This window comes from Halomonas sp. PA16-9, assembly GCF_009728585.1.
GTDB lineage: Bacteria > Pseudomonadota > Gammaproteobacteria > Pseudomonadales > Halomonadaceae > Vreelandella > Vreelandella titanicae.
In genome coordinates, this window is record NZ_CP040451.1 from 286,112 (window position 1) to 342,844 (window position 56,733).

General features: G+C 56.4%; 49 protein-coding genes, 1 tRNA gene and 9 pseudogenes (1 of these 59 running past the window's edge). 30 read left to right on the top strand and 29 right to left on the bottom strand.

Features of this window, described 5'->3' with window-relative positions:
• The 5 genes and pseudogenes from FDY98_RS01335 to ugpB form a co-directional block, all read right to left on the bottom strand.
• A pseudogene (locus tag FDY98_RS01335) lies at nt 1–226 on the bottom strand (RNA polymerase sigma factor) (it extends 1,003 nt beyond the left edge of the window).
• Between the two features lie 97 nt (nt 227–323).
• Nucleotides 324–1,377, bottom strand: a pseudogene (locus FDY98_RS01340) (sn-glycerol-3-phosphate import ATP-binding protein UgpC).
• Between the two features lies 1 nt (nt 1,378).
• Nucleotides 1,379–2,221 carry a sn-glycerol-3-phosphate ABC transporter permease UgpE gene (ugpE, locus tag FDY98_RS01345; RefSeq protein WP_022520784.1) on the bottom strand — a complete coding sequence of 281 codons (843 nt, stop codon included), beginning with the start codon at nt 2,219–2,221 and terminating at the stop codon, nt 1,379–1,381.
• A gap of 18 nt (nt 2,222–2,239) precedes the next feature.
• Nucleotides 2,240–3,112, bottom strand: coding sequence for a sn-glycerol-3-phosphate ABC transporter permease UgpA (gene ugpA, locus FDY98_RS01350; RefSeq protein ID WP_155705662.1), 873 nt, complete (start codon nt 3,110–3,112; stop codon nt 2,240–2,242).
• 107 nt (nt 3,113–3,219) lie between these two features.
• The gene (ugpB, locus tag FDY98_RS01355; RefSeq protein WP_027958166.1) at nt 3,220–4,545 is read right to left on the bottom strand and encodes a sn-glycerol-3-phosphate ABC transporter substrate-binding protein UgpB; all 1,326 of its coding nucleotides are present in this window, start codon (nt 4,543–4,545) and stop codon (nt 3,220–3,222) included.
• 216 nt (nt 4,546–4,761) lie between these two features.
• Between ugpB and argE the strand changes: the two genes are divergently transcribed.
• Nucleotides 4,762–5,928, top strand: coding sequence for an acetylornithine deacetylase (argE, locus tag FDY98_RS01360; protein WP_027958167.1), 1,167 nt, complete (start codon nt 4,762–4,764; stop codon nt 5,926–5,928).
• Between the two features lie 35 nt (nt 5,929–5,963).
• Here the strand turns inward: argE and FDY98_RS01365 are convergent, their stop codons facing one another.
• The 4 genes from FDY98_RS01365 to FDY98_RS01380 form a co-directional block, all read right to left on the bottom strand.
• Nucleotides 5,964–7,478 (bottom strand): tripartite tricarboxylate transporter permease, encoded by a 1,515-nt coding sequence (locus FDY98_RS01365; protein ID WP_035539371.1) that lies wholly within the window; start codon nt 7,476–7,478, stop codon nt 5,964–5,966.
• Between the two features lie 12 nt (nt 7,479–7,490).
• Nucleotides 7,491–7,940: a tripartite tricarboxylate transporter TctB family protein gene (locus tag FDY98_RS01370; RefSeq protein ID WP_027958169.1), complete on the bottom strand. Its 450-nt coding sequence runs from the start codon at nt 7,938–7,940 to the stop codon at nt 7,491–7,493.
• An 81-nt stretch (nt 7,941–8,021) separates the two neighbouring features.
• A complete protein-coding gene (locus FDY98_RS01375) occupies nt 8,022–8,987 on the bottom strand; it encodes a tripartite tricarboxylate transporter substrate binding protein (RefSeq protein ID WP_027958170.1) in 966 nt (321 codons plus the stop codon).
• A 102-nt stretch (nt 8,988–9,089) separates the two neighbouring features.
• Nucleotides 9,090–9,728 (bottom strand): 4-carboxy-4-hydroxy-2-oxoadipate aldolase/oxaloacetate decarboxylase, encoded by a 639-nt coding sequence (locus FDY98_RS01380; protein ID WP_027958171.1) that lies wholly within the window; start codon nt 9,726–9,728, stop codon nt 9,090–9,092.
• A gap of 89 nt (nt 9,729–9,817) precedes the next feature.
• On the opposite strand from FDY98_RS01380, the gene FDY98_RS01385 reads away from it, so the two are divergent.
• Nucleotides 9,818–10,720 (top strand): LysR family transcriptional regulator, encoded by a 903-nt coding sequence (locus FDY98_RS01385; protein WP_051430636.1) that lies wholly within the window; start codon nt 9,818–9,820, stop codon nt 10,718–10,720.
• Between the two features lie 70 nt (nt 10,721–10,790).
• Here FDY98_RS01385 and FDY98_RS01390 read toward each other — a convergent pair whose 3' ends face one another.
• A complete protein-coding gene (locus FDY98_RS01390; RefSeq protein ID WP_027958172.1) occupies nt 10,791–11,102 on the bottom strand; it encodes a hypothetical protein in 312 nt (103 codons plus the stop codon).
• Between the two features lie 185 nt (nt 11,103–11,287).
• Here FDY98_RS01390 and FDY98_RS01395 point away from each other — a divergent pair, with 185 nt between their 5' ends.
• The 4 genes from FDY98_RS01395 to FDY98_RS01410 all read left to right on the top strand — a co-directional run bounded on the left by FDY98_RS01395 (nt 11,288) and on the right by FDY98_RS01410 (nt 13,547).
• A complete protein-coding gene (locus tag FDY98_RS01395; protein ID WP_027958173.1) occupies nt 11,288–11,773 on the top strand; it encodes a YchJ family protein in 486 nt (161 codons plus the stop codon).
• A 4-nt stretch (nt 11,774–11,777) separates the two neighbouring features.
• Nucleotides 11,778–12,065: a GIY-YIG nuclease family protein gene (locus tag FDY98_RS01400; RefSeq protein WP_035539369.1), complete on the top strand. Its 288-nt coding sequence runs from the start codon at nt 11,778–11,780 to the stop codon at nt 12,063–12,065.
• Nucleotides 12,066–12,074: 9 nt separating this feature from the next.
• Nucleotides 12,075–13,109 carry a histone deacetylase family protein gene (locus tag FDY98_RS01405; protein ID WP_027958175.1) on the top strand — a complete coding sequence of 345 codons (1,035 nt, stop codon included), beginning with the start codon at nt 12,075–12,077 and terminating at the stop codon, nt 13,107–13,109.
• A gap of 102 nt (nt 13,110–13,211) precedes the next feature.
• Nucleotides 13,212–13,547: a hypothetical protein gene (locus FDY98_RS01410; protein ID WP_027958176.1), complete on the top strand. Its 336-nt coding sequence runs from the start codon at nt 13,212–13,214 to the stop codon at nt 13,545–13,547.
• Nucleotides 13,548–13,562: 15 nt separating this feature from the next.
• Here FDY98_RS01410 and FDY98_RS01415 read toward each other — a convergent pair.
• The 10 genes and pseudogenes from FDY98_RS01415 to FDY98_RS26500 all read right to left on the bottom strand — a co-directional run bounded on the left by FDY98_RS01415 (nt 13,563) and on the right by FDY98_RS26500 (nt 19,811).
• Nucleotides 13,563–14,692: pseudogene (locus FDY98_RS01415) on the bottom strand (ABC transporter ATP-binding protein).
• Between the two features lie 40 nt (nt 14,693–14,732).
• On the bottom strand, nt 14,733–15,311 hold the full coding sequence (locus FDY98_RS01420) for an SDR family oxidoreductase (RefSeq protein ID WP_340146630.1): 579 nt from the start codon (nt 15,309–15,311) through the stop codon (nt 14,733–14,735).
• A gap of 32 nt (nt 15,312–15,343) precedes the next feature.
• Entirely contained in the window at nt 15,344–15,496 is a 153-nt protein-coding gene (locus tag FDY98_RS26490; protein WP_340146631.1) for an SDR family NAD(P)-dependent oxidoreductase, read from the bottom strand.
• Between the two features lie 74 nt (nt 15,497–15,570).
• The gene (locus FDY98_RS26495) at nt 15,571–15,705 is read right to left on the bottom strand and encodes a hypothetical protein (protein ID WP_340146632.1); all 135 of its coding nucleotides are present in this window, start codon (nt 15,703–15,705) and stop codon (nt 15,571–15,573) included.
• Entirely contained in the window at nt 15,699–16,400 is a 702-nt protein-coding gene (locus tag FDY98_RS01425; protein WP_196518074.1) for an ABC transporter permease subunit, read from the bottom strand. The genes FDY98_RS26495 and FDY98_RS01425 overlap by 7 nt, the downstream gene beginning before the upstream one ends.
• A complete protein-coding gene (locus FDY98_RS01430; RefSeq protein WP_051430635.1) occupies nt 16,397–17,293 on the bottom strand; it encodes a carbohydrate ABC transporter permease in 897 nt (298 codons plus the stop codon). The genes FDY98_RS01425 and FDY98_RS01430 overlap by 4 nt, the downstream gene beginning before the upstream one ends.
• 3 nt (nt 17,294–17,296) lie before the next feature.
• On the bottom strand, nt 17,297–17,470 hold the full coding sequence (locus tag FDY98_RS25850; protein WP_196518076.1) for a hypothetical protein: 174 nt from the start codon (nt 17,468–17,470) through the stop codon (nt 17,297–17,299).
• Entirely contained in the window at nt 17,464–18,729 is a 1,266-nt protein-coding gene (locus tag FDY98_RS01435; protein WP_196518078.1) for an extracellular solute-binding protein, read from the bottom strand. The genes FDY98_RS25850 and FDY98_RS01435 overlap by 7 nt, the downstream gene beginning before the upstream one ends.
• A gap of 36 nt (nt 18,730–18,765) precedes the next feature.
• The gene (locus tag FDY98_RS01440; protein WP_340146633.1) at nt 18,766–19,470 is read right to left on the bottom strand and encodes a zinc-binding dehydrogenase; all 705 of its coding nucleotides are present in this window, start codon (nt 19,468–19,470) and stop codon (nt 18,766–18,768) included.
• Entirely contained in the window at nt 19,365–19,811 is a 447-nt protein-coding gene (locus FDY98_RS26500; protein WP_340146634.1) for an alcohol dehydrogenase catalytic domain-containing protein, read from the bottom strand. The genes FDY98_RS01440 and FDY98_RS26500 overlap by 106 nt, the downstream gene beginning before the upstream one ends.
• Before the next feature lie 344 nt (nt 19,812–20,155).
• Here FDY98_RS26500 and FDY98_RS01445 point away from each other — a divergent pair, with 344 nt between their 5' ends.
• The 4 genes and pseudogenes from FDY98_RS01445 to FDY98_RS01460 all read left to right on the top strand — a co-directional run bounded on the left by FDY98_RS01445 (nt 20,156) and on the right by FDY98_RS01460 (nt 25,960).
• Entirely contained in the window at nt 20,156–21,061 is a 906-nt protein-coding gene (locus FDY98_RS01445; RefSeq protein WP_027958183.1) for a helix-turn-helix domain-containing protein, read from the top strand.
• A gap of 119 nt (nt 21,062–21,180) precedes the next feature.
• The gene (locus tag FDY98_RS01450; RefSeq protein ID WP_027958184.1) at nt 21,181–22,872 is read left to right on the top strand and encodes a VRR-NUC domain-containing protein; all 1,692 of its coding nucleotides are present in this window, start codon (nt 21,181–21,183) and stop codon (nt 22,870–22,872) included.
• A pseudogene (locus FDY98_RS01455) lies at nt 22,869–25,156 on the top strand (ATP-dependent DNA helicase). The gene FDY98_RS01450 and the pseudogene FDY98_RS01455 overlap by 4 nt, the downstream one beginning before the upstream one ends.
• A gap of 21 nt (nt 25,157–25,177) precedes the next feature.
• Nucleotides 25,178–25,960: a sulfite exporter TauE/SafE family protein gene (locus FDY98_RS01460; protein WP_027958186.1), complete on the top strand. Its 783-nt coding sequence runs from the start codon at nt 25,178–25,180 to the stop codon at nt 25,958–25,960.
• A 10-nt stretch (nt 25,961–25,970) separates the two neighbouring features.
• On the opposite strand, the gene FDY98_RS01465 is transcribed toward FDY98_RS01460, so the two are convergent.
• From FDY98_RS01465 to FDY98_RS01480, 4 genes are all read right to left on the bottom strand, one after another.
• Nucleotides 25,971–27,185 (bottom strand): MFS transporter, encoded by a 1,215-nt coding sequence (locus FDY98_RS01465; RefSeq protein ID WP_027958187.1) that lies wholly within the window; start codon nt 27,183–27,185, stop codon nt 25,971–25,973.
• Between the two features lie 103 nt (nt 27,186–27,288).
• On the bottom strand, nt 27,289–28,431 hold the full coding sequence (locus FDY98_RS01470; RefSeq protein ID WP_027958188.1) for a mandelate racemase/muconate lactonizing enzyme family protein: 1,143 nt from the start codon (nt 28,429–28,431) through the stop codon (nt 27,289–27,291).
• Entirely contained in the window at nt 28,428–29,627 is a 1,200-nt protein-coding gene (locus FDY98_RS01475) for an iron-containing alcohol dehydrogenase (protein WP_027958189.1), read from the bottom strand. The genes FDY98_RS01470 and FDY98_RS01475 overlap by 4 nt, the downstream gene beginning before the upstream one ends.
• Nucleotides 29,628–29,632: 5 nt before the next feature.
• Nucleotides 29,633–31,126: an aldehyde dehydrogenase gene (locus tag FDY98_RS01480; RefSeq protein ID WP_027958190.1), complete on the bottom strand. Its 1,494-nt coding sequence runs from the start codon at nt 31,124–31,126 to the stop codon at nt 29,633–29,635.
• A 183-nt stretch (nt 31,127–31,309) separates the two neighbouring features.
• On the opposite strand from FDY98_RS01480, the gene FDY98_RS01485 reads away from it, so the two are divergent.
• Complete coding sequence (locus FDY98_RS01485; RefSeq protein WP_027958191.1) at nt 31,310–32,215, top strand: LysR substrate-binding domain-containing protein; 906 nt, start codon at nt 31,310–31,312, stop codon at nt 32,213–32,215.
• A gap of 26 nt (nt 32,216–32,241) precedes the next feature.
• Here the strand turns inward: FDY98_RS01485 and FDY98_RS01490 are convergent, their stop codons facing one another.
• A complete protein-coding gene (locus FDY98_RS01490; RefSeq protein ID WP_035539365.1) occupies nt 32,242–33,153 on the bottom strand; it encodes a LysR substrate-binding domain-containing protein in 912 nt (303 codons plus the stop codon).
• Between the two features lie 101 nt (nt 33,154–33,254).
• Between FDY98_RS01490 and FDY98_RS01495 the strand changes: the two genes are divergently transcribed.
• The 3 genes from FDY98_RS01495 to FDY98_RS01505 all read left to right on the top strand — a co-directional run bounded on the left by FDY98_RS01495 (nt 33,255) and on the right by FDY98_RS01505 (nt 36,426).
• A complete protein-coding gene (locus FDY98_RS01495) occupies nt 33,255–34,145 on the top strand; it encodes a HalD/BesD family halogenase (RefSeq protein WP_027958193.1) in 891 nt (296 codons plus the stop codon).
• A 37-nt stretch (nt 34,146–34,182) separates the two neighbouring features.
• The gene (locus FDY98_RS01500; protein ID WP_051430634.1) at nt 34,183–35,436 is read left to right on the top strand and encodes a M24 family metallopeptidase; all 1,254 of its coding nucleotides are present in this window, start codon (nt 34,183–34,185) and stop codon (nt 35,434–35,436) included.
• Nucleotides 35,437–35,556: 120 nt separating this feature from the next.
• Nucleotides 35,557–36,426: a glycine betaine ABC transporter substrate-binding protein gene (locus FDY98_RS01505; protein ID WP_027958195.1), complete on the top strand. Its 870-nt coding sequence runs from the start codon at nt 35,557–35,559 to the stop codon at nt 36,424–36,426.
• 179 nt (nt 36,427–36,605) lie between these two features.
• Here the strand turns inward: FDY98_RS01505 and FDY98_RS01510 are convergent.
• Nucleotides 36,606–36,682, bottom strand: a tRNA-Pro gene (locus FDY98_RS01510).
• Nucleotides 36,683–36,782: 100 nt separating this feature from the next.
• Nucleotides 36,783–37,787, bottom strand: a complete 1,005-nt coding sequence (gene ispB / locus FDY98_RS01515; RefSeq protein ID WP_009287882.1) for an octaprenyl diphosphate synthase — start codon at nt 37,785–37,787, stop codon at nt 36,783–36,785.
• Between the two features lie 334 nt (nt 37,788–38,121).
• Here ispB and rplU point away from each other — a divergent pair, with 334 nt between their 5' ends.
• The 4 genes from rplU (at nt 38,122) to proB (ending at nt 41,412) form a co-directional block, all read left to right on the top strand.
• The gene (gene rplU, locus FDY98_RS01520; RefSeq protein WP_022520761.1) at nt 38,122–38,433 is read left to right on the top strand and encodes a 50S ribosomal protein L21; all 312 of its coding nucleotides are present in this window, start codon (nt 38,122–38,124) and stop codon (nt 38,431–38,433) included.
• 29 nt (nt 38,434–38,462) lie between these two features.
• Nucleotides 38,463–38,720, top strand: coding sequence for a 50S ribosomal protein L27 (gene rpmA, locus FDY98_RS01525; protein WP_008957069.1), 258 nt, complete (start codon nt 38,463–38,465; stop codon nt 38,718–38,720).
• A gap of 187 nt (nt 38,721–38,907) precedes the next feature.
• Nucleotides 38,908–40,128, top strand: coding sequence for an Obg family GTPase CgtA (gene cgtA, locus FDY98_RS01530; RefSeq protein ID WP_155705663.1), 1,221 nt, complete (start codon nt 38,908–38,910; stop codon nt 40,126–40,128).
• A 147-nt stretch (nt 40,129–40,275) separates the two neighbouring features.
• Nucleotides 40,276–41,412, top strand: coding sequence for a glutamate 5-kinase (proB, locus tag FDY98_RS01535; protein ID WP_155705664.1), 1,137 nt, complete (start codon nt 40,276–40,278; stop codon nt 41,410–41,412).
• A gap of 20 nt (nt 41,413–41,432) precedes the next feature.
• On the opposite strand, the gene FDY98_RS01540 is transcribed toward proB, so the two are convergent.
• Together FDY98_RS01540 and FDY98_RS01545 are read right to left on the bottom strand one after the other, a co-directional pair.
• Complete coding sequence (locus FDY98_RS01540; RefSeq protein WP_009287886.1) at nt 41,433–42,446, bottom strand: DUF1853 family protein; 1,014 nt, start codon at nt 42,444–42,446, stop codon at nt 41,433–41,435.
• Between the two features lie 120 nt (nt 42,447–42,566).
• Nucleotides 42,567–42,953, bottom strand: a complete 387-nt coding sequence (locus tag FDY98_RS01545) for a PepSY domain-containing protein (RefSeq protein WP_340146635.1) — start codon at nt 42,951–42,953, stop codon at nt 42,567–42,569.
• 265 nt (nt 42,954–43,218) lie between these two features.
• Between FDY98_RS01545 and FDY98_RS01550 the strand changes: the two genes are divergently transcribed.
• The 12 genes and pseudogenes from FDY98_RS01550 (at nt 43,219) to FDY98_RS01605 (ending at nt 56,674) form a co-directional block, all read left to right on the top strand.
• The gene (locus tag FDY98_RS01550) at nt 43,219–43,578 is read left to right on the top strand and encodes a PepSY domain-containing protein (RefSeq protein ID WP_022520757.1); all 360 of its coding nucleotides are present in this window, start codon (nt 43,219–43,221) and stop codon (nt 43,576–43,578) included.
• A 38-nt stretch (nt 43,579–43,616) separates the two neighbouring features.
• Nucleotides 43,617–44,290 (top strand): annotated as a pseudogene (locus FDY98_RS01555) (response regulator transcription factor).
• Between the two features lie 28 nt (nt 44,291–44,318).
• Nucleotides 44,319–45,672 (top strand): annotated as a pseudogene (locus tag FDY98_RS01560) (sensor histidine kinase); the annotation flags it as partial.
• A 19-nt stretch (nt 45,673–45,691) separates the two neighbouring features.
• Nucleotides 45,692–47,607: pseudogene (locus FDY98_RS01565) on the top strand (alkaline phosphatase D family protein).
• Between the two features lie 162 nt (nt 47,608–47,769).
• Nucleotides 47,770–49,526 (top strand): annotated as a pseudogene (locus tag FDY98_RS01570) (EAL domain-containing protein).
• Nucleotides 49,527–49,640: 114 nt separating this feature from the next.
• A complete protein-coding gene (gene phnD, locus FDY98_RS01575) occupies nt 49,641–50,606 on the top strand; it encodes a phosphate/phosphite/phosphonate ABC transporter substrate-binding protein (protein WP_027958200.1) in 966 nt (321 codons plus the stop codon).
• A gap of 77 nt (nt 50,607–50,683) precedes the next feature.
• A complete protein-coding gene (gene phnC, locus FDY98_RS01580; protein WP_009287890.1) occupies nt 50,684–51,544 on the top strand; it encodes a phosphonate ABC transporter ATP-binding protein in 861 nt (286 codons plus the stop codon).
• A complete protein-coding gene (phnE, locus tag FDY98_RS01585; protein ID WP_022520752.1) occupies nt 51,541–52,359 on the top strand; it encodes a phosphonate ABC transporter, permease protein PhnE in 819 nt (272 codons plus the stop codon). Before phnC ends, phnE (FDY98_RS01585) begins: the two co-directional genes overlap by 4 nt.
• Nucleotides 52,360–52,420: 61 nt before the next feature.
• Entirely contained in the window at nt 52,421–53,236 is an 816-nt protein-coding gene (gene phnE, locus FDY98_RS01590; protein ID WP_022520751.1) for a phosphonate ABC transporter, permease protein PhnE, read from the top strand.
• A 49-nt stretch (nt 53,237–53,285) separates the two neighbouring features.
• Nucleotides 53,286–53,915: a histidine phosphatase family protein gene (locus FDY98_RS01595; protein ID WP_027958201.1), complete on the top strand. Its 630-nt coding sequence runs from the start codon at nt 53,286–53,288 to the stop codon at nt 53,913–53,915.
• Between the two features lie 65 nt (nt 53,916–53,980).
• Nucleotides 53,981–54,493 (top strand): annotated as a pseudogene (locus FDY98_RS01600) (C40 family peptidase).
• 246 nt (nt 54,494–54,739) lie between these two features.
• Nucleotides 54,740–56,674 (top strand): methyl-accepting chemotaxis protein, encoded by a 1,935-nt coding sequence (locus FDY98_RS01605; RefSeq protein ID WP_340146637.1) that lies wholly within the window; start codon nt 54,740–54,742, stop codon nt 56,672–56,674.
• Nucleotides 56,675–56,733: the final 59 nt, after the last annotated feature.

Sequence of the window (56,733 nt, forward strand, 5' to 3'; positions counted from 1 at the left end):
CGTTGGCGAATTTGGTCTATTCCGCAGTGGTAGCCGGTGCGAATTAGCCATGCCGTGGGGTTGTCAGGTTTGCCGTTAACCGGCCATTGTTGAACAGCCGCCAAAAAGGCATCCTGCATGGCTTCTTCGGCTAGTTCAAAATCCCCAGCAGGCGTATCAGCGTTGCCTGCACGCGCCGGGAGTGCTCACGATACAGGTCATCGACATATGAAGGTTCAGTACTCATCAAGGGAGATCCGTAAGCTTTATCTCAAACGTAGCGCATGGTTTCTCCGTTGACTTGTTTTTTTGTCTTGTTTTTCGGGGGGGGGGGGGGTAGGCATTCAATCCCCTGTGCGTTTTCCCGTGACGCTGTTGAAAGGATGCAGAGCGTCGCGGATCACAAAAAATCGCAGGGTTTCGCCTTCGGCAACGGGCGGCTGCCCCGAAACGCGGATGACTGTAGGCTGGTCGCTATCGGCGAGGGTCACATATAGGTGGCTTTCGGCCCCCGCGGCTTCAAACAGCGCCAGCGTTGAGTCGACAATTAGGTGAGGGCGGCGGGCGGCGTTAGATGCATATCATCCGGTCGAATGCCGACGACATCGGTGCCGTCGGGCAGGTTATCCAGCAGGCCATTGGCGCCTTGCGCCTTCAGGTAATCCACCGGCAGCATGTTCATGGCGGGGGAACCGATAAACCCGGCAACGAACATGCTGGCGGGGCGGGCGTAGATCTCCATGGGCGTGCCGACTTGCTCAATCTGCCCGGCGTTAAGCACCACTAAACGGTCACCCAGGGTCATGGCTTCCAGTTGGTCGTGGGTCACATAGAGGCTGGTGGTTTTCAGGCGCCGCTGCAGCTGTTTGATCTCTACGCGCATCTGCACGCGCAGCTTGGCATCCAGGTTGGAGAGCGGCTCGTCGAATAGAAAGGCTGCCGGGTCGCGCACCAACGCGCGGCCCATGGCGACGCGCTGGCGCTGACCACCAGAGAGCTTGCGCGGTTTGCGCTCCAGAAACTCTTCGATCTCGAGCATTTTGGCGGCAATTCGCACGCGCTTTTCAATGTCTTCTTGTTAAACCCGCGGTTCTTGAGGCCGTAAGCTAGGTTGTTGTACACCGTCATATGCGGGTAAAGCGCATAGTTCTGGAACACCATGGCGATATCGCGCTCGGCGGGCTCTAGCTTATTGACCACCCGGTCACCGATTTTGAGCGTGCCTTCGGTAATGGTTTCAAGCCCCGCCACCATGCGGAGTAGGGTAGATTTGCCGCAGCCGGAAGGCCCCACCAGCACCACAAACTCGCCATCTTCAATCTGTAAGTCGATGCCTTTGACGGCCTGAACATCGCCGCTATAGGTTTTCTTTAGCCCTTCCAAGGTAATGCTGGCCATCTTATTTCTCCGTCTCGGTCAGGCCTTTCACAAATAGGCGTTGCATAAACAGAATCACTAATACAGGCGGCAGCGCTGCCATGACCACCGCGGCCATCACTAATTGCCACTGTGGGTTCTCTTCAGAAGTCATGCGCTGAATGCCCATTACGATGGTGTAATAATCAGGGTCGGTAGTGATAATTAACGGCCAGAGGTACTGGTTCCAGCCGTAGATAAACATGATCACAAACAGCGCGGCGATATTGGTCACCGACAGCGGCATTAAGATGTCTTTAAAAAACTTCAGTGGCCCGGCGCCATCGACTCGGGCGGCTTCGAGCATCTCTTCGGGAATGGTCATAAAGAACTGGCGGAACAAGAAGGTTGCGGTAGCCGAGGCAATCAGCGGGATCGATAGCCCGGCAAAGCTATTGAGCATTTTAAGATCCGCAACGACCTGAAAAGTCGGAATAATGCGCACTTCCACCGGCAGCATCAACGTGACGAAGATCACCCAGAAGAAGAACATCCGGAAGCGGAAACGGAAGTAGACGATGGCAAAGGCGGAAAGCAGCGAAATAGACAGCTTACCCACTGTGATCGCCATGGCCATTATAAAACTGTTCCACAGCATCAGGGCGGCCGGCGGTGCGCCGGCATTGGAGACGCCCGACTGCCACATGCGCGTGTAGTTTTCGATCCCGTGGCCACCGGGCAGCAGTGGCAGCGTACCCTGCAGCAAACCCGATAGGGAATGGGTAGAGGCGATGATCGCGACATACACCGGAAAAACCACCAGCGCGACACCAGAGATCAAAACAATATGGGCTATCAGGTTAGCCCAAGGGCGGTTTTCAACCATTAACGTTCTCCCAAAGGCTTAGTAGTTGACTCGGCGCTCAATAAAGCGGAACTGGATCATCGTTAATGCCACCACGATCACCATCAGAATCACCGACTGAGCTGCCGAGGAACCGAGGTTGAGGCCCACAAAACCATCGGCGTAGACCTTGTACACTAAAATATTGGTCGCCTGAGCTGGGCCGCCTGCGGTGGTGGCGTGGATGATCGCGAAGGTGTCGAACATGGCATACACCACATTAACCACCAGCAAGAAGAAAGTGGTCGGCGTGAGCAGCGGGAAAATAATCGTCCAGAAGCGCTTAGTCGGGCTGGCGCCGTCAATGGAGGCGGCTTCAATCAGCAGCGATTGCGGGATTGACTGTAAGCCCGCCAGGAAAAACAAAAAGTTATAGGATATCTGCTTCCAGGCGGCGGCAAAAATCACCAGCAGCATGGCGTCACTGCCCGAGTTACGGTGGTTCCACTGGTAACCCACCATTTCCAGCATATAGGGCACAATGCCGATAGAGGGGTTGAAGATAAACCACCACAACACGCCCGCAAGCGCGGGGGCGATGGCGTAGGGCCACACCAGTAGCGTGGTGTAGGTGCTGCGTGAGCGAATCATCCGGTTGACGGTACTGGCCAATAAAAGCGCCACTGTCATCGATAGCAGGGTAGTGCCCAAGGCGAATACCACCGTCACCGATAGCGAATTGACATAACTGCCGTCACGAAATAGACGGGCAAAGTTCTTAAGACCCACAAACGTTGAGCGCAGCCCAAAGGCGTCTTCGCGCAGTAGCGACTGATACAGCGCCTGGCCCGCAGGCCAGATAAAGAAAATCAGTGTCACAATCACCTGGGGCGCCAGCAGCGCGTAGGGCAAAAAGCGACCAGGGTAGGTCATGCGTTTGTTGCATTTGCTGGGCAGCTCTGCAAATTGTTAGCAAAAATAAGCATCAACAAACGAAATCGCCGCCTACCCATAAGGTAGGCGGCGAAGTGAGTACTTATTTACTGGTTGGCAGCTTCAAAATCACGGAGCAGATCATTGCCGCGTGCTACTGCTTCATCCGCTGCTTCCTGACCCGATTTGTCACCGGTCATCACCGCTTCCATCTCTTCGGAGATGATGTCGCGAATCTGCACGAAGTTACCAAAGCGTAGGCCTTTGGAGTTCTCGGTCGGCTCGTTGAGAGTCATCTGTTTCAGCGAAATATCCGCGCCTGGATTCTCTTCGTAGTAGCCCTGTTCTTGGCTCAGATCCCAAGCGGCCTGAGTGATGGGCAGGTAGCCAGTTTGCTGGTGCCACTGTGCCTGTACTTTGGGCTGGGAGAGGTACTCAAAGAACGCCGCAACGGCTTCGTATTCGTCATCGCTATGGCCCTGCAGTGCCCACAGAGTGGCGCCACCGATAATCGAGTTTTGCGGTGCGCCTTCTACGTCGTCGTAGTAGGGCTGCATGCCAAAGCCAACTTCAAATTCTGAATTGGCGGCGACATCCGCACGTGAAGCAGAAGAGCCGAAGAAAATCGCGCAGTCCTGGGAGTAGAACATCGGCTCAGAGTCGGGGCCGGAGCCGGGGCCACCCCATTTAAAGACACCTTCTTCCTGCCAGTCGTGGAGGTTGTCCCAGTGGCGAGCGACCAGCTCATTGTTGAAGGTAAACTCGGTTTCCATACCGCCAAAGCCGTTTTCCAGTGTACCTAGCGGCACGTTATGCCAAGCGGAGAAGTTTTCCAGCATGACCCAGCTAGGCCAGGAGGTGGTAAAGCCACAGCTGGCCGCACCAGACTCGACGATTTGGCGTGAAAAATCGGCCACTTCGTCCCATGTTTGTGGGGGCTGCTCGGGGTCCAGACCCGCTTCTTCAAACATATCCCTGTTGTAGTACATGATTGGCGTAGAGGAGTTAAACGGGAAAGAGAGCATATTGCCGTTGGTGTCGGTGTAATAACCCACGACGGCTGGCAGGAAGGCTTCTTTATCGAAAGCGCGGCCATGCTCTTCCATCAGCTCGTACACTGGGTAGATGGCGCCTTTGGCGTTCATCATGGTGCCAGTGCCGACTTCAAACACCTGCAGGATATGCGGCTGCTCATTGGCACGGAAGGCGGCGATCGCGCCCGTCATCGTTTCGGTATAGGTGCCGCGATAGCTGGGGGTAACGTGGTAGTCGTCCTGAGACTCGTTGAAGTCTTGGGTCATCTCTTCGAGAATTTCGCCCAGTTGGCCGCCCATGGCGTGCCACCAGCTAATCTCTGTTGCCGCCTGAGCAGACAGGCTTAGGCTGGCCGTCGCCACCCCTACGGCAAGCGCGTGCAGTGTGAAACGAGACATAACAAGCTCCTTATAGGCCTGAACTTAGTCAGGCGTGCAATGCGTTTGTTGAGATTTTTAGATGCACTGAACATTAAGAAGTGTAGATGACGTTTTAGTGAATGCACGATGAACCTGCCGTGACAGTCAACATTGCGCTGCCAGCAGGCCTACTGAGTAGGAAAAGGAAGAGGGCGATGATAGTGTGATAGGAAGAGTCCAACTAACGAGAGCAGTATGACTGACGTGACCACTTTACTGACGAAGCTGGTGTCATTCGATACCACTTCCAGTGAATCCAATCTGGCGCTGATTGAGTATGTGGAAGGCTATTTGGCCGAGTACGGCGTCAGCGCCGAGCGGGTGATGAGTCCCTGTGGCACCAAGGCCAATTTGATCGCAAGAATTGGCCCAGAGGCGCCGGGCGGTGTGATGCTTTCTGGGCATACCGATGTGGTGCCGGTGGCAGGGCAGCCCTGGTCGAGCGATCCGTTCACCCTGCGCGATGGTGGCGATGGCCGCTTATACGGGCGCGGCACCTGCGATATGAAAGGCTTTATCGCCTGCGTATTGTCGATGGTGCCCACTTGGACGAAAGCGCCTCTGCAGCAGCCGATTTATCTGGGTTTCTCCTATGACGAAGAGATCGGCTGCGTGGGTGCGCCGAGCCTGATTAAGCGCTTCTACGAGCACTACTCCACCACCGCCCATGTGATTGTCGGCGAGCCCACCAGCATGCAGCCGGTGGTGGCGCAGAAAGGCGCAACCAATTTACGCACCACGGTGATTGGCCGCGAAGCCCACAGCAGTCAGGTTAATCAGGGCACCTCGGCGATTCATGTGGCGGCAAGGCTAGTCACCTTTATAGAGGACATCATGGCGGCGCTGGTAGAAGAGGGCCGCGTTGATGAAGCCTTTAACGTGCCGCACACCAGCCTGCACGTTGGCAAAATAAAAGGCGGTACGGCGATCAATATCATGGCCAGGGAGTGCCAGTTCGAATGGGAGATTCGCCATCTGCCCACGGACACCTTCGACGAAATATACGCGCGCTTTGAGGCCTATTGCGCTCAGTTAAGCGCTGAGCTGCAGGCCAAAGGCAAGCACGTTGAAATCACCACTGAGCCGCTAAACGTGACAGTGCCAGGTTTGGCCGACCGCGAAAACGACCAGGTACTTCGCTTAGCCAAAGACCATTTGCCAGCAGGGTGCTGCGACCACGCGGTGGCTTACGCCACGGAAGCGGGGCAGTTCCAGGGCCAGGGCTTGCAGACAATAATTCTTGGCCCAGGCAGCATCGCCCAGGCGCATCAGCCCGATGAATATGTCGATATTGAGCAGCTTGAAGCGTGCGAGGATTTTCTAACGAAGATGGGTAGTGCACTGTATAAGCCATGGCACTAACCAGCCATGGCTTATTGTTGGTTTGTCTACAACGCCTAAATGGCCTGCTGAGATTTTTGTCGTTTCCAGCGCACAATTAGCGGTGATACCAATGCCAGCAGGATCAAACCCATAATGAGCAGTGAAAATGGCCGATCAAAATAGTAGCCCAGCATATTGCCTTTGGACATGACCAGTGACTGCCGGAATCCAATCTCAGCCATAGCTCCTAAAATCATGGCAAGCACAATGGCGGCTGTCGGAAAATCCGTTTTTCTCATCAGGTAGCCCAGCAGTCCAAACGCCGCCATGACGTAAACATCGAACATACTATTGTTGATGGTGTAGGAACCTACAACCGAGAGAATCACAATGATAGGTGCGAGGATGGCAAAAGGTACCGTAGCCACCTTGACGACCTGCCTTGCCAGCGCCAAGCCTACAATACCCATCAATATATTGGCTAATAGCAGTCCCACGATAATGGCATAGACGATATGGGCATTAACGGTAAATAGCTCATGCCCAGGCTGTAAACCATGGATGTAAAGACCACCAAGCATAACGGCTGTAGCGGCACTACCTGGAATCCCGAGCGTCAATAATGGAATCATTGCACCGCCTGTTACCGCATTATTGGCTGTTTCAGCCGCAGCCAACCCTTCAATCTCGCCCTTGCCAAAGTTATCGGGATTTTTCGCATTACGTTTGGCTTCATTGTAAGCCACCCAAGAGGCGACATCGCCCCCTGCCCCCGGTAATGCGCCCACCACCACACCGATGATCGAGGAGCGAGAAACAGTGCGGCGAAGTTTTCGCCACTCTTCCCGACTAGGAAAGAGATGGCCACTCAACGTTGGTGTTTGGGATGAAAGGTTATCGGCTCCATGGAGCTTTTCTGCTTGAATCATGACCTGAGAAATAGAGAAGAGACCAATCATGGCGGGAATCAACGAAATGCCATTCTCCAGCTCTGCAACTCCAAAGGTAAAGCGTGGATAGGCGGTCATCACATCCACGCCGACTAGGCTGATGAGCAGGCCCAGCAGCCCCGCGGATAGTCCTTTTACCATCGCGCCACTGGAAAGGCTGCCAATGATGGTCAAACCAAATATAGCGATCAGAAAATACTCAGGTGCACTGAAGCGTAATGAAATCTGTGCCAATGGCGGTGCCAGCAGTAGTAAGGCCACGACACTAACGACACCTCCGATCACTGAGCAAATCGTGGATGTTCCCAGTGCTTTCAGTCCCTCGCCACGCAGTGTCATTTGGTAGCCATCCATTGCCGTGGCTGCTGACGCGGGCGTACCTGGCGTATGGATCAAGATCGCCGTAATGGATCCCCCATAAACGGCGGATGCATAGATAGCGGAAAGCAATACCATGGCGGCGACTGGCTGCATGCCGAAAGTGACAGGAATCAATAGCGCAATACCCATCGTCGCGCTCAATCCAGGTAAAGCGCCGAGAAATATACCGCCGAAGACGCCCACACAAAGCATTAGCAACACATCTGGAGAGGCTAACTGTGCGAGAACTGACAATAATAAGGTCGTATCAATAGCCATAATCCCTCTCCTTTACAGCAATAAACCCGTGGGAAGTGCGATGCGTAGCTGCCAAACAAAGAGCAGATAAATGAAAGTGTTCATGATGAAGAGTACTAACAACACTTGAATGTACGACCTCACGCCAAAATAAATCATGAAGAAAATGGCGATGATCGAACTAGCCGCAAAAAAACCGAGAGTGTTGATTAAAACTATATAAAGACAAAGAGCGATAAACGTAACGATTGGGCCACGAATATGCTTAAAAATGGGTGTGTGTTTAATCCCTTGTTTTTTTGCTGCGCGTGTTTTAGCGATACCTGACCAAGTAATGAATAGCGAGAATACTATCAATGTAGTGAGGATAAGTTTAGGAAATATCGCTGGATCAGAAGGCATCTGAGCAGATAGGCTATAAAATATAATTGAGAAGACCAGCATAGCCAGGCCGATTAACGCATCGGAGTGTAACGCTTTCATAAAGCACCTGTTTTATTGTTGTAGACGCTGTGTAAATAAGGTTCTGGTCGTGATATTCATCGATATCACGACCAGTGATGATTACCAGCCAAGCAAGTTTTCCAGGGAGCGAACGCCTTGCTCTTCCTCTTCCAACATTTCTCGATAGGCGTCTCCGGTACGGATATCAACCATTAGGCCCATTTCTTCCATCTTGGCTAGATGTTCAGGGTCTTGCATGCCCTTTACGAAAGCTTCCTGTAATTGCTCCAACTGAACCGGATCAATTCCTTTGGGGGCTGCAATGCCCCGGGCCGACCAAGAGATCACACCTGAATAACCAAGCTCTTCAAGGGTTGGAACGTCTGGAATAAACTCTGAGCGTTCAGGTGCCATAACCGCAATTATTTTTAAGTCCCCATTGCGATGCGCGATATTGGTATCACCCACGTTCGAGAAATTCACATCTACATGGCCACCTAGAATTGCTGCGCGCTGCTCCGCTGTGCCTGTGGTGTGAACAGGTACAAATTGCGTATTGTAATGATGATTCATCTTTAACATCGCAATATGATCATCACCGTTCGCCCCGGTGGTTGAAGCTGTCAACATGTTGGACTGTGCATAACTAACCAACTCTTCTATATTGCTAAAGCGTGTCTCATCTTTATTGATTGAAATGACGCCGTAATCAGTGACATGGTTTGCAATAAGCTCAAAGTCATCAAGGTCAATGTTTCGACTATATTGTGGATCCATATAGCCGGTGATCAGATTGGGAGTGTTTATATAGCCCAGAGTATAGCCATCATTAGATGCATTGAGCAATTGCGTCCAACCTACCCACCCTCCACCGCCAGGGCGGTTGATTATATTGAGCGGTACCCCTAGCTCACGCTCTACTGCCGGAAATAGGATTCGTGCACCAACATCCGTATTGCCACCGGCCCCAAAGGAAATAATGGTGGAAATCGGTCGTTCTGGATAGGTGTCCGCCCATGAAGAGGTGGCCAACATTGCTGAAAGTGAAATGCAGGAAAGGAGGCTAATAGCTTTTAGAGTTCGCATGGTTTTCTCACTTTTGTTGTTTATAAGTGCTGGTTTATATTTATTGGAGTCTAGCTAAGGGCTGCTTGTGTTTAAGCGTTTTTTTAGCTGTGTTGTTGGTTTTTAGTTTAGGTCAAGTTGTTTTATTGTTTCTCTCAACCCCATTAAATCGACGGTGTTGCTCCCTTGCTTTATTTTTTCTCGATATGTTGCTTCGATATCTTCGCGCTCTTGAGTGGCTGTAAGAACCGCTGAAAGGTCTTGTTGAGGTACTGCTACTACGCCATCTTCATCGCCAAATATATAGTCACCGGGATTAATAACCGTATCACCAATACAAATGGGAACATTAATTCTGCCTGACTGTTTTTTGGCTGTGCCTTTGATGCTTAAACCGCGACAGAACACCGGAAAACCGAGAGATTTAATCGCCTGAGCGTCTCTAACAGCACCATTCATGATGAGGCCTGCGACGCCTTTACTGATAGCTTGCACTGTGAGGATGTCGCCCCATGGGCCTGCTTCCATAAAGCGTTTTGCATCCACTACCAACACATCACCCGGCTGAATATGCAGTAGGGCGTAATGCAGCATGAGATTGTCGCCAGGACGGATGTCGACGGTAAATGCAGGCCCAAAAACCTGCATAGTATGCGTGAGCGGCTTGATGCCGCTGTCGAGTGCTCCAGTGGCCCCTTGGGCTTCATAGATGGAAGCACTGCCAAATTGACTGAGTTGTGATGCGAGTTTTTTATTTATCATTATTATGCTCCTGAGTTGACCTCAGAAGCACTATCATATATTTATTATCTTTAATAAATCAGTAAATTTTGCATACAAGTCCATAAAAAATGAATCTACGACAGATACGCTATTTCTGTGAAGTAGTCGAGGCAGGAGGTGGTAGCGCTGCTGCTAAGCGGCTATTCGTAGCGCCAACCGCTATCAGCGCCCAGATCGCCCTACTGGAACAAACCTTGGGGGGCGAACTATTTGATCGTGCAACACGGCCCATGCAACTCACTTCGCTTGGGAAATTTTTTTATCCTCGTGCAAAAGAGCTGCTAACTCAGGCCTCACGGCTAGAGCAAGAATCAGGACAAGTTGCCAGCGGAAGCGGAGGATGGCTAGGCATAGGTTTTATTCGCTCAACCCTGTTTTCTCTGCTGCCAAGCGTCATTAAAAATTACAGGCTTCAGTATCCGGAGGTTCACCTCGATCTCGTTGAAGTACTATCGGAATATCAAGAAGAGCGGCTAAGACAGCATCGCATCGATGTGGGTATTTCTCGGTTTATTGGAGCCTTTGAGCGCCATGCTGACATGCACTATGAAGTCATTATCAACGATCCTTTCATGGCTGCCTTACCGATTGATCATCCACTTGCAAGGCATGACTCTTTTCCGATAAGTGCTTTCAAGGAACTCCCCTTTGTGCTCTATCCCAAGGATTCGCGGAGCCCTTTTGGGCAGAAAATTCTTTCACATCTTGAAGAGCGTGGTATACGGCCCGTTGTTACTCATGACGCGATTGAAATACATACTGCATTGGCATTAGTAGGCGCCGGTTTGGGTGGCACTCTGGTAAGTAGTTCAATTACACCCAATAATCGACGAGATGTCGTCTTTCTCCCTGTCGATGATATTGAAATCAGTACCACGTTGGTGGCTGTCTTGCGTAAAGGGGAAGCGAACCCACTATTAGATAGCTTCATTCGTATGCTAATCAGTAAAGCGCAAGAGGAAATACAGTGACCACCCAAAAAAAATCCCACCCGGTTAAAGGGGTGGGATTTTTGTAGTGCTTTCATACCATGTCGCTTTTTCAGTGCTGAGGGTGTTCTTCAAACAACTCAGCTTTTGCATGGCGCATCACATCTTCGCACGCCTGCTGTTGGGCTAACTGCGTCAACAGGCGCTGAGTTACTTCGAAGCCCTTGCCTAAGCAAGTGTCGACTTCCTGTTGGCTTACCGCTGGCGTCACTCGGTAATCGATTTTTACCGTGCGCCCGCCACCTTCCAGCCGATCCGCAACTCCCCTGAGTCGCCACGCGATTCTCTCTTTCCAAGTTGCTGATTCTTCCGCGCCTTCGTTTACGCTAAACGTGCACTGCCATTCCGGTTTAAAGACCTTCATAGGAGAACCTCCAAAAATTTTGGAAAGAATGATCGATCGTGATTCGTACCCCATCGTCTGAATGTATTGCCCTACCACTATATACCTAACACCGCACAAATATCGAAACAATAGTCATACACGCTGGGCGACGCGCATAGGACGTATCGGTTAGGCTATAAAAGATGTGACTAACGAGCTTTTCTATGACCTCCACAACTGATCCAAGTTGCCCCTGTGGTAGCTCTTTAACGCTTGATAAGTGCTGTGGCCGTTATCATCAAGGCGAGCCTGCCCCCACGCCTGAAGCCTTGATGCGCTCGCGCTATGCGGCCTTTGTGTTAGGGCTTACCGATTACCTGTTGGCAACATGGCACCCCTCCACTCGGCCTGGAGAGCTTACACCTGACCCTGAAGCCGAGTGGAAATCCCTTTCCATTGTTGCCGCAGAACCGCCGCTCGAAGATACCGGTTATGTCCATTTTAAAGCCTGTTTTTATGAACGCGGGCGTGAACAGGGCGGGGCAAAAAAACGCTGGCATGTGTTAGAAGAGGTATCTCGCTTTGTTAAAGAGCAGCAGCGCTGGTGGTATATTGATGGGACACCCACGCTTAGCCGCTTAAAGCCCGGCCGAAACGATCCGTGCTTATGTGGTAGTGGGCGTAAATTAAAGCGTTGTTGCGGTGGATAGGCGTATGACCCAGCCGCTGAATACCGAACCACAGTGGTATCTCTATTTGCTGGAGTGCCAGCGCGGTACCTATACGGGCATTACCAATAATCTGGCGAAGCGCTATCAAGCACACTGCACCGGCAAAGGGGCGCGTTATACCCGTGCGAATCCGCCCGTTGCGCTACTGGGTGCCGAACCTTTTAATGATCGCGCCGCTGCAAGCCGTGCTGAATACCAGTTGAAGCAACAAACAGCCAGCCAAAAACGTCGCTGGGCCAAGCAGTGGCCTATCCAGTTAGAGGCCGATTAAGGAGCCGCAATGCTGACATTTTACTCAGAGGATAGCCGTTTGCGCCAAGCGCGCACGGAGTTGCACGATGGCGCTTTGGTGACTCCGTTTGAGTGCCCCGAACGCCTTGATCTAGTGCTAAAGCATCTTCACCAGTCCGGGCTTGGCGATATTCGTACCCCTAGCGCTTATGGGTTAGCCCCCGTATTAGCGGTGCATGACAAAGAGTACGTAACGTTTCTAGCCAACTGTTGGCAAGAGTGGCGGGCGGCTGGGCATGAGGGGGAGGCGATTCCCAATATTTGGCCCGCACGAACCATGCGTGGTGACCGCATCCCGCGATCGGTTAGCGGTCAGCTAGGCTACTACGCGCTGGCGGCGGAAACATCGATCTCAGCAGGCACCTTTGAAGCCGCCATGGCGAGTAAAGACGTGGCGTTAGGCGCGCTAGAACATACGCTACAAACCGGCGAACCCAGTTTTGGTTTATGCCGGCCGCCAGGGCACCACGCCGCGTTTGATCAGTTTGGCGGTTACTGCTTCTTTAACAATGCCGCCATTGCCGCCCAGCGAGCGCTGGATGCAGGCAAACGTCGGGTCGCCATTCTTGATGTCGACTTTCACCACGGCAACGGCACCCAGCAGATTTTCTACAAGCGTGATGATGTGCTGTTTATCTCACTGCACGGCGACCCTGAAGTCACATTTCCTTACTATTTGGGCTACGCCGATGAAAACGGCGAAGGGCAAGGCAAGGGCTTTAACGTCAATTACCCGTTGCCTCCGGGCACCAGCGTTACCAGGTGGATGGCCACACTTGAGCTAGCCTTGGCGCAAATTAAAGCCGCGGAGTGTGAATGCCTGATCGTATCGTTAGGGGTCGATATCTTCGAAGGTGACCCCATAAGTGCCTTCACCTTTACCAGCGCAGATTTCACAGCGTTAGGTGAGCGCCTGGCCCAAGTAGGCTTACCCAGCGTGTTTCTGATGGAAGGGGGCTATGCTGTAGATGAAATAGGTGTCAATGTAGTCAACGTGTTACAAGGTTTTGAACAGGCGCTATAAAACGGTCTGGAACTGCATCTAAACAAGGGTAAAGGTTAACCGTGACAGCGGCCCCTAAATCGGGCAGGCTATTGCCCTTTCAACGGGGCAGGGAGCTCAAGCGTGGCAGTGTATGGTGGAATTCAGGCACATGAATTGGAGCGTTGGCTTAATGCGTTAACCAACGCCGCCTATGACCGACGCTGCCCGCTGGTAAAAGTGCACGGTGGCAACGCCCGTGCGCGTACCGCCCGTCAAGATCTCCTCCATCTGGCTAACGACTACCGCTGCGGCGACTCTAGTCGCGAAGAGAGCGCCGTCGCCCTTGGCCACTGGTGCGAAAGTTATCTGAGTGAGGCGGAGTGGTACGTGCTGGCCGGTACCCGCCAAGCGCCTTCCCAACCGCAAAGTGAAGAAGAGCGAAGCCTCACCGTGCTTAAGCAGCACCGGGTGGGGTAGGGCCAGTAGAAATCTTCAGGCTGACGGTGCACGGTTTTCCTTACGGTCAATGGCGACCAGTGGATGGCGGTGCCGGTGTGGCAGTGCCTCGCCGCTGCCATTGAAAAGGTGTGCGCAGGCCGGATCGAAGGAAAAGCGTACTTGATCGTGCACCCTGTGAGCGACATCGCCGTCGGCTACCAATGTCCATTGGCTGTCAGCGTTCTCTAGATACAGGGTGGTCGCTCCGCCAAGGCGCTCAATGACCAAAATGTTACCCGTCAGCGGCCCTGATCATCAAGCGTGAGGTGCTCTGGGCGGACGCCCAGCGTCAGCATGTCGCCGCTGCTGACACCGTTGCCCTCCACCGGTATTCGACAATCGCCGCCAGGCAGCACCACATCGACCCCCTCGGTGTCAGCCCCACGAACCTCGATATCCAGGAAATTCATCTTCGGCGAGCCTATGAAGCCGGCCACGAAGCGGTTGCGCGGGTGGTGGTAGAGTGCCATCGGCGAACCGATCTGCTCGACTACACCGCCCTGTAGCACAACAATCTTATCGGCCATGGTCATGGCCTCGATCTGGTCATGGGTGACGTAGATCATCGTCGCGTCGAGCTCCTCGTGCAGCCGCGCCAGCTCAATGCGCATCTGTACGCGCAGCGCCGCGTCGAGATTCGAGAGCGGCTCGTCGAATAGGAAAATGCTTGGGTTGCGCACGATTGCCCGGCCGATCGCCACGCGCTGGCGCTGGCCGCCGGACAGCGCACGGGGCTTGCGGTCGAGAAGTTCTTCGAGTTGCAGGATGCGCGCGGCGGCGAGGACTTTCTCGCGACGCTCGGCCTTGGGCACCTTGGCTAGGCGCAGGCTAAAGCCCATGTTGTCCTCGACGGTCATATGCGGGTAAAGCGCGTAGCTCTGGAAGACCATCGCCAGGCCACGGTCGGCCGGGCCAACGTCGTTGATGCGCTTGCCATCGATCGAGATGTCGCCACTGGTGGCGCTCTCGAGCCCGGCGATCATCCGCATCAAGGTCGACTTGCCGCAGCCCGAAGGCCCGACGAAGACCACGAATTCGCGGTCTTTGACCTCTAAATTGACCCCCTTGATGACTTGGGTGCCGCCGAAGTCTTTGACGATATTGTTGAGTTGTAGCGTTGCCATGTCGGGTTCCTTGCGGGTCGGGCGGATACTCGAATTGTGGTTACCAGAGGGTGTAGCCGCCATCCACCACGACGATGGAGCCGGTCATGAAACTCGATGCATTACTGGCCATGTAGACGATGGTGGGACCGAGTTCTTCGGGAGTGGCGGCGCGCTGCATGGGCGCGTCATCGATCCAGCGTGGCTTGAACCTGGGGTCGTCGACCGGCGCCATGCTGGTCTTGACGTAGCCGGGAGCCAGCGCGTTGACGCGAATGCCGTAGGGGGCCCACTCCGCGGCTAGCGACTTGGTCAATTGATGCACCGCGGCCTTGGAGGCGTTGTAGGCGGGCTGCATCTGTGGGCGGTTGACGATCATCGCCGAGATCGAGCCAATGTTGATGATCACGCCGCCGCGCGACTGCATCCGCCGTCCGGCGGCCTGGGCGCAGTACCAGAGCCCGTGGACGTTGATATTGAAGATGTCCTGCCAGCGCTCCGGGGTGACATCCAGCGCCGGCGCGTGCTGGCAGGCGCCGGCGTTGTTGAGGAAGATATCGACCGGGCCGAGGGTGGCCTCGACCTCGTCGAGCAGGGTGTCAGCCGCTTCGGGTTGGGTAATGTCGACTTCCACCGCCATGGCGCGATGCCCGGCGTCCTGCAGGGCCTTTACTACTTCCAGGCTGCGCGCGTGCCCCGGGCGGCGATGGCGACCTGGGCACCGGCCTCGGCCAGCGCATGGGCGAATGCCTCACCGAGCCCGCCATTGCCGCCGGTGACGATGGCGACCTTGCCGCTGAGATCGAACTGTGACATCACGTTCATGGTTTTCTCCCTGTTTTTATTGTAGAGCCGTTATTGTCGGGGCCTTTACCGTAGATCCGTTGTCTTAGGGCCAGTCATTTCACCGCGCCCAGGGTCAGCCCTTGGACCAGCCAGCGCTTGACCAGCAGGCCGGCGATCGCCATTGGGCAGACCACGATGGTACCGATCGCCAGCAGCTTGCCCCAATCGATGCCGGTCTGGGTCAGCAACTGCGCCGCGGCAATGGGAATGGTCTGCGTGCTGGGCCCGGAAAACGTTTGGCGAAGGCGTAATCGTTCCAGGCGAAGATGAAGCACAGGATAGCGGTGGTCACCAGCCCAGGGGTCATCAGTGGCAGCACGACGTAGCGGAACGCCTGGAGCTTGGTGGCACCGTCGATCATCGCCGCTTCCTCCAGGTCAGGTGGCAGGTCGTCGAAGAATGCGGTCATCAGCCAGATGGCGAAGGGCAGGTTGAAACTCAGGTAGGCGACGATCAGGCCGGCGTGGGTGTCGAGTAGGTAGAGGTAACGGAACAGCAGGTACAGCGGCACGATAACTGCGGCGATCGGCGCCATACGGGTGCTGATGATCCAGAAGGCCAGATGCTGCTTGCCCTTGATTCTTATCCGCGACAGCCCGAAGCCGGCCATACAGCCGAGCACTACGGCGATCAGCGTCGAGACCCCAGCGATGAACAGGCTGTTGAGCAGGTAAGGCCAGAGGCTGTTGCCGCTGCTGAACAACGAGGTGTAATGCTCCAGGGTAGGGGTAAAGAAGACTCGCGGCGTACCGGCGGTGATGATGTCGTTCGACTTGAAAGAGGACAGCACCATCCAGATAATCGGTATCAGCGTCCATAACAGCAGGAGCGTTAACAGAGCGATTTTTAACGTGTGGGGCAGCCAGCGTTTGGAGGTATTCATGAACTCGTCTCCTGGCGTTTGAGCAGTTTCGTAAACGCTGTAGCCACCATGATCGAGAACACCAGCATGGTGATGCCCACGGCGGCGGCATAGCCCAGATCAAAAAAACGAAAGGCGATGTCGTAGAGCCTAATGGGGATGATCTTGGTGGAATCCGCGGGCCCGCCGTTGGTGGTGATGAAGATGATCGCGAAGAAGCGAATCGCGTCCATGGCGCGGATGAGCAGCGCCACCAGCAGGATATTGGAGATAGACGGCAGGATGATATAGAGAAGTTTCTGGCCGTACTTGGCGCCGTCCATCTCGGCCGCTTCCAGGGTGTCCTCGGGTACTGAAGCAAGCCCCGCCAGGACGATCAGCGCGACCAGCGGCGTCCATTCCCAGACATCCATGAGGATGACTGCGACCATCGCGGAGCCTACGCTGCCCAGGATGTTGCCGTCGAACAGACCGCTTTCATTGAGCAGCCAGGCATACAGGCCATGACTGGGGTCGAGCATGAAACGCCCCAGTAGCCCGACGATCACCGGGGCGATGAACATCGGGATCAACAGCAGCGAGATGATGATGTTGCTGCCCCGCGTTAGGCTATAAACCAGCAGCGCCATCACGGTGCCGATGACCATTTCCAGGCCCACCGTGGCCAGGAAATAGACCAGGCTGATCAGCCAACTGGAGCGGATGTCCGGGTCCGTGAACACCCGCTGCCAGTTATCGAGGCCCGAGAACTCGAAGGCCAGTCCGCCCATCAGGCTGACGTCGTTGAAGCTCATCCAGATGATCGAGAAGAACGGGACCAGCGTGATCAGGGCGAGCAGAAAAAGCGCTGGCGACATCATCGCCAGCTCGAATCCCTGTCGCCGCGCCGAGGGTTTTCCGGTCGTCAGCGCCATGGGTTACGCCCCAACGATGCGATCGATGCGCTGCTTGGCGCTCTGCATGGTTTCCTCGGGGGACATTTGCCCCGCCAACATCTTGGAAAGCTCGGTGAAGATGACCGTGTCGACCTCGTTCCACTGGGCGATCTTGGGCCTCAGACCGATGTGGTCGTCCTGCCAGGCGGTCAGCATGGTGTCCGCCGTGAGCATGTTGGCATGTCGGTGGGTGGGGTGCTGGCGGCCTTGACCTCAGGCATGTCGTAAACCGATTGGCGTGTCGGTGTGCCGCCACCGACCTCGCTTCTTAGCCCCATCAGTTGGGTCTGTGGTGAGGTCGCCCAGACTAGGAATAGCCAGGCCGCTTTCTGCTTTTCGGCCGAGGCGTTGGCGTTAATGCCGATCCCGGTGCCGCCCCACAGGTTGGCGCTGCGTGCTGGCCCCTTGGGCAGCGGGGCGTAGCCGATTTTGCCTTGTAGCTGAGAGCTTTCCAGCGAGCCGGCGAACTCGTGCCACTCTGGCATCATCGCGAACTCGCCGTTCTGGAATGCGTTGGCGACACCAGTCCAATCCCAACTGGTGCTGCCGGGGTGGGCGACCTTGAGCAGCTTCTGATAGAAGCGCGCAGCTTCCAGCGCGGGCTCGCTGGTCAGTTGGCAGGCGCCAGGGGAGTCGGTGCCGAGTAGGCCGACCTGCTGGCCGTTGGCAAAGTAATCGCCGCCGTAGGCGAACAGCACGTTGGAGAAGTCGCACATCAGTGAATCGTACTGCTGAGCCTGATGACCGGTTCCGTACTGAACCTCGCTGGCGTTGCCTTGGCTAAACCACTCGGCGATCTGGTAGTACTGCTCCCAGGTGGTGCTGTCCGAGGGGGTCGGGTCGAAGCCGAGATCCTGTTGCATCTGGTCGTGGTATTTTTCGAACAGGTCACGCCGGTAGATCCAGATCATCGTCGGGCAGTCGTAGGGCAGGGTGTACAGGCTTTCACTGTCTTTGAAACGGCCCGCGGCGGCCAGTTGCGAGGGGATGAAGTCCTCGATGCCCTGGGGCACGACCAGCTGCTGGTCGTCGTTGATGAAGGTATTGAGATCCACTAGGCCACGATGATATGGCGCGAGTACTTGGTAAGGATCAGCATAGATCACATCGAAGGCGCTGCGCCCAGCGCCGAAGTCCAACGCAACTTTCTGTACCAAGGCACCCAACTGCATTTCGGTGATGTTGACAGTGATGCCGGTGAGTTCCTGGAAAGACGCCAGGTTGGCGGCGATGGCGGTGGTCGGCGGCGTGTTCTCGGAGATGAATTGGATGGTGGTGCCACTGGCTTGCTTCCAGGCCTCATCGCTGGCCATGCCTTGGGCCAGGGCCGTGCGCAGTGGGCCTGCGCCCATCAACGACAGGCTGGCGAGTCCACCCATTCCTTTTAATATGTCGCGACGCTTGAACTGGGTCATTGTTGTTTTCCTCTCTTGGGTTCAGGTCTGGCGGGGTTAGGTATCAAGCGTGATCTGCAGCTTGACATCATTGGGCCGTGCGCTTGCGGCACGCTCGAACGCATCGATACTGTGTTCGAAATCAAAGGTCTCGGTAATCAATGGTTTGAGGTCTACCTTACCCGAAGCGATCAGGTCGATCGCCCGGTCGTAAACGTTGGCGTAGCGGAACACGGTCTCGATGTGCAGTTCCTTGGCTTGCGCCGACACGATATCGAAGGTGACCGGCTCGACAGGCATACCAACCAGCACGATCGTGCCGGCAGGTCGGGCGCAGGCCAAGATGTCGTCGTAGACTTTGGGGCTACCACTGGCCTCGAATACCACATCGACACCCCACTCGTGGCCGCAACACCTGTCGACGGCTTCTCGCAAGGAGTGCCGCGAAACATTGACAGTCGTGATGCCCTTATAACGAGCCGCGATTGCCAGCTTTTCCTCAACCAAGTCGGAGACCAGCACCTCGCTGGCGCCGCCCGCAAGCGCGGCCAGGGCAACCATCAGGCCGATCGGCCCTGCGCCGGTCACGACGCAGATATCGCCTGGCTGCATGCGCGCTTTAATGACCGCCTGCATGCCGATCGCGAACGGCTCAATCATGGCGCCTTCGGCAAAGGACACCGAATCGGGAAGTGCGAAGGTGAATGCTGCTGGGTGGATGACTTGGGCGTCAGACAACCGTGCACGGGTGGCGTGGCCCAAAACCTTACGCTCGGGTCGACGTTGTAGACGCCTAGTTTGGCGGCGCGCGAGCTGGGGTTGGGTATACCAGGCTCCATGCACACCCGATCGCCCACATGAAGATGGCTTACGTTTCGGCCGACGTCAGTCACTACACCGGATGCTTCATGGCCGAGTACCATTGGCTCACGGACTACAAAGGGGCCGATCTGGCCGTGGGTATAGTAATGCACGTCGCTACCGCAGATGCCGACGGTATGGATGCGCACGCGAACGTCCTCCGGGCCGAGCTGGTCAGGGAGCTCGATCTCTCGTAACGACAGCTCGCGTTTCTTCTCCAGCACCAGAGCTTTTGCTTTCATGACGCTATTCTCGAATTGTATTTAAAGGGCGAGAACCGGCCTTTTTTTGGTCTAGTTAACCTCGCTTCAGGCTTGAAACAAATCTACGCGCCATGTGGAAAAACCGCTAGGCTATAATTTGCTTGGGACTGATACTTTTTTGCAGGCTTTCTTAGCGTGGTAGGTAATGGTCTGTTTTAAATGGCACTTTCCATAATGCCTGGGTGGTGCTGTTGGAAAGACGAAAGGCTTTTTGTGACCAAAGTATAAAGGCCAACGGCTCACTTTAATTCAGGATAGTAAGAGATCAGGCATGGGCGTCTTATCCAGACATCGCTGATAGCTGAAAGAGGCACTGATAAACTATGATTACTTCGCATCTCAACGATACTCCTCTTGGTGCGCCTGTTTTCGAGTGCATCAGTCAGGATCCGAAATTTAGTTTCTACTGGCACAGCCATGATTTCCCCGCCCCTATTGCCCGCTGGAATTACCATCCCGAATATGAGTTACATCTCATCCGTTATTCGGCAGGGCATTATTTTGTAGGGGATTATATTGGCCGCTTCGAACCCGGTAATTTAGTGCTGGTGGGACCGAATATTCCGCACGCCTGGTTTAGCGAGCTCGATGACGTGCAACCGGTGATCAAGGGTCGTGACGTTGTCCTCCAGTTCAAGGGCGAGTGGCTGGAACACATGATGGCGCTCTGCCCGGAGCTCAACTGCCTGTCGACGCTCATCGAGGACTCGGCCTTGGGAGTGGAGTTCAAGGGGGAAGAAGCGGCACGCTGTGCCGAACTGCTCATCAGGATGGGCGAGCAGGATAATGCTGGCAGGCTACTGACCATGTTGACCATTCTGCGCAGGCTCTCGCAAAGCGAATACCATACCCTGGCCGGTCGAGAGTACGGCCTGGATGCCAAGGGCGCCTCTTCCGAGCAGGTCGATGCCATACTGCTCTATATCCACGACCACTTTCATGAAGGGCTGCGCATGTCGACAATGGCTGAGAATAACGGCATGACGCCTTCCACCTTTTCGCGTTTTTTTAAGCATGCCACCGGCGACACCTTCGTTGCCTTTCTCAGGAGGATCCGCATTGGTCATGCCTGTCGGCTGTTGCTTGAAGGTAAGCAGTCCATCGCCGATATATGTTTCGAGGTTGGTTATAACAACCTCTCCAATTTCAACCGTCACTTTCGTGAGCTAAAGGGCATGACGCCACGGCAGTACCAGCAGAACACGGCTGACCTTGTGCCGAAGGAATGACAGTAACGAGTTATTAAGCTTGAGTAGTCAGAGCTTGCAGACTGGCAACTGACATAGTGCTGTTTAATCTCAATGACGGCGAGACTGTCAAAATAGCATCGCACTGATACAATGGATAAATGAACAGTGCTTTCGCGACACCTACCGCCTCCCTTGATGACCCCTTCTATTACTTAACGAACTTCCGCTTCGTTTTGGCCTGGGTGGGGGAGCGCCACGCTGATCTGCTCGCGGCAGACGAGCTCGCTTTTCTTGAACAGTTTGAGAGCTTACCGCAAGCCTCCCAAGCGCTGCTGGTGCGCATGGTGATGCGCAAGGGCGAGCTGTTTCGGCTCAGCAAATTAAGCTACGCCGAGGTTGGCGACAGTGCCAGCGCCATGGCGCCCTTGATGTCGCTAGGTTGGGTCGATAGTGAATCGGTGCTTAGCGTTGATGAGCTGTTTAACCAGCTACGCTTGGCCGAACTGCGCCAGGCGTTGGTAGCGGAGATACGCGCTGCCGGGCTGAGCGCCTCAAGCGCTAAAACCGTGCTCTACGACACGCTGGCGAGCCAGCTCAATGAACCCAAGCGGTTATGCCAGTGGTGGCCCGAGGCAAACGATCCAGTTTTGCGGCTAACAGTCATGGAAACCTGCGACCGCCTGCGCCTGATGTTCTTTGGCAACCTGCGCCAGGACTGGGCCGAGTTCGTGTTAACCGAGCTTGGCCTCCAGCGTTTTGAAAGTGTGCCCTTCACGCCAGAGTCCCGCGCTTTCCAGTCGCGCCATGAAGTGGATACGTATTTAGCGCTCCATCGTCTGCGCCAACGTCTGGACGACGGCGAGCTGCCCGCCGATCTATTCCCTGAAATGCCACCGCCTGCGGATAACCGCTGGCTAGCCACACGGCGCGCGCGGTTACTGCTCCAGTTGGGCCGTGAGGCAGAGCGTAGCGGAGACGCAGCGCTAGCGCTGAGACTGTATCGCGAGTCCGCCAGTAGCGAAGCGCGCATTCGGCAGTTACGTGTGTTGGAGCGCCAAGGCGAACACACCGCGGCCTTTGAGCTGGCGACCCAAGCCCTTAATAGCAGCCCCAACGAAACCGAGCACCAGGCGCTGGCGCGGATTCTGCCCCGCTTACGGCGGCGGCTTAAATTGCCTGCTGAGCCGAGCGACCCCGAACCCACTCATGAGCGCTGGGACTTATCATTGCCTGGGCCGCAGTGGGTCGAACGCGCCGTGGTCGAGGTACTCAGCGAGCCTGGGGCGCCGATCTACTACGTGGAAAATGCGCTGCTGACCGGGCTGTTTGGTTTGCTCTGCTGGCCAGCGATTTTTGCTCCATTGCCGGGGGCCTTCTTCCACCCCTTTCACCATGGCCCGGCGGACTTGTACCGTGAGGACTTCGTGGCGCGACGGCGAGACGCCTTCGATGCTTGCCTTGCGCGTCTGGAGGACGGCAGTTACCGCGAAGTGATTCGTTCGACCTGGAGGGAGAAACACGGCCTGGCGTCTCCCTTTGTGCACTGGGCGATCGTCGATGAACCGCTGGTTGAGCTGGCGTTGACGTGCATTCCCGCCGTGCACCTACGCCTGTGCTTTGAGCGGTTGCTGGGGGATCTGAAAGCCAACCGGGCCGGGCTACCGGATTTAATTCAATTTATGCCCGATGCACCCGTTGGCGAGCCACGCTATCGGATGATTGAGGTCAAAGGCCCCGGCGATCGGCTGCAGGATAACCAGCGCCGCTGGCTTACGTTTTTTCACCGCCATGCCATGCCCGTGGCGGTGTGTTACGTGAGCTGGTCGACTGGCGACGAGCCTGAACCATGAGCGCGACCTATCGCGTGGCAGTGCGCGCGCTGTGCGACTTCACTGCTCGGCAGGGGGGGCTCGATCACCGCTTTACCCCGGCGCCCAGTGCGCGCGAAGGGATGGAAGGGCATACGCTGGTGACCAGCCGCCGGGGAGAAGACTATCTCGCTGAACTGCCCCTGTCGGGGAAGTTTGAAGGGCTGATAGTTACCGGCCGCGCCGATGGTTTCGACCCCACGGCCAACCGCCTGGAGGAGATCAAAACCCACCGTGGCAGCCTGGAGCGCATGGCGGATAATCAGCGCGCCCTCCACTGGGCGCAGGTAAAAGTCTACGGCGCGTTACTGTGTGCTGAGCGTGCGCTGGAACAGATTACCTTGACGTTGGTTTATCTGGATATTGCCAGCGGCAAAGAGACCCTGATCAGCCAGGAAGCCACTGCCGACGAACTCCATGCGTTCTTTGCCGAGCAGTGCCAACGCTTCCTTGCCTGGGCAGAACAGGAGGCCGTTCACCGTCAGGATCGCGATAGTGGCCTGCAGACCCTGCGTTTTCCCCATGCTGCGTTTCGCCCCGGCCAGCGCGAACTCGCTGAAGATGTTTACAAAGCTGCCAGCACCGGGCGCTGCCTGCTCGCCCAGGCGCCCACCGGTATTGGTAAAACCATGGGCACGCTGCTTCCGATGCTTTCGGCCATGCCCCGCCAGCAGCTTGATAGAATCGTCTTTCTGACCATGAAAACCCCCGGCCGCCGTTTGGCGCTGGATGCCCTGGCTACACTGCGCACTAGTGATGAAACACTTCCTCTGCGGGTGCTGGAACTGGTGGCGCGGGAGAAAGCCTGCGAATACCCAGATCGCGCCTGCCACGGCGAGTCGTGCCCATTGGCCGCCGGCTTTTACGATCGCCTGCCTGCAGCACGCCAAGCGGCGGTGGATCAGGGATGGCTGGATCGCGACGCGCTGCGCGAAGTGGCGTTGGCCCACGATGTTTCCCCTATTATCTCGGCCAGGAGCTGGCGCGCTGGGCGGATGTGATCGTCGGTGACGTCAATCACTGGTTCGATAGCCACGCCCTGCTGCACGGTTTGGCCCAGGCCAACGATTGGCGAACGGGCGTGCTGGTCGACGAAGCGCATAATCTGATTGAGCGCGCCCGCGGCATGTACAGCGCCGAGCTCGATCAGCAGCGTTTCAACCGGGTTCGCCGTGCTGCGCCCAAAGCGCTCTCCCGGCCCCTGGGTCGTTTGTCCCGCCAATGGCAAGCGGTGATTAAAGAAGCAGGGCTGGAAGAGGAGGGCGACCCCAGGAAACCGGCCTACCGGCTGCTTACGGTATTGCCCGACAAGCTAGTCACCGCTGCCCAACAGGTTGGCGCCGCCATCACTGACCACCTGGGTGAGCACCCCGAAGATGCCAGCCTGGAACTACAGGAATTGTTATTTGAAGCGCTGGCATTCTGCCGCCTGGCGGAGCGCTTTGGTGAGCACTCCCTGTGTGATCTTACCCGCTATGGGCGCGGTCGGGCGGTGTTGGGGTTACGCAATCTGATACCCGCCGATTTTCTGGCCGCACGGTTTAACGCGGCCCACTCAGTGGTGCTGTTTTCGGCGACGTTAAACCCTGCCCACTACTACCGGGACCTGCTGGGCTTGCCGGAAAACACGGTATGGCGGGAAGTGGCATCGCCCTTTACCGCGTGTCAGTTAGAGGTGCGTATACGCACGGATATCTCCACGCGTTTTCGGGATCGGGACGCCTCTATCGATCCTATCGTCGCGACCATGGCGCAGCAGTATCAGCGCAAATCAGGCCACTATTTAGCGTTCTTCAGCAGCTTTGCTTACCTGGAGGCAGCGCTGGCGCGGTTTCGCGAGGCGCACCCGGAAGTACCCGTTTTCAGCCAAACCCGCGGGATGCCGGAAGCGCAGCGCGAGGAATTTCTGGCGCGCTTTGCACCCGGTGGAGAAGGCATCGGCTTTGCGGTGTTGGGCGGTGCCTTTGCAGAAGGCATCGACCTGCCCGGCGACCGATTGATCGGAGCCTTTATCGCCACCTTGGGACTACCGCCGTTTAACGACTTTAACGAAGCGCTTAAAGCACGACTAACCGCCCGCTTCGGCCAAGGTGACGACTATACCTACCGCATTCCCGGCATGATCAAAGTGGTGCAGGCCGCAGGTCGCGTTATTCGCAGTCCAGAAGATCAAGGGGTTGTGGTATTAATGGATGATCGTTTTGCCCAGGCCAGCGTACGTGCGCTATTGCCACGCTGGTGGACGCTGGGAGATATCCACCCCTAACTTAGGATCCTAACGCGAACCATGACAGATCTACTCTGGTACCAGTATGCGCTGATCGGGCTAATTTTTGCCTGGAGCGGTTTTGTGCGAACCAGCCTGGGCTTTGGCGGTGCCGTGCTGGCACTGCCTTTCCTGCTTTTGGTCGTCAACGAGCCACTGGTATTTTTGCCGATTATTGCCATTCACCTGCTGATTTTCTCCAGTTGGATCGCCTGGAGTGGGCATCGCCAGCTGCAGCAAGCGGGCGTGGGCACCACATCGCCAGAGAGTAATATCGATTGGGGTTATTTAACCAAAGCCTTGAAAATCATGATCATCCCCAAGCTGATTGGGGTAGTGGGGCTGTTAACGCTGCCCGCACAAGTCATGACCAGTATCATTTTCGGCATTGTGATCATCTATGCCATTGGCTATGTATTGAATAAGCCGTTCAAAAGCAAGAACAAGTACGTGGACTACGTGCTGCTGGCGCTTGGTGGGTATGTCAGCGGTACGTCTCTGATTGGCGCGCCGTTGATTGTGGCGGTATTCGCCACTCACGTCGCCAAAGAGCAACTGCGGGATACCATGTTCGTGCTGTGGTTTATCCTGGTGATGATCAAAATGGTCTCGTTCCTGATTGCAGGCGTGGATCTTCAGTTAATTCACCAGCTGTGGCTGCTGCCCTGTGCCTTTATCGGCCATTTGGTGGGCGAGAAAGCCCATCGCTATATGCTTAAAGCGAACACCGGGCTGTTCTTTCGTGTGCTGGGCGCGGTGCTGATTCTTGTCAGTGTCGTGGGGTTGGTTCACCCGCCCGCGTAAGTGCTGATGCTCAAAGCTGGCTGTCGGCCTTTAGCGTCGTCTTGCCTAGAATGATCAGGACAACGGCCAGCAGGCCGCACACGACTGCCATGCCGGTAAACACGTTACGCAACGACTCCAGCCAGATCACCGCCGGGGCGACCACCACCGGGGAGATAAACTGGCCGAAAAAGAAGGTCGAGGTAAAACCGCCAAACACCCGGCCCCGTACTCGCTGAGGAGTGATCCGCATCAGCCACGTGGTGGTATTGGGCATGAAGGCGCCAAGGCCAAATCCGGAGATCGCCGCACCCACGATTGCCATGGCGTAACTCTGGGTGAAGCCCACCACCAAAAAACCGGCTGCCGCCAGGAAAAAGCCGAGCACATAGATTGTCATCACCGACAGGAACGGCTTGTAGTAACCATAGCAAAACGCCACGATGCTGGCCGTCAGGGCTGCCATCGAGAGCGCCACGCCGATCGCTACGCCGCTGACTTGACCCTGCTGGGAAAGCAGAAAGGGCAGCTGCGCGGGAAACATATAAAACATGGTCATGCTGATCATGGCGATCAGGTAAGCAAGACAGGTACGCCCGTAGTCCACCGTTACCGGCGCATCGCTTGTATCGCGGCTGGCACCATCACTGGATTGAGGCTCTTGGAGAATCGCCCAGGCATAGGGAAGCAGCAGCACACCGGTCATATAGAGTAAAAACGGGCCGCGCCAACTCCAGTCGGAAAGTAGCCCGCCCAGGTTAATAAAGATTACCCCGCCCAGCGCCATGCAGCTGCTTTGCAGCCCCAAAAAACGGGCGCGTTCGGAGCTGTCAAAATAATCCCCCACCAGCGTGGTACTGATACTGAGAATACCGGCTACCGCAATCCCCATCAGTGCACGGGAGCTTAATAGCAGATCCACGCGATCAATGAAAAAGCCCGCGCCCCCCGCAAAACCGTAGATGCCCAGCATCATCAGCAGCAATTTCTTGCGCCCAAACCGGTCAGCAAGATAGCCCATCAGTGGACTGAACAGCGTAATCATCAGCGCAGGCAGGGTCAGAATCAGCTGGATCACTACCTGGGGCTGGTCGGGAAAATGGCGGCTGATGCCCGGCAGTGCAGGCGCGATGATTGCCCCCGACATCACGGTCATAGTGCTGGCAAACAGTAGTACGGCCTTAATATGCGTTAATTGGCTAATAGTCTTGTCCATACCAAGAGAAGGAGGGAGAGTGAAAAGCATAAACGCATATCGTAGCATGTTTGTTAGCATGCTAGTTTGTTTTGCACTCTTTCACTGGGCTCTTTTTTGACTAGCTTTGCACAGTCACAAACGGTAATGATGGCTATTGCCAAGTTGCTTGGTCAGCGCGGGTGGCCGCCAGGCGTGCTTCATCAAGCGTGATGCCCAGGCCAGGCTCATCAGAGAGCGTCAGCCAGCCCTCGGCGTCGGGTTTGATAGCGGTCGTCAGCGGAAAGTCGCGTACCTCAGGTGTCCATTCCGGTGGGTCGAAGGGGTACTCCAGATAAGGGCAGCCAACTGGGCCAACCGCTCCTGCGGTGAGATGCAGATTGGCGGCAAGGCCGATGCCATTGCCCCAGGTATGCGGCGTGAACCACTTGCCTGCTGTGGTGACCTCTTTCGCCAGTCTGGATAAGCCGAGAAGGCCGATGGAGCACACGGCGTCCGGTTGGTAAACGTCAAGACACTGCTGTCGCAGCATTTCGCGGAATTCATAGGGTTCGCGGGTCATCTCGCCACCGGCGATTTTCAGTCGCTCGCCGGTCAGGTCGTTGAGGGCGCGCATGCCGGGGTAGTCGCCGCGATAGAGCGGCTCCTCCATCCAGAGCACATTATGGCGAATCAACTCCTCAGCCACCTCGCTTGCCTTGGCCAAATCCCAGGGTGCCTGGGTATCCCACGGCATCCGCCAGCCCTGGTTGCAGTCGACCATCAGATCCAATTCTTGTCCCACGGCATCACGCACAGCGGCGAGTACGGCCAGATCATCATCGAGCCGGTGACGACCGAAGCGTAGTTTCATGGCGGGGATGCCCGCGTCGCGAATCTGCTCGGCGAGGGCGACGACCTGCTCGGTAGGGCGATGAGTGCCGCTGGAGGCGTACGCCTTCAGGCGTGACGAGGTGCCGCCCAATAATTGCCATAACGGTTGGGCCTTGATCTTGCCGATCAAGTCCCAGAGGGCAACTTCCAATGGCCAGCAGCGCCCGGCATGAAAACCGATGTTGTCAATGACTGCACTGTGGCGTTCGATGACTAAGGGGTCTTGCCCAAGGAATAGCGACCGGAAGTCGCTGAAACCATACATGGCATCACCCGAGCCGATGCCCTCACGGCCTTCGCTGTCGATCACGCGAACGATGGTAGCCGGAAACTTGCGCCTGGGTTGGCTATCCCAGGCCGCCGGGAAAGGTGGATCCAGTTCGCATTGGTGCTGGCTGATCTCGATGCGCTCGATTACGTTCATGCGCTGACCTCGCTGTTTTGGGTGGCAAGCTCGGCGATGCGACGTGCGAACACGGTCACCGTGGCTTCAGCGAGCCATTGCCAGTCATCGCCAGTTGGCCGGCGAGCAGCATTGCGGGCCATAGGCGCGTTCTCTTCTTTTTGCATGGTCGAGGCTAGCGCTTCAGCGTTTAACGTCAGCTCAGCAAAGGGGGCAAGAGCTTGATTGAAATCGGCCTGATCAGCGAGCTCACGGAATAGTCTGGGCAATTCTTGGGCTTTGCTGCCGGCTTTCAGGGCATGGGCTGCTGGCGTGAAGCGTGCTTCATTACCTGTCACTGACCAAGCCAATGACGCTTCCAGAGCCAGCGTCACGGCAACACCGTGCGGTAAGTGGTAACAGCTACCCAGGGCATGACCGATGTTGTGTGCGATGCCGGTGCCACCATTATCGATGGCCTGGCCCGCTAGGCAAGCAGCCTCCTGCATGCGCTGGCGGGCCTCCAGATCATGCGGAGTAGCCACTGCAATGGGCAGCGTCTCGCCTACTTGGCGGATGGCCTGCAGCGCCGGGGCCTCAATAAACGCGTGTCGCCCCTGGCCGGTAGTGGCCTCCAGCGCGTGGACGAAGGCATCCAGGCCGGTGGTGGCGGTGAGTGGTGCGGGCAGGTTACGCGTTAATGCCGGGTCGAGGAGGACGGCGTCGGGTAACAGCTCGTCGCCCCAGGCCCAAAGCTTGCGTCCCTGTGTATCGGTGAGAATCGAAGTGCGCGTAACTTCGGAGCCGGTACCTGAGGTAGTTGGCACCATCACGGCCGGTACACGCCCTGCCCAAGGGTTCATGGCCAGCAGGTAGTTCTCCATGTCACCAGGGCTTTCTGCTAGGGCTGCGACCAGCTTGGCGATGTCTAACGCGGTGCCGCCGCCCAGCCCTATTACCAAGGGGCGACCGGTCAGGGCACGTACCGCCGCCGCGGCCGCATCGGCGCTAGCCACGCTGGGTTCGCCTGCCGGTGCCAGGAAGGTATCTACCTCGGCATCAACAGCCAGATCGTCGACCAGTGCATCGACCAAACCGGTCGCGGCAAGGCCCTGGTCACTGATGACCATATAACGGCTGGCTCCCAGGCGGCGGCGAAGCTCGGGTAGCTGCTTAAGACTGTCAGGCCCCGCTATGATCGGTGTCTGACGTCCGGTGTGAAAATGGTTCAGGGACATGGTGCTCAAATCTCGATCCAGGTGGTCTTGAGTTCTGTGTACTTATCAAAGGCATGAAGCGATTTGTCGCGACCCTGGCCGGATTGCTTATAGCCACCAAAGGGTGCATTGATCGATGTGTGGTCGTAACAGTTAACCCAAACGGTGCCCGCTCGAAGGGCGCGGGCGGCGCGGTGGCCGTCGCGTAGTCGATCAGTCCAGATCGCCGCGCCTAGGCCATAGTCAGTGTCATTGGCGATGGTCAACGCCTCATCCAGATCGTCCACGGTAATCACAACCAGGATGGGCCCGAATATCTCCTCGCGGGCCACACGCATATTATTGGTAACATCGTCGAGCACCGCCGGGGTCAGGTAGTACCCTCCGCTTTCGCAGCGTACCTGCTCGCCGCCGAACAAGAGTTTCGCCCCTTCGCGCTGGCCCTGTTCAAGATATCCCTGCACCTTTTCCATATGCGCCTGTTCAATCATCGCCCCCATCTGTACGGCTGGGTCGAGTGGGTCACCGGGCTGTAGTGCCTCGGCCCAATCGCGGAGTTTGGCAAGCAGCGTTTCCTTGACGGTTCGATCGACAATCAAGCGGGTTCCCGCGTGGCAGGTCTCGCCCTGGTTGTACCAGACACCATAGGCGACCGACATGGCGATGGTGTCTAGGTCTTCCACATCGCGAGTGACGATGTGGGGGCTCTTGCCACCGCACTCCAGACCGATACGCTTCATATTGGAGTGCGCGGAATACTCAAGAAAGGCTTTCCCGACCTCAGTGGAGCCGGTAAAACCGACAGCGTCGACGCCAACATGCAGACCCAATGCCTTGCCAGCGATGTGGCCCAGGCCTGTGACCACCTGGAAGGCGCCAGCGGGAATGCCAGCCCCTTGAGCAAGCTCGGCCACCTTGAGCGTTGCCAGGCTAGACTGCTCAGCGGGCTTGAGTATCACCGAGTTGCCTGCGCCCAGTGCCGGGCCAATCTTCCAGCTTGCGATAATCAACGGGTAGTTCCAGGGCACCACGGCGGCGACCACACCCACCGGCTCACGGTCTACCAGGCAGACGCTGCTTGACCCGTTAGGTGCCGTCTCACCGTAAAGTTTGTCGAGTGACTCGGCATACCAGCGCAGCCCCCCGACCAAGCCGGGCACATCCACGGTTGTGGTCTGGCCAATTGGCTTGCCGGTTTCCAAGGTCTCAAGTAACGCAATATCGTCGAGCTGTGCCTCAATGGCATCCGCCCAGGCGAGCATGCGCGATTTGCGCTCAGTAGGCGGCAAGTCTCGCCATTCACCACTTTCGAAGCTGCGGCGAGCACTAGAGACGGCGAGGTCGACGTCGGCAGCGTCGCAAGCCGCCACATCGGTGAGCACTTGACCAGTGGCAGGATTCTCTGCGGAAAAGGTAGCGCCGCTACGAGCGGGGACGAATTGTCCGTCGATATAGGCCAGTTGTGGCAGTGGGAGCGTACTCGCACGTTTCTGCCAGTCGGCGTGGGAACGGTTCGTCATTAAATAACCTCGGCGGTGAGTTGGCATGTCGTCGTGATACTAGGCGCTCAGGTGTGACCCCACAAACGAGGAAAGTGAACCGGGGGTATTCCAATAACTCATGCAAGTCTGGTATTCATTCGGCGTTTACTGACATCATCTGCTTAGTTTCTGCGAAAAAATCACTCAATGAGGACTCGGCGCATGTCACGCACATTACCCCCACTCAATTCTCTCAAGGCCTTCGAGGCCGCCGCCGAGTGTGCGAGTTTTACCCTGGCGGCGCAGCGGCTCTGTGTGACCCAGAGCGCGGTCAGCCGTCAAGTAAAGTTACTGGAAGAGCAGTTGGGGGTGGCGCTTTTTCAACGCGGTTCGGGCCACCTCCGATTGACCGACGCGGGGCGGCGGTTGCAACCAGTGCTGCGTCAGTCCTTTGATCGTATTGCCTGGACCGTAAGAGGGCTGCAAGAGCCGGATGCTGTCCCCCACCTGCGCCTGAATGCGCCACCTACCTTTGCCAACCGATGGTTGATCCCGCGGCTGGGGCGCTTGAAATCATTGCACCCGCATCTGGAGCTGTCCCTGACAACGCGTGCCGATGACGACCTTGTGGGAGACGAAAACCTGGATGCAGCGATTCGTTTCGGCACCGGTGAATGGTCGGATGCCGAGCTGGTGCACTTGATGCAAGAAAGTCATATCGCCGTCTGCGCACCCAAGCTCAGAGGGTCTATGCGTCGTGATGCGCTCGACCTCAATCACCAGGTGCTGCTCCATGTCCTTTGGGGGGAGGATCGCTTTCATACCTGGGATCACTGGCTGTCAGCGGCTGGTATCGAAGGCGTGAAGACCAGCGGTGGTATCGCGTTTGATCTACTGGAATTGGCGATTCATGCTGCCGTCAACGCGGTAGGCGTGACCATCGCTGACCGGCACATGGTTACGCGTGAGCTGGATAGAGGGGAGCTCGTATCATGGCTTGATGTCGAGGTTACCGGGCATCGCTCTTACTGGTTGGCAACCCGGCCGCATCAAGTGGAGTCGGCCAACCTCAAGCTTTTCCGCCAATGGCTGGCGCAGGAGATCGAGGATCCTCCTGTAGGTTTATAAGCCGTGACGGGCAGGTGACTGCAGGGCTATGAAGCGTCGTAGAGGCTGTTATTGGAGAGAAGCTGTTCACGCAGTAGGTCGACGAGCGTATCACCCGCGGGATGCTGGAAGCTCGGCGATTTTCGAACCGCCAGCTCGGCAGGTGGCAACGCTGGGAACCCTTCCGCTTCATCAAGGATGCGCCAGTTCTCTGGCATGGCGCGTCGGTCAGTGACCGTAACGGCCTTGCCCTGATTGACGGCAACGCGAAGCCCGGTGGGGCTTTGGGTCGTATACTCTAGCGACCATTGTCTGCCCAGGCGCGTAAGGGCTTCCAGGGCGCGTTCTCGATAAGGGCAGTGGTCAGGGAAAAGCGCCAATGCGAGCGGTGCATTGGGGGCGACACAATAATCTTGATGCGCTGCCCAAACCACTTCCTCATGGCCCATTGATACCCCATGCCGTTGGCTCTTGTGTTGAATGGTCAGTACGAGATCCAGTTCTCCCGCTTCCAAAGACTCGATGAGCTCACTCGACATGCGGCAATGAATATGCGGTCGAATGCGAGGATGTAGCTCGGCAAGGCGCGCCAATAGTGCCGGTAGCCAGGCTTCGGCATAATTTTCTGGTAGGCCGAAACGAATTACTCCGTCGTGGTCGCCGTGTCCGAGCACGCTTAGCGCCTCGCGTTGCAATTGCAACAGGCGGCGGGCGTAGACCAGAAACGTTTCACCATCCTGGGTCAGTGTCAGTTGGCGGCTCGTGCGCTGCAATAGACGCGTGCCGAGCCGCTCTTCCAGGGTGCGTATGCGCAGGCTAATTGTCGACTGGGTCTTATGGAGTTGGTTAGCGGCGGCAGTGAATCCATTGTTATCCACGACGGCAACGAAAGCACTCAGCAGTTCGTTGTCGAGCGACGGCGTGCGGGGCGAACTATCGGTATAGCCGATGGAATCCATCACAAGGAATTGTTTCCTCAATAGAGCCGGTTTATCCACTATGCCTCCAGATACACCGAGGTGCCAAGCCCGGTTCATATTTCTTTCTGGAGGATAATCCAATGCTGAATGCTGATCAGTTGGCGGATGCTGAGCGCCTAGATTTGTCTGCCTTCGTCGATACCCAGCGCTATCCACTCGATGAGCCCGATAGCCCGTCGCTTGTTGAGGTCATTGAGTCTGCACGGCGTGATCTTGACCGTGAGGGCTGTGCGGTGCTTCGGGGCTTTCTGCATCCGACCGTGCTTGAGCAAGCGCGGACAGAGAGTGCGCACATGGCCGAGAAAAGCTTCTTCAACACGCGCCAGGTCAACGCCTATTTTACGGCTGATGACCCCTCGCTACCGGATGATGATCCACGTCGGATATTCATGACACGCACCAGCGGTTTCGTCACCCGGGACATGATCACGGCGGATAGCCTGATTCATAGACTCTATGTCTCCAGGGCAATGAAGTCGCTGGTGGCACGCTGTCTTGGCGAAGAGCAAATTTATGAGTATGCCGACCCTTTCGCTGGCCTCGTGCTCAACGTACTGCCCGATGGTACTCAGCAGCCGTGGCACTACGACACCAACGAATTCATCGTCACCATGATGACGCAGCAGCCCGAAGCGGGCGGCGTTTTCGAGTATTGCCCGGGTATTCGTACACCGCAGGACGAAAACTATGCCGGTGTCAGCGCAGTGATTCGTGAGGATGACTCAACACCGATAAAGCGTCTGGATCTGCGTCCGGGTGATCTACAGCTTTTCAAAGGGCGCTTTAGTCTGCACCGCGTCTCGGAGGTGCAAGGTGATACGCCACGGCTGACGGCCATTTTCGCCTATTCGCAGCAGCCCGGCGTGGTCGGCAAGCTGGAGCGCACACGTCAACTGTACGGGCGTGTCGCTGAGCAGCATATCCAGGCAGAAGCCCGCTATGCCGAGCGTACTGACGGACTGATCGACTAAGCACGCATCCCTATATTTTCCATGAAGAGGAGAGACCATGAAGATGGATCTCGATACCCTCGGCATTCTTCCGCCGACCCATGCGCCTAGCGATTGCGAGCCGACGCACGCCGAGATTGAACAGGTACTGCTCGACCGTCTTGGCCGTGTTCGGCATGAGCTCGTCAAACGTGACCTGGCCGCGGTCGTGCTATTCGATCCGGCACACGTACGTTATGCCACAGGCTCGCGCAACATGCAGGTCTACAGCTCGCGCAACCCGGCGCGCTATGCATTCGTCCCGGCCGAAGGGTCAGTGGTGTTGTTCGAGTTTTCCGGCTGCGAGCACCTGGCCAAGCACCTGCCTACGGTGGATGAGATTCGCCCGGCGAAGGCAATTTCCTATTACTTCAATGAGAAGAACACCGAGTCGGTGACCCGCGCCTGGGCGGACGAGATCATCGACCTCGTTCGTCAATGTGGCGGCGGCAAGCGTATCGGCATCGAAAGCGCCACGCCGGAAGCGGCATTCATGCTGCAGAGGAGCGGCTTAGAGGTATTGGATGCACAGGCGCCACTGGAGTTGGCACGCGCCATCAAGGTACCCAATGAGATCAAGATGATCCGTTCGTCGCTGCGTGCGGTAGAAGAGGGTGTGCATAAGCTCGAAATGGCGATCAAGCCGGGCATGAGCGAGAACGCTGTGTGGTCACGGCTGCACCAGCACATCATCGAAACTGATGCTGACTTTGTTGAGACACGCTTGATGAACTCGGGGCCGCGCACCAATCCATGGTTCCAGGAGTGTTCAGACCGAATCATCCAAGATGGCGAACTGGTGGCGCTAGATACCGACGTGGTAGGACGCTACGGGTATTATGCCGACTTCTCCCGCACTTTTCTGTGTGGCGATGGCCAGCCAAGCCAGGCACAGAAGGATCTCTACGCCATGGCTTACGAACAAATCCGTACCAATATGCAAAACATCAGGCCCGGTATCAGTTTTAAGGAATACGCCGAGCGTGCCTGGCAATTGCCAGAAGCCTACAAGGCGCGCCGTTACTTCGCTTTGGCGCATGGCGTTGGCATGAATGGCGAGTATCCCTACATCGTTCATCGTGAGGATATCGACGACAAGGGCTACGACGGAATTATTGAGCCGGGAATGACGCTTTGTGTGGAGAGCTTTATCGGCCACGAAAAGGGTGGTGAGGGCGTCAAGTTGGAGGAGCAACTCTACGTACGCGACGACGGAAAAGTGGAGTTACTGTCCGATTATCCCTTCGATTCCAGGTTGCTGGAATATACCTAGTGAAATGGTACTACATTCTTTTTTCTCATGATGGCTATTCAGTAATGTCGATCGTTATTCGGTAATAACCTGCTACGATTGACTTTTTAGCATGGCTAAATTATTAGAAGGGAGCTTAATATGAATAAAATCTCATCATCGTTCTTGGTGGTAGGGCTGCTCGCAACGACAACTGCCGTTCAGGCGGACAATCACAAGTCATTGGTGATCGGTACCAATAATTGGGCCGAAAACATTGCAGTTGCCAACATGTGGAAGATCATCCTTGAAGAAGAGCATGGCTACGACATTGAACTTTCCGATGTCGGCAAGAGTGTGCTTTACAGTGGTCTGGCCAACGAGGATTTCGATCTCTCCCTGGAGATCTGGTTACCTACCACTGATGCCTCTTTCCTTGAGCCCCACAAGGATGCGATTGACGTGCACGATGTTTGGTACGAAGGTACTGGGCTGGGCCTGGTGGTGCCGGGCTACGTGGATATCGACACCATCCCTGAGCTTGGCGAAAACGCCGAGGCTTATGAGTACCAGGGTAGCCCGGCTATTCTTGGTATTGACTCAGGTTCGGCAATTGCAGGCTCTACCGACGATGCGATAGACGTGTACGAATTGCCACTTAAGCAAATCAATAGCTCTGGGCCGGCGATGATGGCGGCGCTAGATGATGCTTATCAGCGCGAAGAGCCGATCGTCGTGACACTGTGGAGCCCGCATTGGGCCTTTGCTGAGTACGACCTCAAATATCTGGAAGATCCTGAGGGCGTTTATGGCGAAAGTGACGATATTCACTGGTTCTCGCGCAAAGGTTTCGGTGACGATGATCCCTGGCTAACGTCCGTGCTCAATGATTGGTACATGGACGACGATACATTGGGCGGCCTGATGGCCGAAATCGAGCAAGCCGGTGACCCAGTAGAAGGTGCCCAGATTTGGATCGATGAGAATCGTGACTTGATTGATGGGTGGATAGCGGCTGGTGACGACGAATAATACTTTATTGACTACCTGAGTCAGCATGCTGAGCTATTTATCAGTGCGCTTGAGATTTGAATTCAAACATATTTAGCAGTCGTTAGTTTTGACGTGTGCTACCTATTTGCTACCTAGAACCAATCCAACAAAAAACGGCCACTTGCTGTATTAGCTAAGTGGCCGTTTTCCGGAATTTTTGGTCGGAATAGCAGGATTCGAACCTACGACCTCTGCCTCCCGAAGGCAGCGCTCTACCAAGCTGAGCTATATTCCGAAGGTTGCCGAGCAATGCTTATCTGTGCTCAACAACGGAGGTGGATCATACTTAGCCAGAGGTGTTTTTTCAAGTCCTCGGCGGTGTGATCTAGCAATTTTTATGCTTGGCGATCAACCGCTAAGCGGGCCAATTGGGCCATGCTGTCGCGGTAGACGCTGGGCGGTAGGGCGTCCAGTTGTTGCAGGGCTTTATCGGCCATCTCTTCGGCGCGCTGGCGGGTATAGTCGAGTGCGCCGGTGGCGTGAATAATTTCCAGCACGGCGTCGAGCTGCTCAAGACCGCCATCGCGAATCACCTGACGAATCAGCTTGGCCTGTTCCGGCGTGCCTTGCTCCATGGCGTGGATCAGTGGCAGTGTTGGCTTGCCTTCGGCTAGGTCGTCGCCAACGTTTTTGCCCATGGCATCGGCGTCGCCCTGATAATCCAGCAGGTCATCGATCAACTGAAAGGCGAGACCTAAGTAGCGGCCATAATATTGGAGAGCGCGCTCCTGTTCCGGCGTTGCTTCTGCCAGCACAGCACCGCTATGGGAAGCCGCTTCAAACAGCATGGCGGTTTTGCCCAAAATGGTCTCGAAGTAGTCCTCTTCGGAGATGCTGGGGTTGCCGATGTTGGTCAACTGCAGCACTTCCCCTTCCGCGATGATGCAGGTCGCGCCGGAAAGGATCGCCATAATGCGCATCGAGCCCACATCGACCATCATCTGAAACGAGCGGGCGTAGAGAAAGTCGCCGACCAGTACCGAGGGCGCATTGCCCCAGGCGTCGTTGGCGGTTTTCTTGCCACGGCGCATATGCGATTCGTCCACCACGTCATCGTGTAGCAGCGTGGAGGTGTGCATAAACTCTATTAATGTGGCCAGCGGAATATGCTTGTCGCCGGTGTAGTCGAGGGAGCGGGCGGCTAGGAGTGCCAGTAAAGGGCGCAAGCGCTTGCCGCCGCTTTCGGTAATGTACTGGCCGATCGTTTCAACCAGTGGCACTTTAGAGTTGAGCTGCTCGACAATTGTCCGATTGACGGCTGCGAAATCATCGGCCACCACGGCATGCAGCGGTGAAGGCGTTGGGCTGTCAGGCTGGGCTGAGGAAACGTTAGCGGTCATGGGATACGTTCATCGCGGCAGATTGAGGCGGTAACTCCCGCCCATAGTGGAGGTCATGCTATGGGGCTGCCTGTTAGGCGTCAAGACACGCGCTGTGGTCACGCTATGATATGCCGTTATAAGGAGATGGTCGTGTCAATTGACAACGGCCTATGGTCTTGTGGTAAGAGAAGATAGTCGTTATAATCCGCGACCCACTCATCTTGCTCCCTGTCAGATGGCTCCAAAAGGGGCGCCACTCGCAGCAGGTCGATAAGAGCACGACTCGAAAGAGCGTAGGAGATGAGTGCCGTTTAACCGTTAGAACGGCATTAACGACAGTCCGGAGAGCGACATGTACGCAGTTATCAAAAGCGGTGGTAAGCAGTACCGCGTTCAAGAAGGTCAAACCCTCAAGCTCGAGAAAATCGAAGTCGCTACCGGCGAAACGATTGAGTTTGACGAAGTGCTGATGGTCGCTGACGGCGATGACTTCAACATCGGTGCGCCGATGATCAGTGGTGCTAAAGTCTCTGCCGAAGTGGTTTCCCACGGGCGCGGCGATAAAGTCACCATCATCAAGTTCCGTCGTCGTAAGCACCACATGAAGCGTCAGGGCCACCGCCAGTGGTTCACTGAAGTCAAAATTACCGGAATTTCTGCGTAAGCGGTCAATTCCCTTAGGAGGATTTTGCAATGGCACATAAAAAGGCAGCCGGCTCCACGCGTAACGGTCGCGATTCCGAGTCCAAACGCTTAGGTGTAAAACTCTTCGGTGGCCAAGCGGCGACTGCGGGTAACATCATCGTGCGTCAGCGCGGCACGCGTTTCCACGCGGGCACAGGCGTAGGTCTTGGTCGTGACCACACACTGTTCGCACTGAGCGACGGTTTTGTGAAGTTTGAGACCAAAGGCCCGAAAAACCGCAAGTTCGTTAGCATCGTTTCTGCCTAAACGGCTAGTACTATGCTCGCGGTTGCGAGAAAAAGGCCCCGCTATGGCGGGGCTTTTTTGTCGGTTAAATCTCTTTTCCAATACGCTTTACCAGAATGCTGGGTTTTACCAAGATACTGGTGGGAATAAAGGGTTGGAGAAAAAGTAGTGCATATATTAGGGCGGCGGAAGCGGCCGGGAGAATCCAATGCAGTTCGTCGATGAAGCCTCGATTATTGTTGAGGCGGGCAAAGGCGGCAATGGCTGTCTGAGCTTTCGCCGCGAAAAATATGTGCCCAGGGGCGGCCCCGATGGGGGCGATGGCGGTCATGGTGGTAGCGTTTACCTAATTGGTGACGATGCTCTTAACACTTTGATCGATTTTAAATTCCAGCGCTTCTATAAAGCCCAGAACGGGCAGGGCGGCATGGGCCGTCAAATGAGCGGCAAGGCCGGTGAAGACCTGCACGTCAAAGTGCCGGTGGGCACCACGGTGATTGATGAAGACACCCTGGAAGTCATCGCCGATGTGACCGAAATTGGCCAGGTGGTGCTGGTGGGCGAAGGTGGTCGTCGTGGTTTGGGTAACATCCACTTTAAATCGTCTACCAACCGCGCACCGCGTCGGACGACACCGGGTACCGACGGTGACCGCCGCAACCTGCGCTTGGAAATGAAGGTAATGGCCGATGTGGGCCTGCTGGGCATGCCCAACGCGGGTAAGTCGACGCTGATTCGTTCGGTGTCTGCCGCCAAGCCCAAGGTTGCCAACTACCCGTTCACGACCTTAGTGCCCAACTTGGGCGTGGTAAAACTGGGTATGCACGAGCACTTCGTAATGGCCGATGTACCCGGCTTGATTGAAGGAGCCTCTGATGGCGCCGGTTTAGGGTTGCGCTTCCTGAAGCACTTAACCCGCACGCGGCTGCTATTCCACGTGGTCGACGTCGCACCGTTTGACGAGTCCGACCCGGTGGAAGCGGCAAAAGCCATTGTTCATGAGTTGGGGCAGTTTTCTCCGGCGCTTTCTGAGCGGCCGCGCTGGCTGGTGCTGAACAAGTTTGACCTGCTGCCGGAAGATGAGCGTGAAGAGCGCGCCCAGAAGATTATTCAGGCGCTGAACTGGGAAGGCCCGGTATTCCGCATTTCGGCGATCAGCAGCGACGGCACCGATAAACTGGTTCAGGCGGCTTACCGCTGGTTGACCGAGCAGCGCCGCCTTGAGCACGAAGATGAAGAGGCGTTGGCCCGTGAAGAAGAGATGCGCCGCCGCATGGAAGAGGAGTCGGTTGCGCGTACCGAAGCTCGCCTGGGCCGTCGGCGTAAGCGGGACGATGAAGATGACGAAGATTTCGACGACGATGATTACGACGTTGAAGTCGAATACGCCCTTAGTGGTATTAAGCGGGTGCATTCGGTAGTTAGCTAAAATCGGTAGTATTCAAAAAGGGGCTGCGTTCGCGCGGCCCCTTTTATGGGCGTCTGATTAAGTTGCACGTGGCTGATTTAGTGGTGAGTATCTGATTTAGTGATGAGTGCCTGATTAAGTTGTTAGCGTCTGATTGAGGTGGGTCGCATGGAAAGTAACGAGCAAATCCTGGGCCGCAGCGCGCTCAGCCGTGCACGGCGGGTCGTGGTGAAGATTGGTAGTGCGCTGCTGACTAACGATGGCCGCGGCCTGGACGAACCCGCCATCGGTGGTTGGGTGGATCAAATTGCCGCTTTGCACCAGAAGGGGATTGAGGTGGTGCTGGTCTCTTCCGGCGCCGTGGCGGCTGGCATGGTGCGCCTTGGCTGGCAGGTGCGCCCCAGCGTGCATGAACTGCAGGCGGCTGCGGCGGTAGGCCAAAATGGCCTGACCCAATGCTACGAGCAGCACTTTGCCCGCCACGACATGCTCACCGCGCAGATTCTGCTTACTCATGATGATCTTTCCAACCGCAAGCGCTACCTGAATGCGCTCTCAGCGCTGCGTACATTGGTAGAGATGCGCGTGGTGCCGGTGATCAATGAAAACGACACCGTAGTCACTGATGAGATTCGCTTTGGCGACAACGACACCCTAGGCGCGCTGGTTGCTAACCTACTGGAAGCGGATGCGCTGCTGCTATTGACCGACCAGGAAGGCCTGTTTGACGCCGACCCACGGCACAACCCCAATGCCCAGATGATTGCCGAAGGGCGCGCCGATGATCCACGCTTAGCCGCCGTGGCAGGCAGCGGTGGCGCACTGGGGCGGGGTGGTATGAGTACCAAGGTGCGCGCGGCGCAGTTGGCGGCGCGCTCCGGGGCGGTCACGGTGATTGCCAGTGGCCGCCAGCCTGACGTTATCAACCGGATAATGTCGGGCGAAGCGCTAGGCACGCTGCTGCGTCCTGACCAAGTGCCCATGGCGGCACGCAAGCGCTGGTTGGCGGGTCAACTGCAGGTGCGTGGCACGCTGGTGCTGGATGCGGGGGCGGTCAAGGTATTGCGCGATAAAGGCTCAAGCTTACTGGCAGTGGGCGTGCGCGATGTACAGGGCGGTTTCAAACGCGGCGATATGGTGGTGTGTGTGGATGAGCAGGGTGCGTCAGTGGCCAAAGGCTTGGTGAACTATGGCGCTGATGAAGCGCGCCAATTGGCGGGCCAGCCCAGCCACCAGATCGAAGCCATCCTCGGTTACGTGGAAGCCCATGAACTGATCCATCGCGATAACCTTGTCGTTATATAGAGGCTTATTCTGGTCGTTTTTCAGTCCCGAATGCGGGGCGGTAGAGGCACTTGCCGGGGCCAGTCATCAGGTACCAAAAATAGCCGCTCGTAGCGTTGTTCATTGTGCTCCCGCTCTGAGAAGCACAGCATTACTTGCTGGGGTGAGCGCCAGGCGTGAACCTTTTCGATAATGGCAGGCAACTGCTCCGCCGCAGGGCGAAAAGCGCTGAGGGGCGGCGGGGCTAGCCAGTGAGGTTTTTCCAACCACGCCATGCGCGGCATGGCGGGAAACCGGGCTGCCAGCGCAGGCCAGTCACGTAAGTAGCACCAGGTACCTCGGCGATGGTCTGCCGTCGCGCCTTCGGGCGCTGGCATGGCGGCGTGCCAGGGGTAGTAAAGTACGCCGGGCATCGCCAACCGCTGGGTTAACTGCTCGCCTAAACGCAGATCAGAAACACCCAGATCCCGTGGTGTTAGCCAATGCGTAAGCGTTTCCAGCGCAGGCGCCGTGGTGGAAAGGGGGAGCTGGTGACGTCTGAGGTGAGAGCACTTAAGCGCCAGGCTGTCTAACCCGCCGGGGCCAATCCAGCGGCTTTGACTATTGGCTGCCCCAGGCCCTTCAGGCAGCCCCAGGTAGAACTTAATAGCGACTTCTAAATGTATCGGTGCCGGGTTGTCGCGGGTTCTGTACAGCATATCCAGCTCGCCCAGGGTGTTGCGCTGGCGGGTGATGCGCACGTTCCGGGCGAGCAGCCGTGTATTCGGTGCGTGATCTAATAGCATATGCCACAGGCGTTCGTGGTAATGGCCCATGCGCGTTGCGCGGCTGCCGTTCAACGCGGTTAGCGGTGATAGGCCAAGCTTACGTAGCCAGGGCAATAGTGCTTTCTCCAGCCCTAACTCTTTAATGGTGGGCCGCCCTCCACAGGGAATCGGCGGAGGAAGCACCACAAGATCAGGCGTGGAGATCAGCCAAGCCAAATCTCTTAGCACTGACACCGTGTTGCCGAGTTCTACATTCTCCAGCGCGCCGTCAATGCCTTCGTTCAGCACGGATATCTCCTCAGCAACCTGATAAGGTCAGCACTATCACTTTAGCTACATGATTTGTCAGCCTACCATAAACGCAGCGGGCTCCCCGTGGGGAGCCCGCAAAGCGATTATCTGGATAAATTAATCGCGGTCAATTTGAGTCACTTCGGAAGAACCCTGACGGACGCTGATTTCTAGCTCACGGCCATCTTCGCCGCGGCCTTCAATATCGATGATGCCGCTTTTATCGATATCGAGATCTTCAAATTCAACCATACCCTCCTGGCTAGCTACGTCCAGTGCTTGACGGATATCGTCTTCGCTCATACCCCAGGCACCGGTAATCAGGCGCTCGCGTTTCTCTTGTAGCGTTTCACCGTTATCAAGAGAAAATTCCACATCAGCGTACCACTCATCGTCCAGCCAACCTTCTACCTCTACGCGGCCACGGCTTTTAATGCTAACTTCTTCGTAGTGGCTGAAACCGTAGTCATTGGCGTGGGTCAATACGTCATCAATGCGATCCATCGCAGCGAATCGTCGGCCTGCACACTCCCTGCAGCCGCAGCAAGCAGCAGCGCAGAGGTCGGGATCAGCAGCATTTTTTTCATGGTGTTCATAGCAAATTCCTTCTTTACGTATCTGTACGAGAATGTCTGTACGTCAATGTTATACAACAGTGAATAAACGGCATTCAGCGAATGCGACAGTGAATTTATACCACCCCGATACTTTCCTTAAGCTGACAAAGCTGTTCATCTAACGTTCATGTTGTCTTTGGCATGCTGACCCAATGAGTAAAATCCTACGCCACTTTAAAAAGCTACTGCGCAGCGTCCCTCGCCGCAACGTCACTGGGTTAGCCTTGGTGCTGTTGCTGGCGGGTAGCGCGGTGGGTGACCAGCATTGGGAGTCGCTACACGGTGAAGTGCGCCGCGGTGAGGTCGTGCCTCTCGACACTATTTTGGACTGGCTGGAAGCGCACTATATAGGGGAAGTACTGGAGGTTGAGGTGGAACGTGAAGGGGGTTATGTCGAGTATGAGATCAAATTGCTTGGCCCCCAGGGCCAAGTGGTCGAGTTCGAGTTTGATGGCCATAACGGCCAATTGATGGCCATTGAAGGGGTGCGTATCAATGATATGCGCCGCTAGCCTGTTGATGTCACTTGCCAAAAAAGGGTAGTTAGCCGATGAAGTGTTTGTTGGTAGAGGACGACCAGGCGCTGGCTCGCGAGCTTAGCCAAGCATTGCGCGATGGCGACTGGCTTGTAGAGCATGCGGCTAACGGTCAGGATGCTGATTTTCTGGTACGCACGGAAGCCTACGACACGCTGATTCTGGATGTCGGACTACCCGATGGCGATGGCACTCGCTGGCTTTCGGCATGGCGGGAAGATGGTATCGACCTGCCGGTGTTGATCCTTACCGCCCGGAACGCTGGGCCGATAAAGCCGCGGGTTTTACTGCCGGGGCGGATGACTACGTCACAAAACCCTTTGAGCCCGCGGAAGTACTGTTTCGCCTGCGCGCCCTTGTGCGCCGCAGCCACGGCCATGCCCATCCAGTACTGAAAGTGGGTGAGTTGAGTTTGGATACCCACACCCAGCACGTCACCTTGGCAGGGCGTCCGGTGGGATTAACCGCCCAGGAAACCCGACTGCTGGGCTATTTAATGCACGCCGCACCGCGAGTGGTGAGCCGCACCGAGCTCTCGGAGCACGTTTATGACCGCGACCACGAGCCGGACTCCAACGTGATCGATGTTCAGGTCAGCCGCCTGCGTCGCAAGTTGGGCAGTTGGCGAATTGCCACCCTGCGTGGCCAGGGCTATCGCTTATTAGCAGAAGAGCCCGCTACCGAATGAGTCGACTCATTCGGTCTGGCCTGAACTTTGGGTAAGGCGCTGGGCAAAGCGCTCTAAAGCCTGCGGCTACTGCTGGCGGTGCTAGTGATGATAGGGCTGGCGCTGCCCGTTGCGGGCACGCTGCTTTCTCATCATTACCGTGCCTCGGCCACTCAGGCCTTTGATGAGCGCCTGGGGGCCACCCTCAACGTCATCATGGCGGGCGTTACCTACGACCGCATAGAGCAACAGCTTGTCCATGACCGGGCGCTGGGCGACCCGCGTTTTGACAATGTCTACTCCGGCTGGTATTGGCAAATCACCGATGGCGAGCAGCATACGTTGGCCTCGCGCTCGCTGTGGGATCAGCGCCTGCCGGTGATTGATAGCGACACTCTTAGCGCTCGCTCGATACCTGGCCCTCGGGGGCAGTCGCTGCGCGTGGTGGAGCGTGATATCTATTTGGCGCCGTTAGAAACGCCGCTACATATTAGCGTCGCCGCCCGGGACGATGTGTTGGCCCGGGACATTGGCGAATTTCAGCGCCTGCTGTGGGGCGGTTTAGTGGGCCTGGGCGTGTTGTTGCTTGGCGTATTGGCGCTCCAGGTACGCTGGGGGCTAGCGCCACTGCGCCGCATGCACGCCAACCTGCATGAGGTGGAGCAGGGGCGCGCCGAGCAGTTAGATACCCGCTTGCCCGACGAGCTGGCAACGCTTGCTGCCTCAATGAACGCGGTGCTGGCCCGCGATCAGCGCTTGATTGAGCGTGGCCGCCATACCGCTGGCAACCTTGCCCATGCGCTGAAAACCCCGCTGAGCGTGATGCGCCTGCAGCTACGCCAGTTGCCGGAAGCGAACCGAGCCGCCTGGGAGGTTGAGCTAGAACGCGTGGATAGCGCGGTACGTCATCATTTGGCACGCGCTTCAGCGGCGGGCGAAGGCGTTCGCTTTGCGCCCATTGATTTACATGCCACCCTGGCGCCGCTGCTCAATGGGCTGGCCAGGCTTGCCCAGCGGCGTGGCATTGAGCTGCGCCAAACCTGGGCGGGTGAGATTAAAGTCCATATGGATGGGCAGGATATTCAAGAGCTGGTGGGTAACTTAATGGATAACGCGCTGCGCTGGGCGCATAGCGATGTGTGCTACAGCTAGAGAGTGACGGGCAGCAGTTAACCTTGACCGTTAGCGACGACGGCCCCGGTATGAACGAAGCAGAGTGCCAGCAGGCGGTGCAGCGCGGTAAACGGTTGGATGAACAGCGTTCGGGCAGTGGCTTGGGTTTGGCCATTGTGACTGATCTTGTCGCTCTGTATAGCGGCCAACTGCACCTTAGCCGCGCCAGCACTGGTGGGTTAAAAGTCGTGGTGGAGCTGCCCGTCGTCGCGCGTAATCGTCTCGTATAAATAATGGAGACCGCACCGAATGAATCGTACAGATACGCTGCCCGATATAGTCGCCGGCCCCCTATTAGACGTATCAGCACTACACGGCTGGTACTTTGGCTCGTCGCCACTCGGCCACTGAACATGGCATTAGTGCTGCGCCCAGGGCACGCCGATAGCCAGTCAATCGGCTTAGCGCACCACCAGCAGTGCATCCCCATCGGTCAGCGGGCCTTTATCTACCTAATTGATTGTGAGCTTGAGTCAGCGCTGCCCTGTGACGAGCGCATCGAGTACGACCTGAAGGTGGAAACACAGCAGGGCGAGTGGCGCTCTCTGCCCGAGTGGGCGCCGTGGCTCTGTTATGACGGCGCTGCCTACCCTGCCTTTGTGATTGCATCCCGCCATCACCGCCTGATGCATGGCTCCTGCCGCAAGCCCCATCACGACAGCGCCGATGGCTTGGTGCGCGCCGACAGTTGGCTTGCTGAGCAGCAGTCAGCGCCCACCGAGTGGCCCGCTTGGCTGCTGATGACCGGCGACCAGGTGTACGCCGACGACGTGGCCGGGCCGATGCTACGCGCCATACATGCGCTGATTGAGCGGCTAGGGCTGGTGGATGAGCGGCTGGAAGGTGCGACGGTCGATGATAGCCAGGCGCTCTACCGCTCGCCGGATAGCTACTACCGACGTGCTGAACTGTTGCCGGATGTGACCAGCAACGCAGCGCTGCGCGAGCGCTTTTTTGGCGGTGTCAAAAAGCCGGTGTTTACCTCGGCGAACGCCCATAATCACTTGATGACGCTGGCTGAAATGCTCGCCATGTACTGCCTGGTGTGGTCACCGGTGCCCTGGCAGGTAATTGCCCCTGAAGCGCCTGCCCTAGATGAAAAAGACGCCGAGCTCTATCGTCAGGAGCAGGCGGTAATCGATGCCTTTGCTGAAGGCTTGCCCCAGTGTGCGCGGTTGATGGCGCACCTGCCCAGCCTGATGATCTTCGATGATCACGACGTTACCGACGACTGGAACCTAACCGCCGACTGGGAGCGTGCCGCCTACGGTCACCCGTTCTCTAAGCGTATTATCGGTAACGCTCTGGTGGCCTATCTGCTTTGCCAAGCCTGGGGTAACGATCCGGATAAATTGAACCCGTTAGTCCACCATGCCTCGACCCTGCTGGGTGATGGCGACCAACCGCTAGTCTGCGCTGAACAGGATGGGCTGATCGAGCGATTGCTGCGTTTTCAGGGCTGGGAGTTTCAGGTGCCCGCACTCCCGCACTAATTGTGCTGGATACCCGCACCCGCCGCTGGCGCAGCGAACGCAGCCCGCATCGGCCTTCAGGCTTGATGGACTGGGAGGCGCTAATGGAAATGCAGCAGGCGCTAATGGGGGCCAAAAGTGCGGTGATTGTCTCTCCCGCACCGATGTTCGGCGTCAAGTTGATAGAGGGAATCCAAAAGCTGTTTACCCTTGCCGGTAAGCCACTGGTGGTGGATGCCGAAAATTGGATGGCGCACCGGGGAGCGGCCAATACGCTGCTGCAAATTTGGCGGCACTCCAAAACCCCAGGCAACTACGTGATTCTATCTGGCGACGTGCACTACTCGTTTGTCTACGACATTGTGGTTCGTCATCAGCGCCGTTCTCCCCATCTGTGGCAGATCACCTCAAGCGGGATCAAAAACCTTTCCCAAAAACCTGCTCAATACCTTTGACCGGCTCAATCGCTGGCTCTACGCGCCGTGGTCGCCGCTTAATTGGTTCACCAAGCGCCGCAAGCTAAGCGTTCACCCCCGCGATCCTGACCGCGCCAGCGCGGGTGAACGGCTGTGGAACGCCAGCGGCATTGGCTTAGTGACGCTGGATGAAAAAGGCCACCCTATCGATATCCGACAGCTCGACGCCGACGGTAGCGAGGTGGTCTTTCCTGCGCGGGAAAAACCGCTCATTTAACATCAGTGTAGTGTCAACTGACTGATGTCCTTGATGATTGTCATTATAGCGTCACAAAAATGACGCACGCTTGTTTGCAGCTTATCAACCAACTCCAGGGAAGGTGACACATCATAGGAACCACCGCTGGTTATTAGGGTGGCAGAATAGGGCAGCAGGCAAATGACCGCACAAGAATCGCAGTGGTTGCAAAAGATTATTGCAACAGAAGAGTTGCACGTGCTTTTTCAGCCCATTGTGGATGCCAGCCAGCAGGCGATTTATGGCTACGAAGCACTGATTCGTGGGCCTAAAACATCGCCGCTTCACTCGCCGTTACGACTGTTTGAAGTAGCCACTCAGGCCGGAAAGCTGGTGGAATTAGATATACTCTGCCGACGGTTAGCCATCTACCGCTTTGCAGAGCTCGATCTGCCGGGCTTGCTGTTTCTTAACGTTATGCCGTTGACGATCGTAGAGCGTGATTTTCGCGAAGGCTTAACGCTTGGCTTTATTCGTGACAGCGGCTTGCCCCCAGAGCGGGTGGTGATCGAGCTCACTGAACACGTGCCAATCCACGACTACGAGCTAATGCGCCAAGCGTGGATCACTACCGCACCATGGGCTTCCAGGTGGCGCTGGATGACCTCGGTGCTGGTCACTCAAGCCTGCGCCACTGGTCGGAGCTGCGCCCGGATTTCGTTAAACTCGACCGACACTTTATCTCCGGCATTGACCAGGATCCTGCCAAGCGAGAGTTCCTGCGTTCGATTCTCGATGTGGCGCGTAGCCTGGACTGCCAAGTGATCGCCGAAGGGGTGGAGACCGCTGCTGAGCATCTTTGCTTGTGGGAACTCGACCGTGGGCTCGCACTACTACAAGGCTTCTATTTCGCCCGACCCAACCAGCAGCCGCCTTTAGAACTCAATCTGGTGCTGCCAGCGAGCACCCAATTAAAAAGTCCAGCGGGTCGCACCACGCGCTCGATTTTACGGGCTACCGATGCCATAACGACGGATTGCGCAGTGCCGTATATCTCCGAGCGATTTCGCCAACAACCCAGCTTGCGCTGCGTGGCCGTGCTGGAGAATGGTAAGCCCGTGGCGGTGGTGCGACGCAACTCGTTTTTAACTCTATTTACCAACCCCTATAGCCATTCGCTTTATGCCAAGCGCCGTGTGCTGGACGTTGCTGATGCACGCATGCTGGTGGCCGAAGCGGATACTCCGCTTGAGATTTTGAGTCAGAAGTTGACCGACAGCCGGGATATTGAGCAAGAGGACTTTGTCATCGTTAACGCTAACGGTGACTACCTGGGGATGGGCAATATCGTTGACCTTTTGCGTGAGATTACCGCGATTCAGGTGCGCCAAGCGCGGCATGCCAACCCGCTCACCGGCCTGCCGGGTAATATCCTGATCAATGAAACCCTGGCGGCTTATTTGGCCTCCGGGCATGGGTTTGCTGCGGCCTATGTTGACTTGGATAACTTTAAAGCCTTCAACGATGCCTATGGCTACGCCCGAGGTGACCACATCATCATTTCGCTATCGCGGCTGCTGCAAGCACAGGTAGAGAATGCCGGGGGCTTTATTGGCCATATTGGCGGCGATGATTTTATGATGTTGCTGCCGCTTGAGTACTGGGAAAGTGTTTGTCAGCAAATTCTACACTCATTCGAGGTGATGGCTCCGGGCTTCTATGAAGAGGCTGACCGCCTTCAGGGCGGGATTCACATCGAAAACCGTCAAAATAGAATGACGTTTTTTCCCTTTGTGAGCGTCTCGATTGCGGTAAAACCCATCCATGATACGACTACCTGCCAATCGCTGGATATCGCAGGCGAGCTTTCTGAGCTGAAGCACCAGGCGAAAAAAATTCCCGGTAACAGCCTGTTTGTAGAGCGCCGCGGTCACGAGGCTTTTCAAGCTGTAGATTAACTGTCCTTCGCCAAAACGTCACGAAGTGGTCATGTAAGTGCCCCATTTTTGTCATCTGGAGTCGTCAGGATGTTGTCATCTTTTAATAACTCTACAGAACGCTACAGGTGACCCATGCAGACATTATCCCTCTCCCGCACGTTAATCAGTGCCGCCGTTGCCAGTGCCTTCGCTTTGGCCGCAGTGAACGCCTCTGCGGATCTGTCTTCACGCTATGTGGATAACGATGGCGATATGGTCGCCGATGTCCCCAGCGAAGAGTCTCAGTGGGTAGATCCGGATACTTTAGTGTTTGCCTACACGCCGGTTGAAGACCCCGCGGTTTACGCGGATGTCTGGTCTGACTTTCTGGATCACCTGAGCGAAGCTACGGGCAAAAAAGTCCAGTTCTTCCCGGTGCAGTCCAATGCTGCCCAGCAGGAAGCGCTGCGCGCTGGCCGTCTCCACGTAGCCGGTTTCAATACCGGTGGCGTCCCGGTCGCGGTTAACTGCGGTGGTTTCCGCCCTTTCGCCATGATGGCCGCGGAAGATGGCAGCTTTGGCTATGAGATGGAGATTATCACCTACCCAGGAAGCGGCATTGAAGCCGTTGAAGACTTGCAGGGGCGCCAACTAGCGTTTACCTCAGAGACTTCCAACTCTGGCTTCCGCGCCCCCTCTGCGCTGCTGCGCTCTGAGTACGGTATGGAAGCGGGGGAAGATTTTGAGACCGCTTTCTCTGGTTCTCACGACAACTCCATTCTCGGTGTCGTTAACGAAGATTACGACGCGGCGGCGATTGCTAACTCCGTAGGCAAACGGATGATTTCCCGCGGTGTGGTGAACGAAGGTGATTACGACATTATCTACACCTCACAAACCTTCCCCACCACCGCTTACGGGCTGGCGAATAACCTGAACCCGGAACTTGCCGAGAAGATTCAGGATGCGTTCTTCAGCTACGACTGGGAAGGCACTGCCCTAGAGTCAGAATTCGCTAACTCAGGTGAAGCACAGTTTATTCCGATTACTTATCAGGAAAACTGGGAAGTTATTCGCACCATCGCTGACGCCAACGGCGTGACCTACGACTGCGATTAATCTTTAAGCAGTACCCCAATACGATCGGCCAGGAGGGCAACCTTCTGGCCGAACCGCTATGTAGATGAGGCACTTCCATGTTGACACTCACCGGCGTTGGTAAACGTTACCCTACCGGGGATCGAGCGCTGACGGATATTGAACTCACGCTGCCAAAAGGCCAAGTGATGGCGCTGATTGGCCCATCTGGCGCGGGTAAAAGCACACTGATTCGCTGTGTGAACCGGCTGGTTGAGCCTACTCAGGGCAGCATTCGTCTGGACGGCACGGAACTGACGAAGCTCTCGGGACATAAGCTGCGTCATGCCCGCCGCTCCATGGGAATGATTTTTCAAGAGTATGCGTTAGTAGACCGCCTAACCGTGATGGAGAACGTGCTTTCAGGTCAGCTCGGTTATGTGGGATTTTGGCGCAGCTTCCTGCGCCGCTACCCGCAGGAGGCTGTGATTGAAGCCTTCCGTCTATTGGAGCGAGTGGGGTTGCCGCATGCCATCGATAAACGTGCCGATGCCCTGTCTGGCGGCCAGCGCCAGCGGGTGGGTATCGCCAGGGCGCTCCTGCAAAGTCCTAAGCTGTTGCTGGTGGATGAACCCACCGCCAGCCTTGACCCAAAAACTTCGCGCCAAATCATGCGTTTGATTCGTGAGCTGTGCGCAGAGCGCGAACTGGCGGCGATCATCAATATTCACGACGTAGCGCTGGCCCAGCAATTTGCTGACCGCATTGTCGGCCTGCGGGCGGGTGAAATCGTCTTTGATGGCCTTCCCAGCGAACTCACCAGTGAGATCCTCACCACGATTTATGGTGAAGAGGACTGGGACACCACGCCTGAGCCAATGGACGAAGAAGTCAGCGGCGATGAGACGACTAACACTGCTCCGATTAATCCTCCCTACGCGCGGGTGATGTCGTCAATCGAAGCGGGGGCAGCACGATGAGCGAGCAGGCACGCCAGCAGGCGGCGCAGCGCGGTCAGTGGCGGCGACTACCGCTAATTGAAAGTCCTCGCTTGCGCTGGGGGCTTGCCATTGGTGCAGTGGTGTATCTGTTTTTAGCGCTTGCCTCGGTAGAGGTGAACTGGGAGCGGGTGGCGGAAGGCGCAGGCCGGGCGGTTAATTTTTTAGGCGCCTTTATGCAGCCTGACTTTGTCAGCCGCTACGACGATATCGTCGCGGGCTTGCTGGAAAGTTTGACCATGACGCTCACCTCCACGGTATTGGGTGTACTGCTGGCGATACCCGTGGGTTTAGGGGCAGCGCGTAACATTTCACCACTGCCGATCTACTTTGTGTGCCGCGCGATTATCGCCGTTTCGCGCACGTTCCAGGAGATCATCATCGCGATTCTGTTTGTGGTGATGTTCGGCTTCGGGCCCTTTGCGGGCATGATTACTCTGGCCTTCGCGACGATTGGCTTTATGGCCAAGCTACTGGCGGAAGATATTGAAGATTTGGATTGGCGGCAGGTAGAAGCGGTACGCGCCACGGGCGCCAGTTGGTGGCAAACCATGAACCACGCCGTGCAGCCCCAGGTCATGCCGCGTTTGATCGGGCTCTCCATGTACCGTTTGGATATCAACTTCCGTGAGTCCTCGGTGATTGGCATTGTCGGCGCAGGCGGTATTGGCGCCACGCTGAATACCTCGCTGAGCCGCTATGAGTACGACACCTCCGCGGCGATTCTGCTGATTATCATCGCCATCGTGCTGCTGTGCGAGTACAGCTCAAGCCATGTCCGCCGCTGGACTCAGTAAACGCTGATTCAGTAACTGCTGGATCCGTAAGTTCTGGCCCCTTAATTTGTCGAGAGTTTAAATGCCTGTTTCCACTACACCCCAGGGTCAGCCGGTTTGGCGGCGGCGCACCACCCGCGCTCAATGGTTGCAGTACCTGGCTTGGCTGGCGGGTGTCAGCCTATTTCTGCTCTGCTGGAAGATGATTTCCGACAACACCATGTGGGTGTTTGTGGAAGATGCCGGCCGCCAGGGAGCAGATTTGATCAGCCGCATGACCCCTCCCGAATGGAGCTACGCCAATGTGCTCTGGAAGCCCATGTGGGACACCATCAATATCGCCACTTTGGGCACCGCGTTAGGGATTATGATGGCGTTTCCGGTGGCATTTTTAGCCGCCCGTAACACGACGCCGCATCCGCTGGTGCGCAGTTTGGCGCTGATGGTGATCGTTTCATCGCGCTCCATTAACTCGCTGATTTGGGCGATGCTACTGGTCACCATTCTTGGCCCCGGCGTACTGGCGGGGATTATTGCCATTGCCCTGCGCTCCATCGGCTTTGTGGGCAAGCTGCTTTACGAAGCGATTGAAGAGATCCATCCCACGCCCGTTGAGGCGATTAGCGCTACCGGCGCGAGTCGACTGCAGGTGATGAACTACGGCGTGCTGCCCCAGGTGATGCCCGCGTTCGCGGGGATTAGCGTTTACCGCTGGGACATTAATATCCGTGAGTCGACGGTGTTGGGCTTGGTCGGGGCAGGTGGTATTGGTCTGCAGTTGAATGCCTCGATCAATAGCCTCGCCTGGGATCAAGTTAGCGTCATCTTTATTATGATTTTCGCCACCGTGCTGGTATCGGAGTGGATTTCCGCACGCGTGCGTCACGCGATTATCTAGTCATCGGTTTCCTAATCTGCAAACTGCCTAGATCGGCGAGGTTACCCCTATGCGCTTTCCTGAAGCCGAACAAACAACGATAGATTTACTGCGCCACGGCGAGCCGGTGGGCGGGCGTATGCTCCGCGGCTCCACCGACCATCCGCTGAGTGAAACCGGCTGGCAGCAGGTGACCGATGCAGTCATGCGGCAGACGGTCGACGGGCATCTTCCCTACGATGCGATCGTGACCTCTCCGTTAACGCGCTGCCGCGAATTCGCCTTATGGCTGGGCGAGGAGTTTGATCTGCCCGTTCAGGTGGAAGACGATTTCGCCGAGTTGCATTTGGGGCAGTGGGAGGGCAAAACCCACGCCCAGGTGTTTGCCGAAGAGGGCACCGAGCGAATGAGTGCCTTTTGGTTCGATCCTGCCGCGGTGTCTCCCCCCGGTGGCGAAACCCTGCAAGCCTTTGACGCGCGATTAGCCGAGGCCTGGCAGCAGCTGTTAAGTAACCCGCCTGGCAAGCATGTGCTGGTAGTGGCGCATCTATTTGTCTGCAATGGCCTGCTGCGCCAGGTGATCGAGCAGCCGCTTTCGCGGGTACTGGCAATGGATTTACCCTACGCGGCCATGAGCCGGGTGCGGCATGAACGCCATGCGCTGGGTGAAACCAGCTTTGTCGAGTGGATTGGCCGCTAACCATTGGCGGCTAGGCATGCTTTGCGCCATCATGAAAGCATGTTGATTTATTGGAGCGGCTGTCCATGCTACTGGTTCGCCTGTGGCCTCTACCTTGCGGGTTGGCACCTTCTGGAAGGTGGCTGCTTACCTGCCTGTTACTACTGGCACTAGCGGGTTGTGCCAGCCGCGATCTTACCCCCATTGAGGCGCCTCCTAACCGTGCAGAACTCTCTATGGAGCGTGCGCTGATTCTCTCCCATGCTCAGCAGGCCATTGGCACACCGTAACGTTTTGGGGGAAATACGCCCGATGGTCTGGACTGCTCTGGCTTAGTGGAAATGACCTACCGGGCGGCGGGTATTCGTGTTCCGCGTTCCGCCGATGAACAGTTCCGTGCCTTGCCACAGGTGAAAAAACCACGCCCTGGTGATCTGCTTTTCTTTGGCGACCGTCGCAAAGCGACCCACGTAGGAATTTATCGTGGCAACGGCCAAATGATTCATGCACCTGGTAAGGGCCGTGCAGTAGTCAGCGTGCCGTTAGAGATCGATTACTGGCAGGCGCGCTTTTTGGGTGCCGCCAGTCCAGCGCCTTAAGGAGCGCTCAATTCAGCCGCTTGTTAGGCCTGAAAATTCGCCAGACTTTATGATTTGAATCAATATAGAGTTCCCCAAACGCCCTATACTCGCGCCGCTTGTCGTTATTTTATCCACTAAAATTAATCGTATTTCACTAAACGGCAAAGTGCGGCAGACTTAGCTAAACGCGTCAGCTGATGCGGACAATAATAATCGAGCACGCCGCTTACCTCCCCAACGACGCTATCTGTTTGAGGCTAAGCTATGAAAACTATCGTTAACCGCATGTCGATGCGGTTTAAATTTGTCTGTGTATTGCTGCTTCCCTTGCTTGCCCTGGCTTGGTTTGCTGCGCAGGGCATTATGGAACGGCGCGAGACGGTGCAGGAGTTTGATCGTCTTCACGCCTTGACCCAACTGGCCCAGCGTGCCGGTGACGCCGTGCACCAAATGCAGCTTGAACGGGGCATGACCGCTGGTTTTTTGGGCAGCGAAGGCGAAGCATTTGGCAACCGACTACGTGAGCAGCGACCCAACACCGACGCCGCTGTGCAGGCTTTCCAAACTCAGCGTGATGCCTTGGATTCAGCGCTGTTAACGCCTGCTGCCCAGCAACGACTCAACGAAATCGACGCCCAGTGGCAGCGCCAGGCAGCCTTGCGCAAACGTGTCGATGACCTGGATATTGCCATGGGCGATGCGTTAAGCCACTACACTGGCATCAACGGCCAACTAATGGCCTTTGTGGGTACGCTGTCGCATCTCACCAGCGAAGGGGGTATTGCTCGCCAGCTAAGTGCCTACTACCAACTGCTGGAAGCCAAAGATTTAGCGGGGATTGAGCGGGCTCTGCTTTCCAATGCCTTCGCCAGCGACGGCATGCCCGACGCTACGTTACGCCGTTTCTTGTCCTTGCTGGGCGAGGAACAGGCATTCTTGACAAGCTTCCGCCTGTTGGCTGGAGATGAAAGCCGCGACCAGCTTGACCAGGCATTGAGCGGTGCAGAGATCGAGCGTCTCTTGGCTCGGCGCGAATTGGCGATCAGTCAAGCGCAAGCCGGCGGTTATGGTGTCGACCCGGAACAGTGGTTTGAGTGGCAAACGGTGAAAATTGCCCGCCTTAAAGCGTTAGAGGATAGCGTGGCAGATACAGTGGTGGCCCAGACTGTCGCGCTGCGTGAGTCGGCCCAACAGGCACTTTGGCAGTATGCGGTAATTGCGCTCGTGGCCAGCTTGATGGCGATTGTCGCTGCCGTATTGATCGTACGCGTCATTACCCAATCGCTTAACCAAGCGCTAACCAGTATCGCGACCCGGGGTAGCGATTTAACACAGCGCTTAGTGGTGCCGGGTAGCGATGAGTTATCAAAGCTATATCAGGCGTTTAATGAATCGTCGGAAGTTACCGAAGCGCTGGTCGCTGACGTTAAGCGCAATGCGCAGTCGGTGGCGGTGGCCAGCAATCAGATGGCGCAGGGTAATCAAGACCTTGCCCAGCGAACCGAAGAGCAGTCCGCCTCGCTGGTGCAAACCGCGTCGAGCATGGAGCAGATTACCGCCACGGTGCGGCAGAGTGCTGAAAACGCGCAGCAAGCCCAGCAGATGACTGGGGAGGTGGCTCAAGAGGCAAAAGAAGCCACCGCAGTCGCTTCTCAAGCCCAAACAGCCATGCAGCTTATCCTGCAAGCCAACGAGCAGGTAACTAGCATTGTGGCGACTATCGATAACATCGCTTTCCAAACCAATTTGCTGGCGCTTAATGCCTCGGTTGAAGCGGCGAGAGCCGGTGAGCATGGGCGCGGTTTTGCAGTGGTTGCCGATGAAGTACGCAAATTGGCTAGCCGCAGCGCCCAGGAGGCCAGCCAGATTCGTCAATTGATCGATAATAATGTGACAAAAATTTCAGAAGGCGAAAGCCTGGTGACTACCACCAATGAAACTCTGGGGCGGATTGCTCAACGGGTAGGGCAAATGGCAAGCCTGATGGATGAAATGGCGTCGGCTACCCATGAGCAGTCGGCGGGTATTGAGCAAATTAACCGTGCCATGGCCCAGTTAGAGGAGGTGACCCAGCAAAACGCTGCATTGGTTGAGGAAATGGCCGCGGCGAGCCGCTCCCTTGATGATCAGGCCGATGATATGACCCGCAAAGTGAGCGATTACCAAGTACGCGATACGGCGTTGGCACCCAGCGTTTAGCCCTCTCTCCCGCGTAGCTTACCTGCCATTATATTGAGCAAACTCTTTAACTAATTACC

What these genes read in the sequence shown, in the direction of transcription:
- FDY98_RS01495 (WP_027958193.1), top strand. Translation starts at nt 33,255, where the DNA reads ATGCTGAATGCTGATCAGTTGGCGGATGCTGAGCGCCTAGATTTGTCT.
- FDY98_RS01385 (WP_051430636.1), top strand. Translation starts at nt 9,818, where the DNA reads ATGAATCTACGACAGATACGCTATTTCTGTGAAGTAGTCGAGGCAGGA.
- FDY98_RS01420 (WP_340146630.1), bottom strand. Translation starts at nt 15,311, where the DNA reads ATGGCGGTGGAAGTCGACATTACCCAACCCGAAGCGGCTGACACCCTG.
- FDY98_RS01505 (WP_027958195.1), top strand. Translation starts at nt 35,557, where the DNA reads ATGAATAAAATCTCATCATCGTTCTTGGTGGTAGGGCTGCTCGCAACG.
- FDY98_RS01365 (WP_035539371.1), bottom strand. Translation starts at nt 7,478, where the DNA reads ATGGCTATTGATACGACCTTATTATTGTCAGTTCTCGCACAGTTAGCC.
- FDY98_RS01395 (WP_027958173.1), top strand. Translation starts at nt 11,288, where the DNA reads ATGACCTCCACAACTGATCCAAGTTGCCCCTGTGGTAGCTCTTTAACG.
- FDY98_RS01425 (WP_196518074.1), bottom strand. Translation starts at nt 16,400, where the DNA reads ATGAATACCTCCAAACGCTGGCTGCCCCACACGTTAAAAATCGCTCTG.
- argE (WP_027958167.1), top strand. Translation starts at nt 4,762, where the DNA reads ATGACTGACGTGACCACTTTACTGACGAAGCTGGTGTCATTCGATACC.
- FDY98_RS01470 (WP_027958188.1), bottom strand. Translation starts at nt 28,431, where the DNA reads ATGAACGTAATCGAGCGCATCGAGATCAGCCAGCACCAATGCGAACTG.
- FDY98_RS01435 (WP_196518078.1), bottom strand. Translation starts at nt 18,729, where the DNA reads ATGACCCAGTTCAAGCGTCGCGACATATTAAAAGGAATGGGTGGACTC.
- FDY98_RS01390 (WP_027958172.1), bottom strand. Translation starts at nt 11,102, where the DNA reads ATGAAGGTCTTTAAACCGGAATGGCAGTGCACGTTTAGCGTAAACGAA.
- FDY98_RS01480 (WP_027958190.1), bottom strand. Translation starts at nt 31,126, where the DNA reads ATGACGAACCGTTCCCACGCCGACTGGCAGAAACGTGCGAGTACGCTC.
- FDY98_RS01550 (WP_022520757.1), top strand. Translation starts at nt 43,219, where the DNA reads ATGAGTAAAATCCTACGCCACTTTAAAAAGCTACTGCGCAGCGTCCCT.
- FDY98_RS01475 (WP_027958189.1), bottom strand. Translation starts at nt 29,627, where the DNA reads ATGTCCCTGAACCATTTTCACACCGGACGTCAGACACCGATCATAGCG.
- FDY98_RS01400 (WP_035539369.1), top strand. Translation starts at nt 11,778, where the DNA reads ATGACCCAGCCGCTGAATACCGAACCACAGTGGTATCTCTATTTGCTG.
- phnC (WP_009287890.1), top strand. Translation starts at nt 50,684, where the DNA reads ATGTTGACACTCACCGGCGTTGGTAAACGTTACCCTACCGGGGATCGA.
- ispB (WP_009287882.1), bottom strand. Translation starts at nt 37,787, where the DNA reads ATGACCGCTAACGTTTCCTCAGCCCAGCCTGACAGCCCAACGCCTTCA.
- FDY98_RS01445 (WP_027958183.1), top strand. Translation starts at nt 20,156, where the DNA reads ATGATTACTTCGCATCTCAACGATACTCCTCTTGGTGCGCCTGTTTTC.
- FDY98_RS01595 (WP_027958201.1), top strand. Translation starts at nt 53,286, where the DNA reads ATGCGCTTTCCTGAAGCCGAACAAACAACGATAGATTTACTGCGCCAC.
- FDY98_RS01460 (WP_027958186.1), top strand. Translation starts at nt 25,178, where the DNA reads ATGACAGATCTACTCTGGTACCAGTATGCGCTGATCGGGCTAATTTTT.
- FDY98_RS01450 (WP_027958184.1), top strand. Translation starts at nt 21,181, where the DNA reads ATGAACAGTGCTTTCGCGACACCTACCGCCTCCCTTGATGACCCCTTC.
- FDY98_RS25850 (WP_196518076.1), bottom strand. Translation starts at nt 17,470, where the DNA reads ATGCTGACCGCCTGGCAGGACGACCACATCGGTCTGAGGCCCAAGATC.
- FDY98_RS01405 (WP_027958175.1), top strand. Translation starts at nt 12,075, where the DNA reads ATGCTGACATTTTACTCAGAGGATAGCCGTTTGCGCCAAGCGCGCACG.
- FDY98_RS01375 (WP_027958170.1), bottom strand. Translation starts at nt 8,987, where the DNA reads ATGCGAACTCTAAAAGCTATTAGCCTCCTTTCCTGCATTTCACTTTCA.
- FDY98_RS01380 (WP_027958171.1), bottom strand. Translation starts at nt 9,728, where the DNA reads ATGATAAATAAAAAACTCGCATCACAACTCAGTCAATTTGGCAGTGCT.
- FDY98_RS01465 (WP_027958187.1), bottom strand. Translation starts at nt 27,185, where the DNA reads ATGCTTTTCACTCTCCCTCCTTCTCTTGGTATGGACAAGACTATTAGC.
- FDY98_RS01545 (WP_340146635.1), bottom strand. Translation starts at nt 42,953, where the DNA reads ATGGATCGCATTGATGACGTATTGACCCACGCCAATGACTACGGTTTC.
- FDY98_RS26500 (WP_340146634.1), bottom strand. Translation starts at nt 19,811, where the DNA reads ATGAAAGCAAAAGCTCTGGTGCTGGAGAAGAAACGCGAGCTGTCGTTA.
- rplU (WP_022520761.1), top strand. Translation starts at nt 38,122, where the DNA reads ATGTACGCAGTTATCAAAAGCGGTGGTAAGCAGTACCGCGTTCAAGAA.
- ugpA (WP_155705662.1), bottom strand. Translation starts at nt 3,112, where the DNA reads ATGACCTACCCTGGTCGCTTTTTGCCCTACGCGCTGCTGGCGCCCCAG.
- FDY98_RS26490 (WP_340146631.1), bottom strand. Translation starts at nt 15,496, where the DNA reads ATGAACGTGATGTCACAGTTCGATCTCAGCGGCAAGGTCGCCATCGTC.
- ugpE (WP_022520784.1), bottom strand. Translation starts at nt 2,221, where the DNA reads ATGGTTGAAAACCGCCCTTGGGCTAACCTGATAGCCCATATTGTTTTG.
- cgtA (WP_155705663.1), top strand. Translation starts at nt 38,908, where the DNA reads ATGCAGTTCGTCGATGAAGCCTCGATTATTGTTGAGGCGGGCAAAGGC.
- FDY98_RS01490 (WP_035539365.1), bottom strand. Translation starts at nt 33,153, where the DNA reads ATGGATTCCATCGGCTATACCGATAGTTCGCCCCGCACGCCGTCGCTC.
- phnE (WP_022520752.1), top strand. Translation starts at nt 51,541, where the DNA reads ATGAGCGAGCAGGCACGCCAGCAGGCGGCGCAGCGCGGTCAGTGGCGG.
- phnE (WP_022520751.1), top strand. Translation starts at nt 52,421, where the DNA reads ATGCCTGTTTCCACTACACCCCAGGGTCAGCCGGTTTGGCGGCGGCGC.
- FDY98_RS01370 (WP_027958169.1), bottom strand. Translation starts at nt 7,940, where the DNA reads ATGAAAGCGTTACACTCCGATGCGTTAATCGGCCTGGCTATGCTGGTC.
- proB (WP_155705664.1), top strand. Translation starts at nt 40,276, where the DNA reads ATGGAAAGTAACGAGCAAATCCTGGGCCGCAGCGCGCTCAGCCGTGCA.
- rpmA (WP_008957069.1), top strand. Translation starts at nt 38,463, where the DNA reads ATGGCACATAAAAAGGCAGCCGGCTCCACGCGTAACGGTCGCGATTCC.
- FDY98_RS01605 (WP_340146637.1), top strand. Translation starts at nt 54,740, where the DNA reads ATGAAAACTATCGTTAACCGCATGTCGATGCGGTTTAAATTTGTCTGT.
- FDY98_RS01485 (WP_027958191.1), top strand. Translation starts at nt 31,310, where the DNA reads ATGTCACGCACATTACCCCCACTCAATTCTCTCAAGGCCTTCGAGGCC.
- FDY98_RS01500 (WP_051430634.1), top strand. Translation starts at nt 34,183, where the DNA reads ATGAAGATGGATCTCGATACCCTCGGCATTCTTCCGCCGACCCATGCG.
- phnD (WP_027958200.1), top strand. Translation starts at nt 49,641, where the DNA reads ATGCAGACATTATCCCTCTCCCGCACGTTAATCAGTGCCGCCGTTGCC.
- ugpB (WP_027958166.1), bottom strand. Translation starts at nt 4,545, where the DNA reads ATGTCTCGTTTCACACTGCACGCGCTTGCCGTAGGGGTGGCGACGGCC.
- FDY98_RS01430 (WP_051430635.1), bottom strand. Translation starts at nt 17,293, where the DNA reads ATGGCGCTGACGACCGGAAAACCCTCGGCGCGGCGACAGGGATTCGAG.